Annotated in this window: 48 protein-coding genes and 6 tRNA genes (1 of these 54 running past the window's edge); 44 read left to right on the plus strand and 10 right to left on the minus strand. The window is 58.6% G+C overall.

What is annotated here, in order from left to right:
- Positions 1–249 precede the first annotated feature (249 nt).
- Genes coaE through uvrB form a run of 3 tightly spaced genes read left to right on the plus strand, consistent with a single transcriptional unit; the run spans position 250 to position 3,757 of the window.
- Positions 250–891 carry a dephospho-CoA kinase gene (gene coaE, locus V2391_RS00005; RefSeq protein ID WP_329737777.1) on the plus strand — a complete coding sequence of 214 codons (642 nt, stop codon included), beginning with the start codon at positions 250–252 and terminating at the stop codon, positions 889–891.
- On the plus strand, positions 884–1,465 hold the full coding sequence (locus tag V2391_RS00010; RefSeq protein WP_270226137.1) for a lytic transglycosylase domain-containing protein: 582 nt from the start codon (positions 884–886) through the stop codon (positions 1,463–1,465). Before coaE ends, V2391_RS00010 begins: the two co-directional genes overlap by 8 nt.
- 51 nt (positions 1,466–1,516) lie before the next feature.
- Entirely contained in the window at positions 1,517–3,757 is a 2,241-nt protein-coding gene (gene uvrB / locus V2391_RS00015) for an excinuclease ABC subunit UvrB (protein ID WP_329737778.1), read from the plus strand.
- A gap of 65 nt (positions 3,758–3,822) precedes the next feature.
- Here the strand turns inward: uvrB and V2391_RS00020 are convergent, their stop codons facing one another.
- The 3 genes from V2391_RS00020 to V2391_RS00030 form a co-directional block, all read right to left on the minus strand.
- Positions 3,823–5,463 (minus strand): NAD(P)/FAD-dependent oxidoreductase, encoded by a 1,641-nt coding sequence (locus V2391_RS00020; protein WP_329737779.1) that lies wholly within the window; start codon positions 5,461–5,463, stop codon positions 3,823–3,825.
- A 79-nt stretch (positions 5,464–5,542) separates the two neighbouring features.
- Entirely contained in the window at positions 5,543–6,814 is a 1,272-nt protein-coding gene (locus V2391_RS00025; RefSeq protein ID WP_329737780.1) for an NAD(P)/FAD-dependent oxidoreductase, read from the minus strand.
- The gene (locus V2391_RS00030; RefSeq protein WP_329737781.1) at positions 6,815–7,645 is read right to left on the minus strand and encodes an Mrp/NBP35 family ATP-binding protein; all 831 of its coding nucleotides are present in this window, start codon (positions 7,643–7,645) and stop codon (positions 6,815–6,817) included.
- Positions 7,646–7,904: 259 nt separating this feature from the next.
- On the opposite strand from V2391_RS00030, the gene uvrA reads away from it, so the two are divergent.
- The 38 genes from uvrA (at position 7,905) to folB (ending at position 50,371) form a co-directional block, all read left to right on the plus strand.
- A complete protein-coding gene (uvrA, locus tag V2391_RS00035) occupies positions 7,905–10,781 on the plus strand; it encodes an excinuclease ABC subunit UvrA (protein WP_329737782.1) in 2,877 nt (958 codons plus the stop codon).
- Positions 10,782–10,917: 136 nt separating this feature from the next.
- On the plus strand, positions 10,918–11,418 hold the full coding sequence (ybaK, locus tag V2391_RS00040; protein WP_329737783.1) for a Cys-tRNA(Pro) deacylase: 501 nt from the start codon (positions 10,918–10,920) through the stop codon (positions 11,416–11,418).
- Positions 11,419–11,421: 3 nt separating this feature from the next.
- Positions 11,422–13,671, plus strand: a complete 2,250-nt coding sequence (murJ, locus tag V2391_RS00045; protein ID WP_329737784.1) for a murein biosynthesis integral membrane protein MurJ — start codon at positions 11,422–11,424, stop codon at positions 13,669–13,671.
- Between the two features lie 6 nt (positions 13,672–13,677).
- Positions 13,678–15,618, plus strand: a complete 1,941-nt coding sequence (gene uvrC, locus V2391_RS00050; RefSeq protein WP_329737785.1) for an excinuclease ABC subunit UvrC — start codon at positions 13,678–13,680, stop codon at positions 15,616–15,618.
- Positions 15,619–15,982: 364 nt separating this feature from the next.
- Complete coding sequence (locus V2391_RS00055; protein WP_329737786.1) at positions 15,983–17,596, plus strand: ABC transporter substrate-binding protein; 1,614 nt, start codon at positions 15,983–15,985, stop codon at positions 17,594–17,596.
- A 157-nt stretch (positions 17,597–17,753) separates the two neighbouring features.
- Complete coding sequence (locus V2391_RS00060; RefSeq protein WP_035138896.1) at positions 17,754–18,710, plus strand: ABC transporter permease; 957 nt, start codon at positions 17,754–17,756, stop codon at positions 18,708–18,710.
- 3 nt (positions 18,711–18,713) lie between these two features.
- Positions 18,714–20,729 carry a dipeptide/oligopeptide/nickel ABC transporter permease/ATP-binding protein gene (locus V2391_RS00065; RefSeq protein WP_035138893.1) on the plus strand — a complete coding sequence of 672 codons (2,016 nt, stop codon included), beginning with the start codon at positions 18,714–18,716 and terminating at the stop codon, positions 20,727–20,729.
- Positions 20,730–21,557: an ABC transporter ATP-binding protein gene (locus V2391_RS00070; RefSeq protein WP_006236159.1), complete on the plus strand. Its 828-nt coding sequence runs from the start codon at positions 20,730–20,732 to the stop codon at positions 21,555–21,557.
- 80 nt (positions 21,558–21,637) lie between these two features.
- Positions 21,638–22,615, plus strand: coding sequence for an acetylxylan esterase (locus V2391_RS00075; RefSeq protein ID WP_329737787.1), 978 nt, complete (start codon positions 21,638–21,640; stop codon positions 22,613–22,615).
- Complete coding sequence (locus tag V2391_RS00080; RefSeq protein ID WP_329737788.1) at positions 22,608–23,459, plus strand: acetylxylan esterase; 852 nt, start codon at positions 22,608–22,610, stop codon at positions 23,457–23,459. The genes V2391_RS00075 and V2391_RS00080 overlap by 8 nt, the downstream gene beginning before the upstream one ends.
- Before the next feature lie 68 nt (positions 23,460–23,527).
- The gene (locus V2391_RS00085; RefSeq protein ID WP_089573615.1) at positions 23,528–24,448 is read left to right on the plus strand and encodes a dihydrodipicolinate synthase family protein; all 921 of its coding nucleotides are present in this window, start codon (positions 23,528–23,530) and stop codon (positions 24,446–24,448) included.
- A gap of 172 nt (positions 24,449–24,620) precedes the next feature.
- Positions 24,621–25,586 carry an ROK family protein gene (locus tag V2391_RS00090; RefSeq protein ID WP_329737789.1) on the plus strand — a complete coding sequence of 322 codons (966 nt, stop codon included), beginning with the start codon at positions 24,621–24,623 and terminating at the stop codon, positions 25,584–25,586.
- A 70-nt stretch (positions 25,587–25,656) separates the two neighbouring features.
- Entirely contained in the window at positions 25,657–26,343 is a 687-nt protein-coding gene (locus V2391_RS00095) for an N-acetylmannosamine-6-phosphate 2-epimerase (protein WP_329737790.1), read from the plus strand.
- 98 nt (positions 26,344–26,441) lie between these two features.
- A complete protein-coding gene (gene rapZ / locus V2391_RS00100) occupies positions 26,442–27,362 on the plus strand; it encodes an RNase adapter RapZ (RefSeq protein ID WP_022094878.1) in 921 nt (306 codons plus the stop codon).
- A gap of 6 nt (positions 27,363–27,368) precedes the next feature.
- Positions 27,369–28,298, plus strand: a complete 930-nt coding sequence (gene whiA, locus V2391_RS00105) for a DNA-binding protein WhiA (RefSeq protein WP_329737791.1) — start codon at positions 27,369–27,371, stop codon at positions 28,296–28,298.
- A 193-nt stretch (positions 28,299–28,491) separates the two neighbouring features.
- Positions 28,492–29,517, plus strand: coding sequence for a type I glyceraldehyde-3-phosphate dehydrogenase (gene gap / locus V2391_RS00110; protein ID WP_022094880.1), 1,026 nt, complete (start codon positions 28,492–28,494; stop codon positions 29,515–29,517).
- Positions 29,518–29,657: 140 nt separating this feature from the next.
- Positions 29,658–30,848, plus strand: a complete 1,191-nt coding sequence (locus V2391_RS00115) for a phosphoglycerate kinase (RefSeq protein ID WP_329737792.1) — start codon at positions 29,658–29,660, stop codon at positions 30,846–30,848.
- Positions 30,841–31,608: a triose-phosphate isomerase gene (gene tpiA, locus V2391_RS00120; protein WP_022094882.1), complete on the plus strand. Its 768-nt coding sequence runs from the start codon at positions 30,841–30,843 to the stop codon at positions 31,606–31,608. The genes V2391_RS00115 and tpiA overlap by 8 nt, the downstream gene beginning before the upstream one ends.
- A gap of 5 nt (positions 31,609–31,613) precedes the next feature.
- Positions 31,614–33,167, plus strand: coding sequence for a 2,3-bisphosphoglycerate-independent phosphoglycerate mutase (gene gpmI / locus V2391_RS00125; RefSeq protein ID WP_329737793.1), 1,554 nt, complete (start codon positions 31,614–31,616; stop codon positions 33,165–33,167).
- A 165-nt stretch (positions 33,168–33,332) separates the two neighbouring features.
- On the plus strand, positions 33,333–33,587 hold the full coding sequence (gene secG / locus V2391_RS00130) for a preprotein translocase subunit SecG (protein ID WP_006236144.1): 255 nt from the start codon (positions 33,333–33,335) through the stop codon (positions 33,585–33,587).
- Positions 33,588–33,881: 294 nt separating this feature from the next.
- Complete coding sequence (locus V2391_RS00135) at positions 33,882–35,558, plus strand: peptide ABC transporter substrate-binding protein (protein ID WP_329737794.1); 1,677 nt, start codon at positions 33,882–33,884, stop codon at positions 35,556–35,558.
- Between the two features lie 156 nt (positions 35,559–35,714).
- The gene (locus tag V2391_RS00140) at positions 35,715–36,752 is read left to right on the plus strand and encodes an ABC transporter permease (RefSeq protein ID WP_117877270.1); all 1,038 of its coding nucleotides are present in this window, start codon (positions 35,715–35,717) and stop codon (positions 36,750–36,752) included.
- Between the two features lie 14 nt (positions 36,753–36,766).
- Complete coding sequence (locus tag V2391_RS00145) at positions 36,767–37,702, plus strand: ABC transporter permease (protein ID WP_035138881.1); 936 nt, start codon at positions 36,767–36,769, stop codon at positions 37,700–37,702.
- Between the two features lie 2 nt (positions 37,703–37,704).
- Complete coding sequence (locus tag V2391_RS00150) at positions 37,705–38,796, plus strand: ABC transporter ATP-binding protein (RefSeq protein ID WP_329737795.1); 1,092 nt, start codon at positions 37,705–37,707, stop codon at positions 38,794–38,796.
- Positions 38,797–39,825, plus strand: a complete 1,029-nt coding sequence (locus V2391_RS00155) for an ABC transporter ATP-binding protein (RefSeq protein WP_006236139.1) — start codon at positions 38,797–38,799, stop codon at positions 39,823–39,825.
- Between the two features lie 593 nt (positions 39,826–40,418).
- Positions 40,419–40,508 (plus strand) — tRNA-Leu (locus tag V2391_RS00160).
- A 59-nt stretch (positions 40,509–40,567) separates the two neighbouring features.
- A complete protein-coding gene (locus V2391_RS00165) occupies positions 40,568–42,913 on the plus strand; it encodes a GAF domain-containing SpoIIE family protein phosphatase (RefSeq protein ID WP_329737796.1) in 2,346 nt (781 codons plus the stop codon).
- A 78-nt stretch (positions 42,914–42,991) separates the two neighbouring features.
- Positions 42,992–43,738, plus strand: coding sequence for an anti-sigma factor antagonist (locus V2391_RS00170; RefSeq protein WP_117745840.1), 747 nt, complete (start codon positions 42,992–42,994; stop codon positions 43,736–43,738).
- 105 nt (positions 43,739–43,843) lie between these two features.
- Positions 43,844–43,919, plus strand: a tRNA-Gly gene (locus V2391_RS00175).
- Positions 43,920–43,953: 34 nt separating this feature from the next.
- Positions 43,954–44,027 (plus strand) — tRNA-Cys (locus V2391_RS00180).
- 42 nt (positions 44,028–44,069) lie between these two features.
- Positions 44,070–44,145, plus strand: a tRNA-Gly gene (locus V2391_RS00185).
- A 475-nt stretch (positions 44,146–44,620) separates the two neighbouring features.
- Positions 44,621–44,696: transfer RNA gene (locus V2391_RS00190), tRNA-Gly, on the plus strand.
- Positions 44,697–44,699: 3 nt separating this feature from the next.
- Positions 44,700–44,774: transfer RNA gene (locus tag V2391_RS00195), tRNA-Val, on the plus strand.
- A 629-nt stretch (positions 44,775–45,403) separates the two neighbouring features.
- Positions 45,404–47,626, plus strand: a complete 2,223-nt coding sequence (gene nrdD, locus V2391_RS00200) for an anaerobic ribonucleoside-triphosphate reductase (protein WP_117745841.1) — start codon at positions 45,404–45,406, stop codon at positions 47,624–47,626.
- A gap of 426 nt (positions 47,627–48,052) precedes the next feature.
- Positions 48,053–48,634, plus strand: a complete 582-nt coding sequence (gene nrdG, locus V2391_RS00205) for an anaerobic ribonucleoside-triphosphate reductase activating protein (RefSeq protein ID WP_117745842.1) — start codon at positions 48,053–48,055, stop codon at positions 48,632–48,634.
- A 66-nt stretch (positions 48,635–48,700) separates the two neighbouring features.
- Positions 48,701–49,258 (plus strand): GTP cyclohydrolase I FolE, encoded by a 558-nt coding sequence (folE, locus tag V2391_RS00210; RefSeq protein WP_329737797.1) that lies wholly within the window; start codon positions 48,701–48,703, stop codon positions 49,256–49,258.
- Positions 49,259–49,260: 2 nt separating this feature from the next.
- Complete coding sequence (locus V2391_RS00215; RefSeq protein ID WP_199409409.1) at positions 49,261–49,842, plus strand: HD domain-containing protein; 582 nt, start codon at positions 49,261–49,263, stop codon at positions 49,840–49,842.
- Positions 49,843–49,885: 43 nt separating this feature from the next.
- The gene (folB, locus tag V2391_RS00220) at positions 49,886–50,371 is read left to right on the plus strand and encodes a dihydroneopterin aldolase (protein ID WP_329737798.1); all 486 of its coding nucleotides are present in this window, start codon (positions 49,886–49,888) and stop codon (positions 50,369–50,371) included.
- Positions 50,372–50,377: 6 nt separating this feature from the next.
- Here the strand turns inward: folB and V2391_RS00225 are convergent, their stop codons facing one another.
- Together V2391_RS00225 and V2391_RS00230 are read right to left on the minus strand one after the other, a co-directional pair.
- On the minus strand, positions 50,378–51,106 hold the full coding sequence (locus tag V2391_RS00225; protein WP_329737799.1) for a M48 family metallopeptidase: 729 nt from the start codon (positions 51,104–51,106) through the stop codon (positions 50,378–50,380).
- A 122-nt stretch (positions 51,107–51,228) separates the two neighbouring features.
- Positions 51,229–52,242, minus strand: a complete 1,014-nt coding sequence (locus V2391_RS00230; protein WP_329737800.1) for a dipeptidase — start codon at positions 52,240–52,242, stop codon at positions 51,229–51,231.
- 120 nt (positions 52,243–52,362) lie between these two features.
- Between V2391_RS00230 and V2391_RS00235 the strand changes: the two genes are divergently transcribed.
- The 3 genes from V2391_RS00235 to V2391_RS00245 all read left to right on the plus strand — a co-directional run bounded on the left by V2391_RS00235 (position 52,363) and on the right by V2391_RS00245 (position 54,253).
- A complete protein-coding gene (locus V2391_RS00235; protein WP_329737801.1) occupies positions 52,363–52,791 on the plus strand; it encodes an FKBP-type peptidyl-prolyl cis-trans isomerase in 429 nt (142 codons plus the stop codon).
- A 3-nt stretch (positions 52,792–52,794) separates the two neighbouring features.
- Entirely contained in the window at positions 52,795–53,373 is a 579-nt protein-coding gene (locus tag V2391_RS00240; protein ID WP_329737802.1) for an urease accessory protein UreE, read from the plus strand.
- Between the two features lie 82 nt (positions 53,374–53,455).
- On the plus strand, positions 53,456–54,253 hold the full coding sequence (locus V2391_RS00245; protein ID WP_161144853.1) for an HAD-IIB family hydrolase: 798 nt from the start codon (positions 53,456–53,458) through the stop codon (positions 54,251–54,253).
- A 77-nt stretch (positions 54,254–54,330) separates the two neighbouring features.
- Here the strand turns inward: V2391_RS00245 and V2391_RS00250 are convergent, their stop codons facing one another.
- The 5 genes from V2391_RS00250 to V2391_RS00270 form a co-directional block, all read right to left on the minus strand.
- Positions 54,331–54,711 carry a Fur family transcriptional regulator gene (locus tag V2391_RS00250; protein ID WP_099431458.1) on the minus strand — a complete coding sequence of 127 codons (381 nt, stop codon included), beginning with the start codon at positions 54,709–54,711 and terminating at the stop codon, positions 54,331–54,333.
- A gap of 61 nt (positions 54,712–54,772) precedes the next feature.
- On the minus strand, positions 54,773–55,183 hold the full coding sequence (locus tag V2391_RS00255) for an acylphosphatase (RefSeq protein ID WP_329737803.1): 411 nt from the start codon (positions 55,181–55,183) through the stop codon (positions 54,773–54,775).
- 2 nt (positions 55,184–55,185) lie between these two features.
- Entirely contained in the window at positions 55,186–56,292 is a 1,107-nt protein-coding gene (locus V2391_RS00260; RefSeq protein WP_161144854.1) for a Gfo/Idh/MocA family protein, read from the minus strand.
- Positions 56,293–56,365: 73 nt separating this feature from the next.
- On the minus strand, positions 56,366–56,902 hold the full coding sequence (gene rnhA, locus V2391_RS00265; RefSeq protein ID WP_329737804.1) for a ribonuclease HI: 537 nt from the start codon (positions 56,900–56,902) through the stop codon (positions 56,366–56,368).
- A gap of 48 nt (positions 56,903–56,950) precedes the next feature.
- Positions 56,951–57,671, minus strand: the 3' portion of a protein-coding gene (locus V2391_RS00270) for a LysR family transcriptional regulator (protein ID WP_329737805.1). 182 nt of this gene lie beyond the right edge of the window; the window shows 721 of its 903 coding nt (coding positions 183–903); the start codon falls outside the window, past its right edge; the stop codon is at positions 56,951–56,953.

Consider the following 57,671-nt stretch of genomic DNA (forward strand, 5'->3'; position numbering starts at 1 on the left):
CATCGCGCCGAGAGTACTGCGGGGTCAGCCCGTGGGAGGCCAGGGCGCCGCTGACCGGTGGACGGCACCGAGCCGTCAATCGACTTGAAGAAGGGGGAGGCCTCGCGGCCTCCCCCTTTTTTGCGTTTGATAGAGAGTTGTAATACACGAACTCGTCTTCGTTTAGCTTGTCTTACTGTTTGGCTGTATTTTGAGTCCTTCGTTTGTATTTGCGCGATAATAACTCGCATTGGCGTTAGGGAGGACTTGATGTTTACCGTTTTTGTCTTGGGCAATATTGCTTCGGGTAAGTCGACTGCCTGCCGCTATCTCGAATCTCATGGCGCCATGCTTATCGATCTGGATGAGCTTGCCAAATCGCTGTATGTGCCAGGCTCCGATATCGTCAATGCCCTTGCGGAAGAATTCGGTTGGGACATTCTGGACGGGGAGGGCGGCATTCGCCGCAATGTCCTCGCTGCTCGAGCTTTCGCCTCTCCTGATACAGTTGCGCGGCTCAATGGCATCGTTCACCCGGTTCTCATCGAACAGCTTTCGCTGAGGATCCTTGATCCGGTTTGCTGCACGGTTTCGTCCCCCCGTTATCCCTTTGCGGTAGTCGAGGTTTCTGCCCCGACTGGTTTTGAGGATGCTTTTGGCCTGGCTGATGAAATTCTGGTTATCAGCGCTCCTTTAGCAGTTCGTCGCGAGCGTGCCATTCATCGTGGTATGGAGTCCTCTGATTTTGATGCGCGCTCTGCATGCCAACCTGATGAGGCTTCGCTTTGCAATCTCGCTACGACGGTAATCGATAATTCGGCAGGCGATAACTCGCTCTTTGAACAACTGGACGCATGGCTTGCGCGTCATGGCTTCGGGGATGTAGCGGATAGGGAGGAGACCGATGCCTAAGACACGTTTCTTTACGTGGTATCGCGTGGCGCCACTTGCCGTTATGTTTGTTTTCGGCCTTATTTCGCTCGTCTACTCGTATGCCCCTGCCGCCTTCTTTAAGCCTTTGTATCCAATTGACTACGAGGCGTACGTAAAGCAATCGAGCATTTCGCACAATCTTGATCCGTATCTAGTGTGTGCTGTCATAAAGTCGGAATCGAATTGGGATCCCGAGGCTGAGTCGAATCAAGGCGCACAGGGATTGATGCAGCTGATGCCCGAGACTGCCCAGGATATGATTGCCAAGGGTCTTGTCGATGGCAGCGAGTATTCAGCCGGCGACCTTAACGATCCCGCTACGAACATCGAGTTTGGCTGTGCGTATCTTTCGTATCTTCTAACGTATTTTAACGGGTCGACTGACAGTGCCATTGCCGCCTATAACGCCGGCATGGGCAATGTCGACGGATGGGCGCAGCAGAGCACGTCGCTTCATAATGCAATCACCTTTCCCGAGACGCAGGCGTATCTGATTCGTGTCAATAATGCCTGGGTTCGCTACAAGACCCTCTATCCCGATCGGTTCGTATAGGACTATGCCCGCCGCCTGCGTATACTGCAGATATATGAGTTAGGAGTATCCATGGCGGAATTTGAAGTTGAGCGTGTTGGAGGAGAGCTCAAACGTTTTGGCGTTGAGGGCTCTGAGGTGCCGTTTGAGGTCGTGTCTCCATACGAGCCCGCCGGTTCCCAGCCCAAGGCCATTGAGTCGCTTGTGCAGGGTGTGAGGGACGGAGATCGCTATCAGGTTTTGCTGGGCGTGACTGGTTCGGGCAAGACCTTCACGATGGCTAAGACTATTGAGGCCCTGGGGAAGCCGACGCTGGTCATGGCTCCCAACAAAACGCTTGCCGCTCAGCTTGCGAGCGAGCTCAAGGAATTCTTCCCTAACAACGCCGTGGTCTATTTTGTGTCGTACTACGACTACTATCAGCCCGAGGCATATGTACCTCAGAGTGATACGTATATCGAGAAAGACTCCTCGATTAATGAAGAGGTCGAGATGCTGCGCCATCAGGCGACGGCATCGCTGCTATCTCGACGCGATGTGATCGTCGTCGCATCGGTCTCGTGTATCTATGGCATTGGCTCTCCCGAGGACTATGCGGGCCTAGCTCCGAACGTCGATAAGAAGGTGCCGCTTGAGCGCGATGACTTTATCCATGCGCTTATCGATATTCAGTACGATCGCAATGACTATGATTTGGCACGTGGCACCTTCCGCGTGCGCGGCGATGTCGTCGACGTATATCCGCCCTATGCCGAGCATCCGTTGCGGTTTGAGTTCTTTGGCGACGAGGTCGAGCTTATCGCTGAAATCGACGAGGTCACCGGGGAGATGCTGCGTGAGTACGAGGCCATTCCCGTGTGGCCGGCCTCGCACTACGTGACTGAGAAGCCTAAGGTCAAAGCGGCTCTGAAATCAATCAGCGAAGAGTGCGAGAAGCGTGTGGCCGAGCTCAAGGCGACCGACAAGTTGCTCGAGGCACAGCGCCTGCAGCAGCGCACCGACTATGATCTCGAGATGCTCGAGACCATGGGTTTTTGCAACGGTATCGAGAACTACTCGCGTCATCTGGACGGTCGAAAACCGGGCGAGCCGCCGTTTACCCTGATCGATTACTTTCCTAAGGACATGCTCTGTATCATCGACGAGAGTCATGTAACGGTGCCGCAGATCCGCGGCATGCACGAAGGCGACCGCTCGCGTAAGGTGACGCTGGTGGAGCATGGTTTTCGTCTGCCTTCGGCACTCGATAACCGCCCGCTTCGCTTCGATGAGTTTGAGGCGAGGATTCCCCAGTTCATCTACGTTTCGGCCACGCCGGGCGACTATGAGCTGCGGGTTAGCCAGAACGACGTTGAGCAGATTATTCGTCCGACCGGCCTGCTCGACCCCAAGATCGATGTGCGTCCGGTTCGTGGGCAGATTGACGATCTTGAGGACGAGATTCGCGAGCGCGTTGCCCGCAAGGAGCGCGTGCTGGTGACCACGCTCACCAAGCGCATGGCTGAGGACCTGACCGACCATCTGCTTGATGCCGGCATTAAGGTCAATTACATGCACTCCGATACAGCGACGATGGACCGCGTCGAGATCCTGCGAACGCTGCGCGAGGGAAAGATTGATGTTCTCGTTGGCATCAACCTGCTCCGCGAGGGTCTGGACCTTCCCGAGGTATCACTGGTGGCAATTCTCGACGCCGACAAGGAAGGCTTCTTGCGCAACCGCCGTTCGCTGATTCAGACGATTGGCCGTGCGGCCCGCAATGCCGACGGCGAGGTCATCATGTATGCAGACGTTGTGACCGATTCGATGAAAGAAGCCATCGAGGAGACGCAGCGCCGTCGCGAGATTCAGATGGCATATAACGAAGAGCATGGCATTGTGCCCAAGACGGTCCGCAAGGCCATTAACGACATTTCGAGCTTTATTGCCGAGGCCGAAAAGACTGTGGGCTCGAAGGGACGCTCGAGAGGCGATTCACTGGGTCACGGTGCGTTCTATACACCCGACGAAAACGGCGAGGGCGCCGCGCCGGAGACGGTGGCACCCGAGCAGACGCTTGCCGAGCAGCTAGAAGGGCTACCGCATGACGAGCTCGTGCGGATCGTCGAGACCATGGAGGAAGACATGCGTAACGCTTCCGCCGCCATGGACTTTGAGGAGGCGGCGCGTCTGCGCGATGCCGTCGTTCAGATTCGGGCGATGCTTGAGGGCGCATCTGAGGACGAAACGATTGAGCGTTTGCGTTCGCAGGCTCGCAAGGGCTCTACCTTTGCTTCGGGTAGAAAACGCCAGGGTGCACGATTCAGGAAGTAGTGAACAGGCCCCGAGTTCCCTGTGGAGCTCGGGGCCTGTGTCGTTCGGACGCGAGAGTTCGTGCACTAGAGGTCTGCTATCAGCGCCCCAGCGCAACGGATGCCGTCGGTGGCGGCACTCATGATGCCGCCGGCATATCCGGCACCCTCGCCGCAAGGGTAAAGGCCCGGGGTCGACACGGCGTGGCATGTTCGATCGCGGATGACCGTAACCGGGGAGCTCGAACGCGTCTCCACGCCAGTGAGGACCGCATCGGGGCGGTCATAGCCACGCAGTTTCTTACCGAGAAGGGGAATTCCCAAACGAAGCGATTCGACGATATGCTGCGGGAGGGCATCGTCGATCGCCGTCCAGGTCACGCCAAGTGGATAGGTTGGTTTTACCTTTCCGGGTGCCGTGCTGGCGCGTCTAGCAAGGAAATCTCCGACGAGCTGTGCCGGCGCGTTCCAGTTGGAGCCACCCAGGCGATAGGCGGCTCGCTCGCAGGCGCGCTGGAGCTCAATGCCTGCGAGCGGATCATCGCTGGGAAGGTCATCAGGTGTGACGTTAACGAGTAGGGCGGCATTTGCGTTGCGCCCGTCGCGGGCATTGAGGCTGGCACCGTTGACGCACAGATGGCCCTGCTCGGAAGAAGCCGCGACAACCTGTCCGCCGGGGCACATGCAAAACGAGAACACGCTGCGGCCGTTGGGGAGATGGGCGACAAGCTTGTAGGGGGCTGCTCCGAGTGCCGGGTGCCCCGCCGAAGGGCCATATTGGGCACGGTCGATGTCGCGCTGTGGATGCTCGATGCGCACACCCATGGCAAAGGTCTTTTGCGCGAGGGCAACGTTATGCTCCTTGAGAAGCTCGAATACGTCGCGGGCGGAATGGCCGCAGGCGAGAATGAGGTGCTTTGTGGCGATTGTCTCGCTTGTGGTTTCTTGGGGCGGTTGGACATCGACGCCGGTGATGGCGCCAGATCCATCGGTTCGAATATTGACGAGCTTTGTTCGATAGCGGACGGTTCCACCGAGTTGCTCGATGCGCTGAGATATGTTGGTGACGACGGTGGGGAGGATGTCGGAGCCAATGTGCGGCTTGGCGTCCCACAGGATGTCGCGAGGTGAGCCCGCTTCGACGAAGGTCTCAAGAATCAGTCGATGGGCAGGATTCTTGGTTCCCGTGTTGAGCTTGCCGTCCGAGAAGGTCCCTGCGCCGCCCAGGCCAAATTGGATATTGCTTTCGGGGTCGAGGGTACGCTCCTTAAGAAAGAGGTCAATCGCTTCCGAGCGGCGAAGTGCGGGGTCGCCGCGCTCGATGAGCAGGGGTTTAAGTCCCGCTTCGGCAAGGGTCAGGGCGGCGAAGAGACCGGCGCAACCGGCGCCGACAACGACGGGACGCTCATTGGGTGCATTCGGGACAGGGTTGGGGAATGAAGGAGCCTCGCCGTCTACCATGCGGATGCGCGAGCGGTCGCGCTCGGCGACGCGGTCGACCACCTCCTGCTCGAGTCGGGAGCTTGTCAGTTCAACTCGAAAGCTCAAAATAAAATGGACATCTCGCTTTTTACGGGCGTCGATTGACTTGCGATGGAGCTCAATGGCTTTAATCTGGGAATCCTCGCATCGCAGGGCTCGTTTGACGGCGCGTCTGCCAATAGCAAGGCAGGCGGTTTCGTCGCCGGCCTCATCGAGTGACGCGTGGACTTGGGTGATTTCGATCATCGAGGTCTCCTTTGATGCAAGAAAGAGGCCGCCCGGTGTCCCAGACGGCCCGAATGCGTTTTGATTATAGACTGCGCGGCTATAGGCTGCTTGCAGCGCGAATACCCGAGATCCAAGCCCATGCAAGGTTGAAGCCGCCGCAATCGGCATCGATGTCGAGCGCCTCGCCACAGATGTAAAGCGGGGCGTCTGCCGCGTTGCTCACGCAGAGGTTGGGAGCTGAGACGCTCTCGATGGGCACGCCGCCGCGCGTGACCTGGGCCGAACGCTCCTCTGTCGTTCCCTCGACGAGCAGCTTAAAGTGCTTGAGGATTGAGACCAGGTGGATGACGTCGTGCGACCCGGGGTGGCACTGTTCGAATGCGGTGCAGACAACGCGAGAGAACTGCGGGGCGAGCATGCCGTCGAGCCAGCGGGGGTCGCGGGGTGAAAAGCCGCCGAGCAACTCAACTCGCTGGTTGAGCATATCGAGCAACTCGTCTTTGGAGAGGTCGGGGAAAACGTCGAGCAGAATCGTGTCGCCGCGCTGGACGCGACGGGAGAGGTTAAAGGCGGCGACGCCCGAAATGCCAAAGGTTCGGAAGAGCACTTCGCCGTCCTCGCGCCAGAGCTCCTCGTGATTGCGGGTGAGCGTCAAACGGGCGCGGACGCGCAGGCCATCCAGCGTCTTGAGCGCCGTCTGGTCGCCGAAGACCGATGCCGACACGGGGCAGAGGACGGGGCACTGCAGTGTGAGGGAAAGATTGAACGTCTTCGCGATGTCGGCGGGGCTGCCGCCCGTAGCGATAATTACGGCCTTTGCCTGCAGCGTCTCGTTCTTGCGAGGGGTGTCGGCGAGCGCCTTCCGAAGTGAGCGAACCTCCGTTTTTCGGTCGTCGTGCTTTTTTGCCTTGAGTGCTCGCGCAGGACGGTCTATTTGGAGTGTCCAGCCCTCGGAGGCTTTGAATGCCGAGGCAACGTTTGCTCCACAGATCAAGGTGATACCCAGGTGATTGCAAGCGTTGAGAAGCGCATCGCGCACCGATTCGGCACGAAGGGAGCGCGGATACAGGCGGCCCTCCTCGGAGGTCGTCATGATGCCCAGCGAGGAGAAGAAACTGTCGAGCTCTTGCTCGGGCTGGGGACCCATGACGGATTCGACGAATGCGGGGTGGTTGTACCGCTGGAAATCAATTGATTCGTTGGAAAGGTTGCAGCGGCCGTTGCCGGTCGCAAGGAGTTTAAGGCCGCAGGCAACATCGCGCTCAACGATGCAGGCGCTTTTGCCTGCGTGTGCGGCCGTAATGGCGGCGGCGAGACCCGAGGCCCCGCCGCCGATTATCAAGACGTCATAGGAGGCGTTTGTGTTCACTTAAGCCTCGACGGTCTCGTGCGGGGCAATGGCCTCGACGGCAGAGACGGCCTGGGGCAGCATACCGTCGGGCAGTGCGGTCTCAACTTCGCCCTTATCGCAAGCCTCGGCGAGTGCCGGATTGATGGGAAGCTGCCCTAGGATCTCGAGGTTGTAACGCTCGGCGACCTCGGGGAGCTTGCTCTTGCCAAAGACTTCGATCTTCTTGCCGCAATCGGGGCACTCGATATAGCTCATGTTTTCGACGATTCCCAGAATGGGGACGTTCATCTTCCCGGCCATGTTGACTGCCTTGGCGACGATCATCGAGACCAGATCCTGCGGGCTCGTGACGATGACGATGCCATCGACGGGCAGCGACTGGAAGACAGTGAGGGCGACGTCGCCCGTTCCCGGAGGCATGTCGACCAACAGGTAGTCGATGGGGCCCCATGAGGTTTCGCTCCAGAACTGCCTGATGGCACCCGCGATAACCGGACCGCGCCAGAGGACGGGGTCGGTTTCGTTTTGGAGCAGCAGGTTAGAGCTCATAACCTTGACGCCGTGCTCGGAGATTTCGGGCAGCATAAGGTTGCCGAGGGCATGGACGTGACGTCCGCTCATACCGAACATCTTAGGGATAGAGGGGCCGGTAATATCGGCATCGAGGACGCCGACCTTGTGACCGTGGCGGGAAAGCTCCGTGGCGATGGCGCCGGTGACGAATGACTTGCCGACGCCGCCCTTGCCGGAAAGCACGGCGATAACGCGCTTGACCTCGGACAGCGTATTTTCCTCAAATTGCGACGGCGACGTTTGCCCGCCGGCTGCCTGTGCGTGCTCGCAACCCATGTTTGACTCCTTTGTATGTGTTGGGGCCGGAGCCCCGCGGTGTGACACGAGCGTCATTGTACCCTCGTTTGCGAGCGGGAGTCATTTATGATGCGTGGTAGGCGATCGACAGTATTCGAAAGTACGGACCGAGCGTGCGGCCTGCGGCGTCAGACAACGCAAAAGGTCTGCGAATCTTGTATTACGAACATCTGTGCGCGTCGAGTGCGCTAAACTCATCGTCAGTGTGATTTGAAGTTGTAGGAGGCAAGGAGCTTCCATGTCTGATTCTTCTATCGTTATTCGCGGCGCGCGCGAGCATAACCTGCGCGATATCGATGTTTCCATTCCGCGTGACCAGCTCGTGGTCATAACCGGTCTTTCCGGATCGGGCAAGAGCTCACTGGCGTTCGATACCATCTATGCCGAGGGCCAGCGCCGTTACGTCGAGAGCCTTTCGAGCTATGCGCGTCAGTTTTTGGGCCAGATGGACAAGCCCGATCTGGACTCGATCGACGGCCTTTCGCCAGCTGTTTCGATCGATCAGAAGACGACGTCCAAAAACCCACGCTCGACGGTGGGCACCGTAACCGAGATTTACGACTACCTTCGCCTGCTATTTGCTCGCGTGGGAACGCCGCACTGTCCTGAGTGCGGTCGCGTCATTGAGCGTCAGACGACCGATCAGGTCGCCGATAAGGTGCTGGCGGCGGGGGAGGGCCGTCGCGCGTTTGTGTTGGCGCCGGTGGTTCGTGGACGCAAGGGCGAATATGCCAAGCTGTTTGAGGACCTACGTGCGGAGGGCTTTAGCCGTGTGCGCGTCGACGGCGAGGTGCGCTCGCTTGACGACCCTATCGACCTGGACAAGAAGTTCAAACACGACATTGAGGTCGTGGTCGACCGTATCGTGATTCGAGAGAACTCCCTGGGTCGCATTGCCGAGTCCGTTGAGCAGGCGACGGCACTGGCGCACGGTAACGTGAACGTGTACATGCTGCCCGACCGCGACGCTCCCGAGGGAAGCGAGGGCGAGCTGCTGGAGTATTCGCTGGCACTGGCGTGCCCGGAGCACGGGCATTCCATCGACGACCCGCAGCCGCGCGATTTCTCATTCAACGCGCCCTATGGTGCATGTCCCGAGTGCGATGGCCTGGGCTTTAAAAAGACAGTCGATGCCGAGGCGCTGATTGAAGACCCCTCAAAGTCGATTGCCGACGGAGTCTTTGGCAGCCTGTTCGGCAATTCCAACTATTATCCGCAGATTTTTGCCGCGGTCTGCAAACACTTTAAGATAAGTGCCGATACGCCATGGGAGGACCTGCCCCCGCGGGTGCGTCGTGCGTTTTTGGATGGCATGGGCGACACGAAAATTTCGGTCGACTATCAAAAGCTCGATGGGCGTCGCAGCCAGTGGGACACTAAGTTCTCGGGCGTGCGCAACATCCTGTACGAGCGCTACAACGAGACGGCGAACGAGAACACCAGAGCTCGCTTGGAGAAATACATTCGCGAAGAGCCATGCTCGAGCTGTCACGGTGCTCGCCTGCGTCCCGAGATGCTTGCCGTCACCGTGGGCGGCAAGTCCATTTACGATGTCTGCTGCCTGTCGTGTCGCGAGTCGCTCGAGTTTTTTGAGGGCCTGGAGCTTACCGAGCGTCAGCAGTTTATCGGCGGGCGCATCGTCAAGGAAATCCTGGAGCGCCTGCGTTTTCTGGTCGATGTCGGACTCGACTATCTGACGCTCGATCGCGCCTCGGCGACGCTTTCCGGCGGTGAGGCCCAGCGCATTCGCCTGGCAACGCAGATCGGCGCCGGCCTCATGGGCGTTCTGTACATTCTGGACGAGCCGTCGATCGGCCTTCACCAACGCGATAACGAGCGCCTGATCAAGACGCTCGAGCGTCTGCGCGATATCGGCAACACCGTTATCGTCGTTGAGCACGATGAGGACACGATTCGCGCTGCCGACTATGTGATCGATATGGGGCCGGGCGCGGGCGTCAACGGTGGGCACGTAGTCGCCGCGGGAACGCCCGCTGACATCATGGCGTGTCCCGAATCAATGACGGGCGCCTATCTGACCGGCAAGCGAATGATTCGAGTTCCCGATGAACGTCGTAACCCCGGACGTGGTTGTCTTAAGATTACGGGCGCATGCGCCAACAACCTCAAAAACGTTACCGCCAAGATTGAATTTGGCACGCTTACCGTCGTAACCGGCGTATCGGGATCGGGAAAGAGTTCCTTGGTCACCGATACGATTGCGCCTGCCCTCACCAACGCTATCCATCGCTCTACGCGTCCCGTGGGCCCGTACAAAAAAATCGACGGCATCGAGTGCATCGATAAGGTGATCGATATTGATCAGTCGCCTATCGGCCGTACGCCGCGCTCGAATCCCGCTACCTATATTGGCCTGTGGGACGACTTGCGTGCACTGTTTGCGAGCACGCCGGAGTCGAAGGCGCGTGGCTACTCGCCGGGACGATTCTCCTTTAACGTGAGTGGCGGACGCTGCGAGGCATGCAAGGGCGACGGCCAGATCAAGATTGAGATGCACTTTCTTCCCGATATCTATGTGCCCTGCGAGGTTTGCGGCGGTAAGCGCTACAACCGCGAGACGCTCGAAGTCACTTACCGTGGCAAGACCATCTCGGACGTGCTCGATATGAGCGTGGCCGAGGCACTGGCTTTCTTTGGGAATATTCCGCAGATCAAGCGAAAGCTTCAAACCCTGTATGACGTCGGCCTAGGTTATGTGAGCTTGGGTCAGCCCGCCACGACGCTCTCGGGTGGTGAGGCGCAGCGCGTAAAGCTCGCCAAGGAGCTTCATCGTCGTCAGACGGGTAAGACGTTCTATATTTTGGACGAGCCTACGACCGGTCTTCATTTTGAGGACGTTCGCCAATTGCTAGATGTGCTTCAGCGTCTAGTCGATGCGGGCAATACGGTGCTGGTGATCGAGCACAACCTCGATGTCATCAAGGTCGCCGATCGCCTGATCGATATGGGTCCCGAGGGTGGCAACGGTGGCGGAACTGTCGTGGTCTCGGGTACGCCAGAGCAGGTTGCGGCATGCCCACAGAGCTATACTGGCAAGTTCTTGGCGCCCTTGCTCAAGCGCGATAAGGAGCGTCAAGCGCAACTCGATGCCTAATACATAGGTGTTTTTGAAACATGAGCGCCGCCGATTCCTTGCGATTCGGTGGCGCTCTCTTTGTCGAGATAGCGTATGCCGCGCAAATGGACATATACTTAAACCTTGTGTTCGTATATGAGGGAAAGGATATGCCATGTCGAAGGCCGTGAAGACGCCAAAGACCAATGCGATGCGCGAGCTGGAAAGCGCCGGCATCCCCTATGTTCTCCATACGTACGAAGACGATGGCGATGAATCAGCGGGCCTTGGCGTTGCGATTTCCGAACAGCTTGGTGAGGAGCCCGGCCAGGGATTCAAAACTCTGGTCTGTGTCGCGCCGTCAAACGATCACGTTGTGTGCTGCATTCCCGTTGCCGACGAGCTCGACCTCAAGGCCGCCGCGCGCGCCGCAGGCGAAAAGACGCTGACCATGATGCATGTCAAAGATTTGCTCGCCGCGACGGGGTATGTCCGCGGCGGTTGCAGCCCGGTCGGTATGAAAAAACGCTTCCGGACGCTGATCGATGAGACATGCGTCCTTTGGGATACCATTTTTATCTCGGGAGGCAAGCGTGGCTACCAGCTTGAGGTCGCGCCCGACGATTTAGTTGCATTTTGCGGGGCCGCGGTCGCCCCGATCACGAGAGAGGACTGAGCGATGCCTCAGGAAGATTCAAAGCGCGGGGCTCATTTTGCAAAAGGGCCGACCTCCTCGGCGTCTTCGCCTGAGCTGGCTTCGGTCGAACATGAGATTCGTAAAGTCTGGTCGGCTGCCGCCGACCCGGGTGAGACGGCGGTGTATTTGCGTGCCGCCGGTGCCGGTCCGGTGCCTTCTCGTTCGTCTCTTTCCTCGACTCGACCCGACGAGACGGCTGTGTTTTTGGCCGCTGCTCGTACAGGCGTGGATCGGATGTCCAGCACTTCGGATACGCCTCATGCCCCGCGTCCCGATGAGACTGCGGTGTTTTTGATGGCCGCACAAGGGAAAAGTTCGCATCAGGGCGCGGCCGCCGTTAGCCCTGCAACGCAGGACGCTCCCGATGACGGCGAATCGTTGCTTTCAGATGATGAATGGTCTCCGCTCGGTTCAATTGGTCTCGTCGAAGGCGTGACGGTCGATGACGATGACGATTGGGATCCCTTGTCGTTTTCTGGTCGAGGTGCTGCCACACAGGAAGTCGATACGGTGTTTGGGGATCATGCCGCGTCTGGTGACAATGCGATCTTAGTCGATGATTCCTTTTCAGCGAACAGGTCTCTTTCCTCTGTGGATGAGATTGAGCCTCAGTCTGTGTCTCACATGGAATCTCAGGATCACGTAGACGATATGGGCTCGTCCGACTACTCCACGGTTGGTCGGTCTGCCGGCCTTATGACCGTATTGACCATTTTGTCGCGTGTCACCGGTTTCATCCGCACGTGGGCCATGGCAGCCGCCATCGGCATGTCGCTGCTCTCGTCCTCCTATCAGGTCGCTAACAACCTGCCCAATATGCTCTACGAACTCGTGATGGGCGGCATGCTCGTGACGGCGTTTTTGCCCGTGTACATGGGCGTGAGGCGTGAACAGGGCCGCGAAGCCTCAAATGAATATGTGGGCAACCTGCTTGGCATCCTGCTCTTGCTGCTGGGCGGCATTTCGGTGCTGGGTACCGTGTTCGCTCCGGGCTTTATTTGGACGCAATCGTTCCTTTCGGGTGACGGCGGCAGCATGGATACCGCTGCGTTCATGTTCCGTTTCTTTGCCATCCAGATATTGTTTTATGGTCTGGGCTCGGTGTTCTCGGGCGTTCTCAACGCGCATCGCGATTACTTTTGGTCGACGTTCGCCCCCGTTTTGAACAACGTGATCGTTATCGCCAGCTTTATTGGTTTTGCGCCCGTGTCCGCGCAATTTGGCGAGCATGCAGGCATCATCTTGATTTCGGCTGGCACGACCCTCGGCGTCTTTGTCCAGATGGCCTGCCAGATTCCCGCGCTTGGCAAGTACGGCGTGCATCCCCATATCCATATCGACTTTAAGGATCCTGCGCTTCGTCAGACGATTGCGCTCGGTATCCCGACGCTGCTCGCCACGGTGTGCACGTTTGTCCAGACCTCCATTATCAATGCCGCCGCGCTGGTGGTGCAGCCCGAGACCGGACCTTCTGTCATTGCATACGCGCGCTTGTGGTATACCCTGCCTTATGCTCTAATCGCCGTCTCGCTCTCGACGGCGCTATATACCGAGCTTTCGCATGATGCTCAGGAGCAAGACTACGATAGCGTTCGCAGCGGCATCTCGAACGGCGTTGCTCAGATTCTCTTCTTCCTAATTCCATTTGCGCTGTATTTGATCGTCTTCGCCCGCCCACTCAATATGATCTACTGCACTGGCAAGTTCGATGAGTCTGGTGTTGCGTTGGTGTCGGAGTTCCTTATTTACCAGGCTCCTTCGTTGCCACTTTACGGAGCGGTTGTGCTTATGCAGAAGAGCTTCTCGGCCTTGCTCGATATGAAGCCCTTCGGTCGTTATTGTCTTTACTCCACCATCGGACAGGTCGGTTCGGTGCTGTTGTTTGGCGTGGTGCTTGGCTACGGCATGCCTGCGATCGCACTTTCGTATGTTGTCGACTACGTGATTTTGGTTGGCTGCTCGCTGTGGTGGCTGCGCCGTCGCCTGCATGGCCTTCAGGTTAAATCTATTCTGCATGGCGGCTTCTTTGGCCTTATGCTTGGAGGCCTGGGTGCGGCTGCGGGTGCCGGTGTCATGTGGGCGCTTGAGCACTTTTTCGGCGCGCTCGGCGGCTCGATTCTGATTACCTTGGGCTATGTTTGCGTTGCGGGCATCGTCTCGCTCGCCGTCACCATTGGCTTGGCCATCGCCTTTAAGGTGCCCGAGGTCTCCTCGCTGCTTCGCCGCAAGTAGGCAAACGTGGCCGGTCACGACAACATTCCAACACTCGCCGAGCAGGTTTCGCGCGTTCCCACGCAGCCCGGATGTTACCTTTGGAAAGATGCCAAGGGCGATGTCATCTATGTGGGTAAGGCGAAAAACCTGCGCGCCCGCATGCGCCAATACGTAACGCTGCAAGATGAGCGTCAGAAGATTCCACTTATGATGCAGCTGGTGGCGAGTTTCGACTATATCGTGGTGGAGACCGAGCACGAGGCGCTTGTACTCGAGCGCAACCTGATCGGCCAGTACCATCCGTACTTTAATGTGGACCTTAAGGACGACAAGAGCTATCCCTTTATCGCTATCACCAAGAGCGATCTGTTCCCAGCTATCAAATATACGCGTGAGCGCCATAAGCCGGGAACGCGTTATTTTGGTCCCTATACCGACAGCCGCGCGGCGCGTGAGACCATTGATACGTTGCGCAAGGTGATCCCGATCTGCTCGGCGGCTTGTGCGGAGTGGCGTCGATGCCGACGTATTGTCGAGTCCCACAAGGGCGAAGAAGATATCGTCAATATGATTTGCGCGCAAAACGGACGGCCTTGCTTTGACTATCATGTCGGCCGAGGGCCGGGAGCGTGTGTCGGTGCGATTTCTCCCGCCGACTATGCCAAGAACGTTAAGCGCGTCGAGCGCTTTTTGTCTGGCCATCGCAAGGATGTCGTCGACGAGCTCACGACCGAGATGGCAGAGGCTGCCGAGGCGCTCGATTTTGAGCGTGCGGCGCGCGTCAAGCGTCGTCTAGATGTCATCAGGGGCCTGGATGATCGCCAACAGGTCGTATTTCCGTCCAGTGTCGATATCGATGTCATTGGCTTTTATCGCGAGGAGACCATCTCGGCTGCCTGCGTCTTTGTCGTGCGCGAGGGCCGAACGGTTCGAACCTGTGAGTTTATTCTCGATAAGGGCCTCGATGTCGATGAGGAGGAACTCCAGTCGGGTTTTCTTAAGCGCTATTACGACGAGACAGCTGATATTCCAGCTGAGATTAACCTTTCTGTTGAGCTTGAGGACGCGGAGGCGCTGGGGGAGTGGCTTGCGGCCAAGCGCGAGCGCTCCTGCCATCTCCATAGACCTCAGCGCGGCGAAAAGCATCGATTACTCGATATGGCATCCAAAAATGCCCGTCATGCCCTTATGCGCTACATGATGCGCACGGGTTATGCCGACGATCGCACCAATCAGGCACTTTTGGAGCTTGAGAGTGCTCTGGCACTGCCCGAGCCTCCGATGCGTATCGAGTGCTTCGATATTTCCACGCTGCATGGCACCTTCACAGTTGCGTCGATGGTGGTGTTTACCAACGGCCGTGCCGACAAGAGTCAGTACCGACGCTTTAAAATCCAGGCCGAACTGGACGAGGCGAACGACTTCGTGTCGATGTCCGAGGTCCTTGGTCGGCGCTACGCTCCCGAGCGCATGGCCGATGAGCGCTTTGGCTCGCGCCCCGATTTGCTTGTTGTCGACGGCGGCAAGCCGCAATTGACGGCAGCCATTAAACAACTTGAGGCCCTTGGGCTCGATATACCAGTTTGCGGCTTGGCGAAGGCCGATGAGGAGGTTTTCGTGCCTTGGGACGAGACGCCTGTCGTGCTGCCGACAGGGTCCGCTTCGCTCTACCTAATCAAACAGGTGCGAGACGAATCGCACCGTTTTGCCATTACATTCCATCGCGAGCTGCGCGATAAGGCAATGACGGTCTCGGTGCTCGACGATGTTCCAGGCGTGGGACCCACCAGAAAACGTGCCATTATGCGCCATTTTGGCTCGATGAAACGGTTGCGCGCGGCGAGCGAGAAAGAGATTGCAGAAGTTCGAGGCGTTCCTGCCGATGTCGCAAGATCGGTCCATGAGGCTCTTGCTGCCTGGAATGAAGAGCGAGACAAAGCCTCCACAAGTGGATCCGAAAACTAAACTCGCCCTAAACAACTGATATATATGATTGCGCGAATTACAACCTTATATTTCGCTATGATTGCCTGCTGATTTCTCGTTTTATTAACGCTAAAACGTTTGACTACGCCGAAGGAAAAGCGCTGCTATCCTGCGGATTGACGATGACTGATATCTCACCTCATCGATGCATACTGTCTGCCATTTTGTTTGTCAACGATTTCGGTGAACGGTAGTAAATACCGTTCAAGCGGATGTATGTATCGGTCGCCGAGCGCGGCACCCAAGTTGGGTTTGTCGGTAGGTAAGGTATATATCGTCCGCAAGTTGCGCGGGGGCAAGTCTAGGTGCTCCCGGGTAAGATTCTCTATTGATAGGAGAAGACATGGCCATCATCAACAAGGGTATGTCCAGGCGTTCGTTCCTCGGCCTCACCGGCAGCGTCGCTGCTGTCGCAGGGCTTGGTCTCACCGGCTGCGGTGGCAGCTCTAGCGACGAGGGTTCCGCTTCCGGTTCCACCGATTCCGCCAACCGTGGCGGCGGCGTGATCACCGCTGGTTCCGCTTACGCTCCGTCCAGCTTCGATCCCGCCAGCACCGGCTCCGCTGTGGGCCTGGGTGCTAACTGGCACGTCGTCGAGGGCCTCTACGGTATCGATTACCACGACTACAGCACCTTCAACGAGCTCGCCACCGACGATCCCAAGTCCGTGGACGACACCACGTTCGAGGTCACCATCCGCAAGGGCGCGAAGTTCTCCGATGGCACCGAGGTCACCGCTGACGATGTCGTCGCCTCCTACACCGCTTGCGCCGCTTCCGCTACCTATGCTCCGTTCTTCCAGCCCTTCGAGTCCATCGAGGCCAAGGACGCCAGCACCGTGACGGTCAAGACCAAGGTCCCCAACTTCTCCCTGCTCAAGGATCGTCTGGCCATCGTCCGTGTTACCCCGGCCACGCAGGCCGAGGAGGATCGCGCCAAGCAGCCGATCGGCTCCGGCCCCTGGATGTACGACTCTATCTCCGATACCGAAATCACCCTGGTTCCCAACCCCGAGTACAACGGTGAGTATGCTGCCGAGGATAAGAAGATCCAGTACAGCATCCTGACCGACCCCACCGCTCGCGTTACCGCTCAGCAGGAGGGCTCCACGCTCGTTATGGAGCTCGTTACCGCTGACGCCGTCGACCAGCTCGAGAACGCCGGCTGCAAGATCGATAACGTTCAGGGTTTCGGCACCCGCTTCATCATGTTCAACGTCGCCAAGGAGCCTTGGAACAACGTCAAGGTCCGTCAGGCTGTCATGTATGCGCTCGACACCGAGAAGATGGTCAGCAACACCTTCGCCGGCCTTGCCACCGCTGCCAGCTGCTACCTGCCCAAGAGCTTCACCAACTATCATGAGGCTTCCACGGTGTACAAGACCGACGCCAAGAAGGCTAAGAAGCTCATCGAGGAATCTGGCATCACCCCGGGTGCCATCACCCTGCGCACCACCGACAACGAGCAGATTAAGGGCATGGCCGCCCAGGTCAAGAACGACCTCGACGCTCTCGGCTTCGATGTGACCATCCAGACCGATACCTCGCCGGCCACTTACGCTGCCATCGACGGCGGCGAGGCCTACGATATCCTCCTTGCCCCTGGCGATCCTTCCTGCTTCGGCGCCGACCCCGACCTGCTGCTCAACTGGTGGTACGGCGACAACGTCTGGATGCAGACCCGTTGCCCGTGGAAGGAGTCCGCTGAGTGGCAGAAGCTCCACGGTCTCATGGACGAGGCTCTTGCCGCCGAGGGTGACGAGCAGCAGAAGAAGTGGAACGAGTGCTTCGACATCATTGCCGACAACGCCGTTCTGTACCCCGTTGTCCACGTCAAGACCGTCTCCGCTTCCTGGGACGATCCGTCCACTGCGCCCAACGGCGAGGCCCTCGATGGCTTCAAGGGCATCGGCACGACGAGCATGTCCTTCAGGGGCGTTGCGACCGTCAAGGCGTAAGACTCGCTTGAGTCTGTATGCAGGATGTCGGTCGTTGGGACCGTATCCTCATAGTTGAAACAAAGACCCGGGCGGCAACGATGTCGCTCGGGTCTTGTAATGAGTATCCATACTCATATACCAGTTGGTCCTACCGACAAAAGAAAGGGGAGAGAACGTGAACAACTTGCTACGTTTGATTGGAAGGCGTCTTGTGGCGCTGCCGATCATGGCATTGGGCGTCACCGTCCTGGTGTTCTTCCTTATGTCGTTCTCCAAGACCGACCCCGCCTACACGGCGTTGGGTGACGGTGCCTCGCCCGAGGCGGTTGCCGAGTACCATGAGAAGTATGGTCTGGACGACCCCTGGCCCGTGCGCTACGTGCGCTATATGGGCGATTTGATTCATGGCGACATGGGCACCTATGGTGCTGCTCGCAACTCCGTTGCCAAGCGCATCTCCACGGCCCTGCCCGTCACGATGCAGCTGACCTTCATCGGTCTTGCCATCGGTGCGGTCGTTTCGTTTTTGCTCGGCGTCATCGCGGCACTGTATCGCGACAAATGGCCGGACCAAGTGATCCGCGTCTTTTCCATCGCCGGCTTGGCAACCCCGTCGTTCTGGCTTGCCGTTCTGTTGATCCTGCTGTTCTCTTCCTACCTTAAGGTGCTCCCGGCATCGGGTGCTCTGCCTCACTTCACCACGAATCCGGTTGGCTATCTGGGACGTATGATCATGCCCGCTATCGCCTTGGCATTTCCGCTGACGGGCCAGATGACTCGTATCGTGCGTACCGCCATGGTCGAGGAGCTCGACAAGGATTATGTCCGTATGGCTCGCGGCGCCGGCGTTCCCGAGAAGGTCGTCGTCGGCATCAACGTTCTTCGCAATGCGCTGATCACCCCGGTCACCACCCTCGGTCTTAAGATCGGTTACCTCATGGGCGGCGCCGTCGTCATCGAGGTTATCTTTAACCTCCCCGGCATGGGCACCGCGATTCTGCAGGGCGTTCAGGGCAACGAGGCGAACCTGGTTCAGGGCGTCGTTATCGTCGTTGCTCTTGCCTTCATCATCATCAACATCGTGGTTGACATGCTCTATCTGCTCATCAACCCGCGCATCAGGACGGTGTAGATTATGGTAAAGATTCGAGAGAAGCAAACCGAGCAGCTCGAGAAGGCTGCCTCCAAGGGGCTCAAGCTTGGTGGCTGGAAGAAGATGACGCTGTCTTCTAAGATTGCCGCCGTCGTGCTGGTGCTGGTCGCCCTGACTGCGATTCTGGCGCCCCTTCTTGCCCCCTATAGCCCGGTCGAGATCTTTACGGCTCGCCAGGCTCCCGGCAACGGATTTATCTTCGGTACCGACGATAAGGGTCGCGACATTCTGTCGCGTATGCTCTACGGTGGCCGTTACTCGCTGATTATCGGCTTTGGCGCCACTGCCATGGCTCTGGTCTGCGGCTCGGTCGTGGGCGCCCTTGCAGCGGTTTCGCGCAAGGCCGTCTCCGAGACGATCATGCGTATCTTGGACATCATCATGTCCATCCCGGGCATCGCCCTCGCGGCCGTCTTCGTCTCCATCCTGGGCAACTCCGTGCCGTCGATCATCTTCGCCATCGGCTTTATGTACACTCCGCAGATTGCCCGTATCGTGCGCGCCAACATCGTATCCGAGTACGGCGAGGACTATGTCCGTGCGGTCATCGTTTCCGGCGCCAAGGCTCCGTGGATTTTGATCAAGCATGTTCTGCGTAACTGCATCGCCCCGATCATGGTCTTCACCGTTACCCTGGTCGCCGACGCCATCATCTTTGAGGCCTCGCTGACCTTCATCGGTGCCGGCATCCAGGAGCCCACCGCTACCTGGGGCAACATCCTCGCCGACGCCCGCGGCGGCGTGCTCGCTGGCCGTTGGTGGCAGGCGCTGTTCCCGGGCCTGGCCATCATGATCACCTGCCTGGCGCTCAACATCCTCTCCGAGGGCATTACCGACGCCATGGCCGCTGCTCCTTCCGCCGCCCTGGATCCGACCGATTCCTCCAAGCGTCGCGAGGCCGACCTGCTGGTCTCCGACCCCGTTCGCGCCTACAAGGAGCAGGCCCAGTCCCTCTCCGCTCGCCTTGGCGCTCTGCGCGATGTCGAGCTCAAGCGTGACGATCGCCATGTGCCCGACGAGTCCGTTGAGCCGATTCTTTCGGTCCGTGACTTCTGCATTCAGTTTGAGCATCACGGTGATATCAACGTCGTCGACCATGTCAACTTTGACGTCCGTCCTGGTCAGACCATGGGCCTGGTAGGCGAGTCCGGCTGCGGTAAGTCCATCACCACGCTGGCCATCATGGGCCTGACCGACGATGACGAGCATCTTTCCGGCGAGGTTCTCTGGGAGGGCCGCGACCTGCTCAAGATGAGCAAGAAGGAGTGGTTCGGCCTGCGCGGTACCGATATCGCCATGGTCTACCAGGACGCCCTGTCTTCGCTTAACCCCTCCATGCTCATTTCCGCCCAGATGAAGCAGCTCACCAAGCGTGGCGGCACCCGTAGCGCCGAGGAGCTCCTGGAGCTCGTGGGCCTCGACCCCAAGCGTACGCTCGAGAGCTATCCGCATGAGCTTTCCGGTGGTCAGCGTCAGCGCGTTCTGATCGCTATGGCCCTTACCCGCGACCCCAAGCTGGTCATCTGCGACGAGCCCACGACCGCTCTGGACGTTACCGTCCAGAAGCAGGTCATCAAGCTGCTCAACGATCTTCAGGCCAAGCTCGGCTTTGCCATGATCTTCGTTTCGCATGACCTGGCTCTGGTCGCCGAGGTTGCCCATAACATCACGGTTATGTACGCCGGTCAGGTTATCGAGCAGGCACCCACCAAGGAGCTGCTCACTAACCCGATCCACGAGTACACCCGCGGTCTTCTGGGTTCCGTTCTGTCCATCGAGAGCGGTTCGGGCCGCCTGCACCAGGTGCCCGGCGCCGTTCCGAGCCCGCGCGATTTCCCCAAGGGCGATCGCTTCGCGCCCCGCTCGAGCCATCCGCGTATTGGCCTGGACACCCGTCCGGTCTTCAAGCGCGTGCCCGGCACCGAGCACTTCTATTCCGAGCTCCCCGACGAGGTGCTCAAGGCAAATGGTTTGACCCCTCACGCGGAGGTGATGTAGATGAGCGAGACCGCAGTCAACGGCGTCGAGCCGATCATCTTCCTTGATGACGTCCACGTCACCTTTAGGACCCGTACCGGCTCGATTCTGCACCCCAACCTGGTTCACGCCGTCCAGGGTGTAACGATTAAGCTCATGCCCGGACAGACCATCGGCATCGTCGGTGAGTCCGGTTGCGGTAAGTCCACCACCGCCAACGTCATGTGCGGCCTGCAGGCCCCCACGAGTGGCAAGGTCTACTTTAAGGGCAAGGACGTTACCAAACGTACCGCCGAGGACCGTCGCCACATGGGTCGCGTTATCTCGGTCGTGTTCCAAAACCCGGCCACGGCGCTCAATCCCCGCATGGTCGTTCGCGAGCAGCTGCTCGATCCCATGCGTGTCCACAACTTGGGCACCGAAGCCGAGCAGGAGAAGCGCGTCAAGGAACTCCTGGAGTTGACGGGCCTGCCCAGCTCCGCCGCCGAGGTTCTTCCCGGCCAGCTTTCGGGCGGTCAGCGCCAGCGCGTAGCTATCGCGCGTGCCCTGTCGCTGAACCCCGATGCTATCATCGCCGACGAGCCCACCTCGGCTCTGGACGTTTCGGTCCGCGCGCAGATTCTGAACCTGCTGACCGACCTTAAGAAGGAGCTCGGCCTGGCCATGGTGTTTATCAGCCATGACATCCAGACGGTCCGCTATATCTCTGACGACATCATCGTTATGAATGGCGGCAAGATCGTCGAGCAGGGCGAGGCCAAGCAGGTCTTCCAGCACCCTCAGGACCCCTACACCAAGATGCTGCTCGGCGCTGCGCCGTCGCTGCTGCATCCCAAGCTCGGCGAGTAGCCTCGCTTTCCCTCCCGTGCGCCCGGCTCACTTGCCGGGCGCACCTCCGTTGCGATTTCGAAAGGTTGGGTTCACGAGCCATGCCAAGTGCTCAGGAGCTACAACAGCAATTTGGTGAATATCGAGGCGCCATGCCCCGTCCATCAGATTTCGATCTCTTTTGGAAGGATCGCATGGCCGAGGCCGACGCCGTCGGGCTTGACTATGCGATCGAGGCGGCATCGGTCACCGATGCTGCGACCTGCCAGCTTTTCGATCTCTGGTATACCGGCATGTGTGGCGCTCGTCTGCACGCCAAGTACCTTAAACCTGTCTCGGACGAGCCCGTGCCATTGGTGCTTCAGTTCCATGGGTATCCGGGCGCAAGCCGCAGCTGGTTTGAGCAGGCGTCGTTTGCGGGTATGGGCATGGCGCTGATTGCTCTCGATTGCCCTGGCCAAGGAGGACCCTCCGAGGACATTGGCGGATTTGAGGGCACAACGGTCGCGGGCCATATCGTCGCCGGTATCGACGGCGATCCGGCCAATCTCTACTATGTCCGCTTGCACCAAGATATTCGCATCCTGTGCCGCATCGTTCGCGAGCTCGAGGGCATCGATCTTGCCCGTGTGTTTGTGAACGGCGCGTCGCAGGGCGGCGGTTTGGGTATTGCGACCTGTGCGCTTAACAGCGAGCTTATCAATCGCGCCGCCATCCTCTATCCCTTCCTGTCAGATTTCCGCCTGGTCTGGGATTTGGATGCCGACGACATTGCCTACGAGGGCCTGCGCTATTGGTCTCGCTGGTTTGACGAGGACTCGACTCGTATTGACGAAGCCTATGCCAAGCTGGCGTACTTCGATTCCAAGAACTTTGCCCCTATGGTCAAATGCCCCGTGCTGTTTGGCACGGGCGCGGCCGATATCGTCTGTCCACCGGCGACGCAGTTTGCGGTCTACAACAACCTGACCTGTGAAAAGCGTCATGAGTTCTTTGAAGGCTTTGGCCACGAGGAGATTCAGGATTTTGACGATCTGATCATTCCGTTTTTCTGCAAGGGAGGGGAGGCTCATGTCTAAGTGCGAGAGCAATGTCAATGAGCTGATTGTCCCCGAGCTTGCGGGAATTGCTGGGACGGTTTCGTCAAGGCTATCTGATTTCCGGGGTTGGCGCGGCGATACTTCTGCGGATGTTTCCGAGTTAGAGACAGCCGCTTTGAACCCGCACGTTTGCGGGCTGACTGTTACGGCGATTGATTTTGCCAATCCGTTCGCGCGCTACTCCGAGGTTTCCTTTGAACTCGGTGGGGATGTCGTCCACGGTCGTTTGATCGAGCCTTATGGTCGTGCCCGGGCATCCGAGCTTGTGCCACTATGCCTGATGTTCCATGACATCGACCGACCCGTGCGGGGATGGCATCACATGACGAGGTTTGCCGCCATGGGATATGCCGTGCTTGCGCTGGACGATGAAATGATTGGATCTAGCGATCTGCAGCAGGGGATTACCTCGCCTGCTTTTGTCGAGCGCGTCCGTTGGGGCTGCGCGTTGGCGAAGGTCGCGCGCAATCTTGATGGCATGGATCCCGACCGCATTTTTGCATGGGGTGAGGGTCTTGGCGGCGGTGTCGCGCTGGCGGTGTCTGCTCTGGACGAGCAGGCTCTTGTCTGCACGGCGGTCGCCAATCCAATTCCCGGCGGTCTCGAGGCGCTGTCGTCTCGGGTGCGCGGATCGGTGCTCATGGGCACATCGCTTATGGATACCGTGAGCGATCCCAAGGGTCAGTTTGCTGTATTCAACGGCCTTGAGTGTGACCGAAGGCATATCATCTATGCCAAATACGCTCATGAGCGCATCAATGCGTTCGAAAACGAAGTCGTCGACTTCTTTAACCAAACGTTCTACCCGTGTTCTTTGGCCTAGGCGGCCTGGACACTGCCAACAAGAGTGGATGGCATAGGGCCGTCCGCCAGACAACTAAGGAGATTCTTGTGGCAACTCAGAAATTCACTGGCGTTATTCCTCCCGTCGTTGTTCCCGATACCGAAGACCACCAGCTCGACGTTGCCTCCTTTGAGCGCAGCATCAACCGCATGATCGACGCTGGCGTCGATGGCCTGTTCTTCTTGGGCTCTTCGGGTGAGGTCGTCTTCTCCACCGACGAGCGCCGTCGCCAGATTATCGCCGAGGCCGTGCGCATCGTCGATCACCGCGTGCCTGTTCTGGTCGGCATCATCGATACCGAGACCGAGCGCATGATCGAGCACGGCAAGGTTGCCCAGGAGCTGGGCGCCGATGCCCTCGTCGCCACCTGCCCGTTCTATGCCCTGCAGGGCATGACCGAGGTCGAGGAGCACTTCCGCATCCTGCACGAGGAGCTCGACCTGCCCATCTTTGCCTATGACATCCCCGTGTGCGTCCACACCAAGCTCCCCTGGAAGCTCCTTGCCAAGCTCGGCGCCGAGGGCGTCCTGGCTGGCGTCAAGGATTCCTCGGGCGATGACATCTCGTTCCGCTATCTCGTTCAGGAGAACGAGAAGAACGGCCATCCGATGAGCATCCTCACCGGTCACGAGGTCGTTGTCGACGGCGCTTACCTCGGTGGCGCCGACGGTTCCGTCCCGGGTCTCGCTAACGTTGAGCCCGAGGGCTACGTGCGTCAGTGGAAGGCCGCTCAGGCTGGTGACTGGGCTACCGTCAAGGCCGAGCAGGATCGCCTCAATGAGATTTCGCACATCTGGGATGTCACCTCGGGCGTTCAGGGCTATGCCGGTGGCGTCGGCGCCTTCAAGACCGCTATGAATCTCATGGGTATCTTCGACAGCCCGACCATGCCGCGCCCGGTGAAGGCCATGACCGGCGAGAACGTCGAGGCGATTCGCAAGGTCCTCCAGGACAACGGTCTCCTTTAAAGCTTTCCCAGGCACCCGACCTCGCCGTTCAACCGTGTGACCATGACCCATTAGGTCGATGGCCACACGGTTTCTCGGCGATCTCGGGCACCTGGAAAACCTTTACCGCGCTGTGACGGCTAGCCTGACGGCGCATTTCCTGTAGTTGTTTTTATCTCCTAAGGAGAGCGACATGGAGAACAAGTACGTTTGCTCCGTCGATATCGGCGGCACCAAAATTGCGACTGCCATTATGGAGTATCCGGCTGACGGTAGTGTGCCCCATCCCGTATTTGAGGCTGAGGTTCCCACCGAGGCCCAAGAGGGCGGCGAGTCCGTCTTCCAGCGTATCGAGGCGTCCATCAAGGCCGCTCTCGAGGCGAATCCCGATGTCGAGGTCCTCGGTGTCGGTATTGGTGCCGCAGGCGTCGTCGATCCCAAGACGGGCGCCATCGCGTATGCCAATGAGATCATGCCCGGCTGGTCCGGCGTTCAGTTGGGGCCGCGTCTGCGCGAGGACCTTGGTCTTCCCGTTGCCGTTGTGGGCGACGTGCAGGCTCATGCTCTGGGCGAGGCCCACTGGGGCGTCGGCAAGGGCAAGTTCTCCGTCTTGTGCCTGGGCATCGGAACGGGTATCGGCGGCGCATATGTCGAGAACGGCCGCGTGATGCAGGGCTTCCATGGTGCTGCCGGCCATATGGGCCACATCGAGTGCTCGGCTGCCGCTGGCATTCCCTGCGCCTGCGGGCGTTCCGGCCATCTTGAGTCGGTTGCTTCCGGAACTTCGATCGGGCGCATGTACGATGAGCGCTTTGGCCGCGTCGACCCCAGCCGTCCTTCGGTCGGTCGCGACGTGAACGACCTGTGCCGCGCAGGCGACGCAAAGGCGACCGAGGTCATCCATGACGCTGGCTTTGCGCTGGGTGCCAGCTTGGGCTCGCTTGCTAACATCCTGGACCCTGAGGTCATCGTGCTTTCGGGCGGCGTGATTCACCAAGGTCCCGATTGGCGTTCACAGACGTGGAAGGATTCGGTGCACGAGGGCTATGCCAGCCAGGCGCTCGACCCGCTTCAGGACACGCCGATTCTCATCGGCTCTCTGGAGGGCGATGCGCCGCTTATCGGTGCCGCTGAGCATCTTCTTGCTTCGTTAAAGTAAACGTATTTGCTGTAGGAGCCTCCCGAGACAACACGCCTCGGGAGGCTGTTCTGAGAAAGGTTGCAGCTTTATGACCGTCGATCCTTTGATTCAATCCCTGAAGGGTAAGCTCGTCGTGAGCGTTCAGGCGTATATGGGCGAGCCGCTTCGTACGCCCGAGACTATGGCTCAAATGTCTCGTGCTTGCGAACTCGGCGGCGCCGCCGCCATTCGCTGCCAAGGTCTTGCCGACATTGCCGCCATTAAGGGTCGCTGTGAGGTTCCTGTTATCGGTCTGTGGAAGGATGGACACGAGGGCGTTTACATCACGCCGACGCTGCGTCACGCTCGCGCCTGCGTTGCTGCCGGTGCCGACATCGTGGCGATTGACGCCACCGATCGTCCGCGCCCCGATGGCAAGTCGCTCGAGGACACTTTCCGTCCGCTGCACGAGGAGGGCGTACTTCTGATGGCGGACTGCGCCACTATCGAGGATATTCGTCGCGCGGTCGATATGGGCTTCGATCTGGTGTCCACCACGCTCTCTCACGGTGTCGCAGCCATCGACTGCACTATGGCCGATGGCCCCGACCTGCCGCTCCTGCGTCAGGCGACCGAGGAATTCCCCGGCCTTCCCATCATTTGCGAGGGTCGCGTACATACGCCCGAAGAGGCTCGCGCTGCAATCGACGCCGGCGCGTGGGCCGTTGTCGTCGGCACCGCTATTACGCACCCCACGAGTATTACAAGTTGGTTCAAGGCTGCGCTTGAGGCGTAAGACGGGCCTCGTATCCGCTTGGGGCGGTATACTCAATAAAGGCAATTGATCGCGCGGGATCCGCTGGCCGGGTCTCGCGCTTATTTTAGGAGGCACACATGCAAAAGGGAGATGCCATGGATGCGGCGGAGCGCTCGGAGCGTATCCCCGATATCGTTATCATCACCGGAATGTCCGGCTCGGGCCGAACGCAAGCCATGCATGTGTTTGAGGACATGGGCTATTTTTGTATCGATAACCTGCCCCCGCGCCTGATTGCCCAGCTTGCAGAGCTCGTTGGCATCAATACGGGCGTGGGCAGGCACCTTGCCGTCACCTGCGATCTTCGTAGCCAGGGCTTGTTCGATGAACTGCTCGATGCTGTTGCCGCACTGGAAGAGCGTGAGATGAGCTGTGACATCGTGTTTCTCGAGGCGTCTGACGAGGTGCTGATTCGCCGGTATAGCGAAAACCGTCGCCGCCATCCCATTGCAAAGCCGGGGGAGACCACAGCCGACGCTATTCAGCGTGAACGTCTGCAGCTGCAGGGCGTTCGCGATCGAGCCGATATGATTATCGACACGAGTCGCTTGCGCACTTCTGCTTTGCGCAACAAGCTGCGCATGGCTTTTTCCGAGCTGTCCGACCAGCAACTTATGGATGTCCACGTGTTCTCGTTTGGTTTTAAGCATGGCATGCCCGTCGAGGCGGACATCATGATTGATGTTCGCTTCTTACCCAATCCTTTTTACGATCCCGAGATGCGTACCATGACCGGCCTCGATAAGAAGGTCTCCGATTTTGTCTTGGACCACCCCAAGACCCAGGAGTTCTGGAAGGCCTGGACCCAGCTGCTCGATACGGTCATGCCAGGTTATATCGCAGAGGGTAAGCCGCAGCTTTCCATTGCCATCGGCTGCACGGGCGGGCAGCACCGTAGCGTCGCCATTGCCGAGGCCACGGCTCGCTACCTGGAGGGTGCTCAGTATCATGTGAGCATCTCCCACCGCGACCTGTCGCGTGCCAACACGAAGGCATAGGTCTGCATGTCGTTTACCGCTGAGGTGCGCGACGAGCTTGCGCGCTGCGAACCCGAATGTGAATACTGCGACTTGTCGACGCTTGCTGCGCTAACGCGTGTGAGCGGCACGCTTTCGTTGGCGGGCTCGGGACGGTACCGCTTGACGGTCGCGACCGAGACGGGTGCTGTGGCGCGCACGATGATTGCGCTGACGCATCGCATCCTTAAGCTCAAGACCGAATTCACGGTTCGTAAGTCGGTCCTGCACAAGGTGCGAAACTATCTCATCACCTTGCCCGATCAGCCCGATTTGGATAAGGCTCTGGTGCTGTTGGGCATTCTCGACCGTAGGGGAGGGCTCGTCGCAGGTGTGCCGCGCCACATCGTCGCCCGTCCTTGCTGCAGACTCGCCTATATTCGCGGTGCGCTGATTGCCGGAGGATTTGTTGCCGACCCGCGTGGCGATTTTCATTTGGAGATCGCGGTTCAGGGCGAGGAGTATGCAAAGGGACTTTGCGATCTTCTGGAGCAGATTGGAGTTCACGCCCGCGTCAATGCGCGTCGCGGCTCGTATGCCGTGTACATCAAGAGTGCCGAGGAGATTAAACGTCTGCTACAGCTGATTGGCGCCAAGCGCAGCGTTGCCGAGATTGAAGAGGCCCGTGCGGTTAAGCTGGTGAAGAACGACGTGAATCGTCGCGTGAACGCAGAGCTTGCCAACCAGACCAGGAGTGCCGGTGCCGCCCAACATCAGCTTGCGCTCATTGATGAGCTTGATCGGCGCGGTTTGCGCGAAACGCTGCCGGACGCCCTGGCAGTCTTTTGTGACTTACGCGAGCGCTACCCCGATCTCTCGCTGCGAGATTTGGGGGAAATGGCTGACCCTCCTTTGTCGAAGTCGGCCTTGTATCACCGTGTTTTGCGCCTTGAAAAGCTCATTGAAGGAAGCAGGTAGGTTAACGAAATAGCTTTTATGGCGGTTGAACTGCTGTTTTATGCTTTAAAGCGTTTTAACGCAAATTTGATTTTCAATTTCGAGCATTCTCGTGAAATTCAAGTCAAAAAAAAGGTATATTAGGCGAGTGGTTAGTTTGTGGGCCTCAACGGCGGGCGCTGTAGCTTGCGGGGGCCTTACGAAAGGAGACACAATGGCAGTAAAGGTTGCTATTAACGGCTTCGGTCGCATCGGTCGTCTGGCCTTCCGTCAGATGTTCGGTCATGAGGGCTCCGAGATCGTCGCTATCAACGACCTCACCTCTCCCGATATGCTCGCTTACCTGCTGAAGTACGACTCCACGCAGGGCAACTATGCTCGCGATCACGAGGTCGTTGCTGGCGAGGATTCCATCACCGTTGACGGCAAGGAGATCAAGATCTACAAGGAGGCCGACGCCAACAACCTGCCTTGGGGCGACCTCGACGTCGACGTCGTTCTCGAGTGCACCGGCTTCTACACCAGCAAGGCTAAGGCTCAGGCCCACATCAACGCTGGCGCCAAGAAGGTCGTCATCTCCGCTCCGGCCGGCAGCGATCTGCCCACCATCGTGTACAACGTCAACCATGAGACGCTGACCGCTGAGGACAACATCATCTCCGCTGCTTCCTGCACCACCAACTGCCTCGCCCCGATGGCCAAGGGTCTGAACGACTTCGCTCCCATCGTGTCCGGCATCATGACCACCATTCACGCCTGGACTGGCGACCAGATGCCGCTCGACGGCCCGCAGCGCAAGGGCAACAAGCGTCGTAGCCGCGCTTGCGCCGTTAACATCGTCCCCAACACCACCGGTGCTGCCAAGGCTATCGGCCTGGTTCTCCCCGAGCTCAACGGCAAGCTCATCGGTGCCGCCCAGCGCGTCCCGACGCCGACCGGTTCCATCACCAACCTCTACGCTGTCGTTGACAAGAAGGTCACCGTCGACGAGGTCAACGCCGCTATGAAGGCTTACGCTGCCACCATCTCCGAGACCTTCGGTTACAACGAGGACGACATCGTCTCCACCGACATCATCGGCGAGACCCATGGCTCCATCTTCGACGCCACTCAGACCATGTGCTCTGACCTCGGCAACGGCCAGACCCTCGTTCAGGTCACCTCTTGGTACGACAACGAGAACTCCTACACCTCTCAGATGGTCCGCACCATCAAGTACTTCGAGAAGTTCGTTGCTTAATTTAGCTTTTAGCGAATAGCTCGTTGAGCGTCTAAAAAAGGGCGCGGCCTTATAGGGCTTACACCCTAAGGTCGCGCCCTTTTTATAAGAAATCGTCTGCCGTAATGGGAGGCAGACACGTACGAAAGGTAGAAGCAAACATGGCCTTTACCAAGAAGACCGTCCGCGACATCGATGTCGACGGCAAGCGCGTTCTCGTCCGCGTTGACTTCAACGTGCCTATCAAGGATGGCGTCGTTGGCGACACCACCCGCATCAAGGCAGCCCTGCCCACTATCAACTATCTCGTTGAGCACAACGCCCGCGTCATCCTCATGAGCCACCTCGGTCGTCCCGAGGGCACTGGCTTCCAGCCCGAGCTCTCCCTCGAGCCTGTCGCCAAGAAGCTCGCTGAGCTCTCTGGCCTTGACGTTGCTTTTGTTGCCGACACGTATGGCGAGAAGGCTGCTGAGGCTGTCGCCGCTGTCGAGCCGGGTAAGGTCCTCGTTCTCGAGAACGTCCGTTTCGACAAGCGTGAGAAGAAGAACGATCCCGAGATCGCCAAGATCCTCGCTTCCTATGGCGACGTTTTCGTCCTCGACGCCTTCGGCACCGCTCACCGCGCCCAGGGTTCCGTTGTGGGCCCCGCCGATTACCTGCCTGCCGTCGCCGGCTTCCTGCTCGAGAAGGAGGTCGACACGCTGACTGGCATCTTCGCCGAGCCCGAGCGTCCCTTCGTCGCTATCGTCGGCGGTTCCAAGGTTTCCTCCAAGATCGGCGTTCTCGATCACCTCATCGACTCCGCTGACACCCTGATCATCGGTGGCGGTATGGCCTACACCTTCTTCCTGGCTCAGGGCCTGACCGTCGGTCAGTCCCTCAAGGAAGAGGACTGGGTCGAGCGCGCCGGTGAGATGCTCAAGAAGGCCGAGGAGAAGGGCGTCAAGATCCTGCTCCCCATCGACAACCGCGTTGCCGGTCACTTTGGCGAGGACGCTGTCCCCGAGGTTGTCGCTTCCGACGCTATCCCCGACGATCGTGAGGGTATGGACATCGGCCCCAAGACCGAGGAGCTTTACGCCGAGGCCGTCAAGGGTGCCAAGACCGTGTTCTGGAACGGCCCCATGGGCGTCTTCGAGTTCGACAACTTCGCTCATGGCACCCAGGCTATCGCCGAGGCTGTTGCTGAGGCTGATTGCACCTCGATCATCGGTGGTGGCGATTCCGTCGCAGCTGTCAACAAGTTCAACCTGGCCGACAAGATGAGCTGGATCTCCACCGGCGGTGGCGCTTCCATGGAGCTCGTCGAGGGTAAGGCCCTGCCCGGAGTGGAGGCGCTTCTCGATGCCTAATCGCACCCTTCTTATCGCTGGTAACTGGAAGATGAACAACGACGTCGCCGAGGCCGCCAAGCTCGCCGACGAGCTGGCCCAGGCTCTGCCCGAGGTTCCGGCTGGCGTCGAGGTGCTCGTCTGCCCTCCGACCATTGACATCACCACGGTTCATGACCGCATTCAGGCTGCCCCCATCGCCCTCGGTGCACAGAACGTGTACTGGGAGGCCAAGGGTGCCTTCACCGGTGAGTCCTCTTGCGACATGCTCAAGTCCGCTGGCTGCACCTACTGCATCATCGGTCACTCCGAGCGTCGCGACTACTTCCACGAGACCGACGAGGATCAGAACAAGAAGGCCAAGGCTCTCGTTGCCGCCGGTCTTGTTCCCGTCTTCTGCTGCGGCGAGTCCCTCGAGGTCCGCGAGGCCGGCACCTATGTCGAGCACGTCGTGAACCAGGTCAAGGCTGGCCTTGCTGGTCTTGAGATCACCTGCCCCAAGCAGGTCGTCGTCGCCTACGAGCCCATCTGGGCCATCGGCACCGGCAAGACCGCTACCGCCGAGGACGCTCAGGAGGTCTGCGGCGCTATCCGTGAGACCCTCAAGGAGATGTTCGGCGAGGAGCTCGCCAACGGCATCCGCGTTCTCTACGGCGGTTCCGCCAAGCCCGGCAACATCGCCGAGCTCGTCGCCAAGCCCGACGTTGACGGCGCCCTCGTGGGCGGCGCTTCGCTCAAGGCTGCCGATTTTGCCTCTATGGTCGTCAAGGCAGGCGAGTAGGACATATGGCACAGCGTCATCTTCCTGCACTCCTGATCATCATGGACGGCTGCGGCCTGGCCCCGGCCGATGGTGAGAACGCCGTCGCCGCTGCCAAGACGCCCTTCCTTGATAGCCTGTACGAGAAGTATCCTCACACCACGCTCGGTGCTTCGGGCGAGGACGTGGGTCTTCCCGATGGCCAGATGGGTAACTCTGAGGTGGGTCACCTCAACATCGGTGCCGGCCGCATCGTGTTCCAGGAGCTTTCGCGCATCAACAACGCCATCAAGGACGGCTCCATCGCCAAGAACGAGGTCTTCGTCAAGGCTATGGACGATGTAAAGGCCGAGGGCAAGACTCTCCACCTCATGGGTCTTATGAGCCCTGGCGGTGTTCATTCTCACATGAACCACGTCGAGGCTCTGGTTAAGATGGCTGCCGAGCACGGTGTCAAGACCGTTCGCGTCCACGCCTTTATGGACGGCCGCGACGTCGACCCGCAGTCCGGTGCCGGTTACATGAGTGAGTTCTGCGCCTTCCTGGCCAAGATCTCCGAGGAGACCGGTTGCGACGCTCGCGTTGCCACCGTCTCGGGCCGTTATTGGGCCATGGACCGCGACAACCGTTGGGAGCGCATCCAGCGCGCCTACGACGTCATGGTCAACGCATCCGATGCCGATACCGACCCTGTTGCCGGTATCAAGGCCTACTACGAGAAGGATCAGCGCGGCGACGAGTTCGTCGAGCCCTTCGCTGCCCACAACGAGGGCATCCACGAGGGCGACGCGGCCATCTTCTTCAACTTCCGTCCCGACCGCGCCCGTCAGATGACCCGCGTGTTCACGGACAAGGAGTTCGATGGCTTTGAGCGCGAGCAGATCAAGCTTTCGCACTTTGTGACGATGACCGAGTACGACCCGACGTTTGACGTCGAGGTCGCCTTCCCCAAGACGTTCCCCGAGAACGTCCTGGCCGACGTTATCGCCGCCAATGGCCTGAAGCAGCTGCACACCGCCGAGACCGAGAAGTACGCCCACGTGACGTTCTTCCTCAACGGCGGCATCGAGGAGCCCAAGGAGGGCGAGGAGCGCGTGCTCGTCGCTTCCCCCAAGGTCGCTACCTACGATCTGCAGCCTGAGATGAGCGCTCCCGAGGTTACCGAGAAGCTTGTCGCCGCCATCAACGAGGATCGCGCTGATTTCTACATCGTGAACTTCGCGAACTGCGACATGGTTGGTCACACCGGTGTCTTCGACGCCGCCGTTAAGGCCGTCGAGGCTGTTGACGATGCCCTGTCCAAGGTTGTCCCGGCGATTCTCGCCAAGGGCGGCTTTGCGCTGATTACCGCCGACCACGGCAACGCCGATCACATGTTTGACGTTGCTTCCGACGGTTCCAAGCATCCGTTTACGGCTCACACCACCAACCGCGTCCCGTTCATCATCGTTGATGAGAAGGCCAAGCTCACCGGTATCGAGGACGGCCGTCTTTCCGATATCGCTCCGACCATGCTCACCATGGCTGGTATTGAGCCTTCCGCCGAGATGACGGGTCGCGTGCTCGCCACCGAGGCCTAAGAGAAAACGCCAAGCGTTTCTTTGAAGGGGGTTGTCCATATTCGGGCAATCCCCTTTTTTTGGTATTTCTGCCATATCTGCCCCGTCCCCAAATGGCAGGTGGGGGAGTGTCGGGGGTTGTGGTACAGTACTGGAGTTTGAATTGTTCTATTAAGGAGCTTATCTATGGGTCCGTTCCAGATTCTTCTGTTTGTCGTTTGGGCTGTCTCTGCCGTGGCGCTGACGATTCTCGTCCTGATGCATTCCGGTAAGGGCACCGGCGTTTCGGATATGATTGCTAGTTCGCTGTATAACTCCAGCTCTGCCACGGGCGTCATGGAGCAGAACCTCGATCGCCTGACGGTAATTATGGCCGTCGTTTTTGCCGTGTGCGTCGTCCTGTGCATGTTCTTCTTCCCGCAGGGCATCGTCGGCTACTAAGCACGAGCCGCATAAATATTTGAAAAGGGTTCCGTAAGTGCGGGACCCTTTTTGTTTACAGACTTGTAACAGAGTCAAAATATCCCCACATACTTCGCCCAACTAAAGAAATTCTCGACCGTTGACCGGAATTAGCCCCAAATCGTGCATAAAATGCGCTACTGTATTGCGAAACGTTGATCCGTTGTGCATAACCAGCCATAGCGGCGGGCGGCGTTTTGATGGTTCGGATCGGATTGTCTCGACATGTGTCCGACTGAACATTTCTTTGTCCTATCTCATAAGGAGGATGGCATGGCTGATTCTATGTTCCACCAGCCCGTTATGGGTCGTCGCGCCTTTGTTGGCGGCACCCTCGCTGCGAGCTCCATGGCTTTTCTTGCCGCATGCGGCAAGAAGGGCGGCGACGCTTCCGGTTCTGAGTCCGGTTCGACGCTGAACTTCTACATCAACAACCCGGTCTGCATCGACCCCTACAATGTCCAGGAGGACCAGGGCACTCAGGTCGAGTACCAGCTCTTTGATGCTCTGACCTCTTATGACGCCGAGAAGGGCGAGATCGTTCCGCTGGCTTGCGAGTCCTTTGAGGCCAACGACGACGCCACCGAGTTCACCTTCAAGATCAAGAAGGCCAAGTTCCACAACGGTGACGACGTTACCTCCAAGTCCTTCAAGCTCGGTTGGGAGCGTCTGGTCAACACCAAGTCGGCTATCGCTACCGAGTACGGCCCCTCCGAGGTCTCTTATCACCTTTCCATGGTCGAGGGCTATGACGACCTGCTTGCCGGTAACGCTACCGAGCTCAGCGGTGTTACTTGCCCCGACGATGAGACTCTCGTCGTCAAGCTGTCTTCTGCTTACGCCGACTTCCCCTTCGTCGCCTCTCACCCGGCTCTGGCCCCGGTTCCCGAGTGCGCCGAGTCCGATGTCAAGAGCTTCTATCTTGCACCGGTCGGTAACGGCCCGTTCATGATGGACGGCAAGTGGGAGGATGGTCAGGAGATCAACCTCAAGAAGTTCGACGATTACTATGGCGACAAGGCCAAGATCGATGGCATCCACTTCCAGGTCATCAAGGACATGGAGACTGCTTACAAGGAGTTCCAGGCCGGTAACCTCGATGTCTGCGACGTTCCCGTTGCTCAGATCGATGCCGCCAAGAAGGATCGCGGCGTGTCTAAGGACGGCTACACCATGGGTGACGGCGAGCGCATGCTGCTCGGCGCCGAGCCTTCCACGTACTATCTGACCTGCAACACCACGGCCGAGCCGTTCAACAACGCCGACCTGCGTAGGGGCATCTCCCTGGCCATCAACCGTGAGGCCATCTGCAAGACCATCTTCAAGGGTACCCGTACCCCTGCCGACGGCATTGTTCCTCCGGGCATCGATGGCTACAAGGAGGGCGCATGGGAGTTCTGCGCCTACGATGTCGACAAGGCTAACGAGTACCTCGACAAGGTCGCTCCCGCTGGCGCTAACGGGGATCGTGGCATTAGTGTGACCCTTTCCTACAACCAGGACGGCGGTCACAAGGAGATCATGGAGTCCATCATCGGCGACCTCGCCAAGGTTGGCGTTACCGCTGTCTCCGATACCCCTGAGTGGTCTGCCCTGCTCGAGCAGTATCAGAACTTTAACTATCAGTTCGGTCGTCTGGGTTGGATTGCCGACTACCCGATCATGGACAACTTCCTGTATCCGCTGTTCCACTCCGACTCCCTCGGTGGCGACAACCGCTCCGGTTACAACAATCCCGAGTTCGACGCCAAGGTCGACGAGGCTCGTACTATTGTTGACGACGAGGAGCGCGTCGCTAAGATGCAGGAGGCCGACGCAATGGTCGCTGCCGACTGCCCGGTCATCCCGGTGATGTTCTACACGCACACCATCGTCGGCTCCGATCGCATCAAGCACCTCTATGTCGATCCGCAGAAGCATGCCGATCTGGGTACCGCTGAGCTCGCCTAAGAGTTTGCAGCTTCCGTGAGGGTCAAGTATTTACGTAGACCTCATGGGAAACATACAGTTCTCCCTAACCTGGGGTAAACTGGCTGATGGTAATTTTGGGATGCCGGTCTGGCGATCGGCATCCCATTTAGGTTAATCCCTAGATAGGGGAGTGGTATGGGTAAGTACATCGTTAAACGTGTGCTTCAGTTCATCCCGGTGTTTTTGGGCGTTACGCTGATTCTGTTCGCCCTCCAGAATATCGTGCCGGGAGATCCGATCAAGCTGATCGGTGGAGACAAGGCTCTGTCCCCCGAGGTGGAGCTTCAGCTTCGCGTTCGCTATCACCTGGTCCAGTCGGACGAGGACGGCAACGCGATCCTTGACGAGAACGGCGACCCCGTTCAAACGTCGCTCGTAGACCGTTACTTGTATTACATGAACGGCCTGCTTCATGGCGATCTGGGCAATTCGTATCAGCGCAAGCTGCCGGTTACGGAAATCTTTGCCCAGAAGTATCCGTATACGGTCAAACTCGCCGCGTGCGCCATCGTGCTCGAGGCAATCATGGGTATCGGTGCGGGTATCATTTCGGCGGTTAAGCGTTATTCCTTCTGGGATATTTTGGTAACGCTCACCACGTCGATTCTCGTTGCCGTCCCGGCTTTCTGGCTCGGTATGTTGCTGCAGCTGTTCTTTGGCGTCATTCTCAAGGACGCCACGGGCGGTGCATTCTCCATGCCGATCTCGGGTGCCGGCGGTTCCAGCTCTCAGTATCAGGATTGGATGCACTATGTGCTTCCGACCATTACGCTGGCTTCGGTTTCGACCGCTTATGCCGCCCGCATTATGCGCTCGCAGCTGCTTGACGTCATGAACCAGGATTACATTCGTACGGCAAAGGCCAAGGGTCTCTCCAATCGTGCGATCATCATCAAGCATGCGCTTAAGAATGCACTCATCCCCGTCGTTACCTATATTGGTGTCGACTTTGGCGGCATGCTTTCGGGCGCCATCCTGACCGAGACGGTCTTTAACTGGCCCGGCATTGGCTATGAGGTCTATCGCGCCATTAGCATGCGTGACTGGCCCATCGTTATGGGCGGCGTTACGCTCATCGTCGTCGTCGTCATGGTGATCAACCTGCTCGTCGACATTAGCTATGCATTCCTCGACCCGCGCATCCGCCTTGGCGGTCCGTCGGATAAGGCCTAAGGGAGGTACGTCTCATGCAGGAAACTGATTCTCAGTCTCAGGAGCAGGCTACCGCCACCAAGGCCGCATCTGCTCCCGCCAAGTCCCGCACGCTGTGGGGTGACGCTTTTAAGCGTCTTCGTAAGAACAAGCTCGCCGTTATCGGTGTCTGCTGGATCATCATCGTCGTTGTGGTTGCCCTGACCGCAGATCTGTGGGCTAAGCCCTGGCTCGGTTCGCCGACGGCTTCCGATTCGACCACCATGGCCGAGACATCGCTACTGGCTCCGTGTGCCGAGCACCCGTTTGGCACCGATGCCCTTGGTCGCGACATCCTCGTCCGTGTTATCTACGGTGCACGCGTTTCGCTGTCCGTCGGCATCATGGCCACCGCCATCTCCACGTTGATCGGTCTGGTCATGGGCGCCCTGGCCGGTTTCTACGGCGGCATCTGGGATACGATCATCATGCGCTGTGCGGATATCTTCCTGGCGTTCCCGTACGTGCTGTTCGTCGTCGCCATGATCGCCGTTATCGGCCGTGGTCTTCAGAACGTCTTCATCGCCATCGGTATTCTCGGCTGGCCTTCGATTGCGCGCGTCTTCCGATCTGCAATCCTGACGGTCAAGGAAAACGACTATGTTGACGCTGCGCGCGCGATGGGTGCATCTGATGCTCGTATCGTCGTGCGTCACATCTTCCCGAACTCCGTCGCCTCCATCGTGGTCTACGCGACCATGAACATTGGTGGCGCCATTCTGACCGAGTCCGCTCTGTCCTTCCTCGGCATGGGCGTTATTCCGCCTACGCCTTCGTGGGGCTCCATGATTCAGGACGGTCAGCAGTATCTTCTGACCGCTCCCTGGATGATGATCATGCCCGGTCTGGCAATTCTCTCGACGGTGCTCGCCTTCACCCTTCTGGGTGACGGCCTGCGCGACGCTCTCGACGTCAAGATGAAGGACGCATAAGGATGAAGAAGAACAAGAACTATGTGGACCTGAAGGACCAGCCGGTTCCCGAGGGCCAGCATCTGCTCGAGGTCGATGACCTTAAGATGTATTTCCACACCGAGGATGGCGTCGTTCGCGCTGTCGACGGTGTCTCCTACACGCTCGATCGTGGCGAGACCCTGGGTGTCGTCGGTGAGTCCGGCTCTGGCAAGTCCGTGACTGCCATGACCATCATGGGTCTTATCTCGATGCCTCCGGGAAAGATTGAGGGCGGTGACGTTCGCTATCGCGGCCGCTCTATCCTCGAGATGACCGAGGAAGAGATGCAACACATTCGCGGCAACGATATCGCGATGATCTTCCAGGATCCAATGACCTCCTTGAACCCGGTCTATAAGATCGGCAAGCAGGTGGGCGAGGGCCTTCGTCTGCACCGCGGCTACTCCAAGCAGGAGGCGCTCAAGCGCGCCACCGAGCTTTTGGATCTCGTTGGCATTCCTGAGCCCGAGAAGCGAGTCAATGAGTATCCGCACCAGTTCTCTGGCGGTATGCGTCAGCGCGTCATGATTGCCATGGCCCTTGCCTGCGATCCCGATATTCTGATTGCCGACGAGCCCACGACTGCCCTGGACGTTACCATCCAGGCTCAGATTATTGAGCTTATGCAGGAAATGCAGGAGAAGAACGGCAACGCCATCATCATGATTACCCATGACCTGGGTGTTGTCGCCGATATGGCCGACAAGATCATGGTTATGTACGCCGGCCGTCCCGTCGAGTTCGGTACTGCTGAGGAAATCTTCTACGAGAGCCGTCACCCCTACACCTGGGGCCTTATCCGCTCCATCCCGGAGCAGGCCATCGATGAGAAGAAGCCGCTTACGCCGATTCACGGTAACCCGCCTTCGCTCATGAACCTGCCCGAGGGCTGCGTGTTCTCGCCTCGTTGCCCCTATGCGACCGATAAGTGCCGCAAGCAGCGCCCCGAGCGCGTTGTCACCGAGTCCGGCCACTATTCTGCGTGCCATTATTCCGGTGACCCCGAGTTCCTCAAGAACGCTCCTGATACGTCCCGTACGCGCAAGGATTCCAAGAAGGGAGGCGAGGCGTAAATGGCAGACAATAACGAGCGTACTCCGCTGTTGAAGGTCGAGCACCTTTCCAAGGAGTTCCCCGCAGAGTCCGGCATGTTCGCCAAGCGTTTTTCCAAGCGCGTCGTCTCTGCTGTAAATGACATCTCTTTTGAGATTTATCCTGGCGAGACCTTTGGTCTGGTTGGCGAGTCTGGTTGCGGCAAGTCCACGACGGGCCGCACCATCATGCGTCTGACCAAGCCGACTGCCGGTAAGGTGTTCTTCCAGGGCAAAGACGTTGCCGAGATGAGCAAGCATGAGATCAAGGACATGCGTCGCGAGATGCAGTTCATCTTTCAGGATCCCTATGCTTCGCTGAATCCTCGTATGACCATCGGCGAGATCGTTTCCGAGCCCATGACCATTCACGGCGTGGGTACCAAGGAGGAGCGCATCGAGCGTGTTCGCGAGCTTCTCGACGTCGTCGGACTCAACCCCGAGCACATCAACCGCTATCCGCATGAGTTCTCGGGCGGCCAGCGTCAGCGTGTCGGCATTGCCCGCGCTTTTGCGCTGAAGCCCAAGCTGATTATCTGCGACGAGCCGGTTTCCGCTCTGGATGTGTCCATTCAGGCCCAGGTTTTGAACTTGCTCAAGGAACTGCAGGACAAGTTCGGTACCGCGTATCTGTTTATCGCCCACGACCTGTCCGTCGTGCAGCACATCTCCGATCGCGTTGCCGTTATGTATCTGGGCAAGATGGTCGAGGTTTCGGACTGGAAGACGCTCTATAGCGAGCCTCATCATCCGTACACGCAGTCGCTGTTGTCTGCTGTGCCGGTTCCCGACCCGGATATCCAGAAGACCCGTAAGCGCATCATCCTTGCCGGCGATCCGCCGTCACCGCTGGATCCGCCGACCGGTTGCCGTTTCCACACCCGTTGCCCGATCGCGCAGGGTATCTGCTCTGAGAAGCTTCCCGAGTTTAAGGAGGTCGCACCGGGTCACTGCTGCGCCTGCCACTTCGCGGAGCCGTTCCCGATCAAGGAATCGCACATCGACCTCTAGTCGGTTGTACTCGTCCGGCCCCGCCCTGAAGTTACTTTTCAGAACGTCCTCGGACATGCAAGAAACCCCCGCTACGCACTTCGTGCGGCGGGGGTTTCTTGCGTCCTGCGGAATGTTCTGAAAAGTAACTTCAGGGCGGGCCCTGCGGTAACTCGGCAGGGAGAGTGCGATTCCCTGATCGCTCACTTAATCTAATAAGAAATTGAGTGAGGCCGGAGCGTTGGCTCCGGCCTCCCCGTATAAGGGCTCGGCAAAGCCGAGCCATCAAATTTGCATCAGCCCCTAGAACATGTTTGAGAACTGTGCCCCGAGTACATACCCCTAGGGCCGGAATGAGGTTGCTTTCCAACGCATTCCGCAGGGGGCGGCATTATTTTGTAGCGCGAAACGCGGATCAAAATAATGCCGCATGCCCGAGGACGCGTTGGAAAGCAACCTCATTCCGGCCCGAACAGGTCCATCTACCTGTACATTTACAAATTTGTAAACTTTTTTCAAAAAAGTGCTTGCACAGTTCTCGAATCATAGGTTATTATCTTCCTCGTTGAACGCGCGGGTTCAACAAAACGAACCGCGAATCAACAACATAGCATGTCGGAGTGGCGGAATTGGCAGACGCGCTAGCTTGAGGTGCTAGTGACCGCTTTTTGGTCATGCGGGTTCAAGTCCCGCCTCCGACACCATCGCATTTGAGAAGCCTCTTCGGAGGCTTTTTTGTTACCGATAGACGGTGAGGTTCACGATGGAAACGCTTGAGCGCAACGAGTGGGCAGACGTTGCCCAACTAGTCGAGATCACGAGCGATGCTGTCATCATCTGCGAGCTCGACGGAACCATTCTGCATGTGAATAATCGCTTACTTGGTTTGATGTGCGAGGAACGCGCCGACGTCATCGGTGGAGATGTTAAAGACGTTCTGTACTCATCCGCTTTTGAACGTGCGACGGAACATCGTCTGCCATTTGAAACTGATGGCTCCGAGAACGAACTGATGCTCAAGCTGAGTGACGGCTCTTTTATCCCCGTCTTGGTTCGCGCAGGCTCCGTAACGCCTCCACGTATCTTTGGGCGCAGCGCGCCACGTGTCCTGGTGGCACTTCACAGTATTGAGGAACAGTATTCTCACGACCGTCAACTCAAGCGTGCGTTATCGGAGCTTAGAGTGGCAAATAAGCGTCTCTCTGGCACGCTCTCGGTCATTATGAGCACTGTGGGCTCCGATGAGCTACCCGGCCTGCTTGATACCGTTTTAAATCAGCTCGTCGGAACGCTCGATGCTTCTGGAGCTGCGATTTATTTTTCGGAGAGCGGTGGCTTTAAGCTCCGCGGTGTTTCTAAGGAGCTTGAGGATAGCTATTTGCCCGAGTTTATGCCGTATGGCGCGGGCATCCCGACGTACGTGCTTCGCGAGTCGCGCGCTTGCCGTCTGTCGATTCAGCAGGACCTTGAGGGCGATCGTGTCGCCTCGGGCATGTTTATGGATTTGGACAATCGTTCTAAGCACCTGTTGCGCGTGCAGGATATGCCTCCGTACCGCAGCGAGATCTGTCTTCCCGTTTTTTACGGTACGCAGATCCTTGGCGTGCTGGAAGTTGGCTGGAAACGCCCCCAGGCACCGCTCGCCTATGACGTTAATGTACTCGAGGTCATTTGCGATTACCTGTCTATCCAGCTGGTCGGCATGGCATCGAGCCTTCGCTCTCGTCGCACGGCCGAGCTTGGCCGCTCGCTTAATGTGCTTCGGGATGAGTTGTTTGCCTATCTTGATGATCCTGTTGCCGCCTCGCGTGCGGTGTCGGCCGAAATTTGCGCCGTGCTCAATTGCCATTTCTGTCCCGTGGAGTATGACGCTAGTCTGGACGCCTACGTCATAGATTTTGAAGGCGGCAGTCGCGTTGCTTTGCCTGACGATCCCGAGAAGCTTTTCTTTTCCACGACGGCGCCAGCGGCACGTCTGGGGGCTGGCCCTGATGGCTTTGGGGCGTCTGTTTTGGGCGGCACGAGTGCCGAGGACCTTAAACACGTCCGTATAACTCGCGTTGACGAATCGATGCCTATGGGAGGCTGGCTTAGGGCGCATGGTCTACCTTGCCAAGGTCTCTACGTCGACACCGGCATCGAGGCGGGGCGCCCGCGCTCTGAGGGTGATGGCAAGCACAGCAGCGACGCAATTGTCCCTGCTTCTGTTGCGAAGGGCCCGACGACGCGCGCGCTGCTGCTTCGTGATGGCAGCCAAGAGCCGATTGATGACCTTGAATATGACTACTTGGTGCACTTGGCGCATGACTTTGAACTGATCTACGAAGGCGAATCTCAAAAGCGCGAGGAGCGCCATATCGCTCAGACCCTCCAGATCGGCATGAGAAATTCCCTGGGGGATGTTCCGGGTATCGCAACCGATTCGGTGTACCTGTCGGCCACGAACTCGGCGTTGGTCGGCGGCGATTTCTATACGCTCATCCGACTTCCCGACGACTGCGCCGTCATGATTCTGGGTGATGTGTCTGGCAAAGGCATTGAGGCCGCATCGATGTCCGCGCTCGTCAAGACGGCCCTGACGGCATATGCCTGGGAGGGCGCTGGCCCGGCCCGCATGGCGCGCTCCCTTAACAGCATGCTCATGGGCTTTTCGAGGGTCGAGACGTTCGTGACGGCCTTTATCGCCAAGATTGACCTTAAAGCCGGACGCGCAACGTATTGTTCGGCGGGCCATCCTCCGACCATGGTCATCAGGCCAGAGTCGATGCCGCTGGGCGGCGGCGAGGCCCGTGGGGGAGAGGTCGAACTGCTTGGATGCCAATCGGGCGTAATCGGTGCATTCGAAGGCATGGTGTACGAGACGGGTGCCTTTACGTTCGCCCCCGGCGACATGCTCTTTATGTATACGGATGGAACGATTGAGGCCCGTGACCGCACCGGAGCATTCTTTGGCGAGCAGCGCTTGCGCGACCTTCTGCTTTCTGTTTCGGGGGAGGGCGTGTCGGGCATTTGCGGCAAGGTCTTGGGCGAGCTCGACCGATTTACCGAATCGGCGCTGGACGACGACATTGCATTGGTGTCCCTTGAGTTTTTACGGGGTCGTTCATAGACGACGCTGGACGGGCTGAATCCGCACGGTTGGGGAAACAAATGCATCGAGTGGGCTTTTTTGGGGAACCATGGTCGTATGAATGAGTGGAATGACATAGCGGTTTTGACGCCACCGGGCGATATCGACATCGCCACGGTGCCTGCGCTGCGTCGGCGGTTGGATGCTTTGGTTGACCGCGGCGTGCGTCGTGTCGTCATCAACTGTCAGGCTGTTGGCTTTATCGATTCGACGGGCTTGGCATTCCTGCTTACGCGCGCTCGTGAGCTCATGAGGCGAGAAGGCCTGCTTTCGCTCGTCAATGCATCAGGCGAAGTTGTTCGCTTTTTGGAGATTGCTCGTCTTGTCGATATCCTTCATGTCGCGGGTCCGGCACGGGAGTCTATTCCCGCCATTCCGGTGGGGGAGCTGCCTCGCTGGAGTAAGAGCGTCGAGGTCCGTCAGGGTATCGAGAATCTTCCATACTACCGACATCACATCGCCGAACTCCTTGAATCGCTTCCGTTGCGCCGCGACGAGCGCTACGATGTCGCATTGGCGTCGGGGGAGGCACTGGGTAATGCCTATGACCATGCGGGCGGTGTCGGGTGCGTCCTGACGGTTCAGGCCTATGGCGATCGCGTTGTGGTTGAGGTGCTTGATCGAGGTGCCGGCTATTCTATCGATAAAACGAGCGAACCGGTCGCATCCGAGGAGCGCGGCCGTGGTATCAAGCTTATGCGTATGCTCGTCGATAACGTGGAGGTTGCGCGTCGTACAGACGGCGCCGGCACGCGCGTGCAGATGGTGAAGCTGTTTAGCGGAGCGCTCGAATCGTGTGCCTAGCCAATCGCTTTGGCGCGTTTAGCTACCGAGAACATGCGGCAGACAACTTTTTTGAAAAAAGTACTTGCGTCTTTTGGACAACTCGCGTAAATTAATAACCCGCAAGCGGACATGGCTCAGTTGGTAGAGCACAACCTTGCCAAGGTTGGGGTCGCGGGTTCGAGCCCCGTTGTCCGCTCCATTGCATTTACGGACCGTTTATGCGGTCCTTTTTCGGCGAAGTGGCCAAGTGGTAAGGCAGAGGCCTGCAAAGCCTTTACCCCCGGTTCGAATCCGGGCTTCGCCTCCAGGCAACATCCGGGCGCTCCGGCGCCCGTTTTGTTTTACATATGCGGACATGGCTCAGTTGGTAGAGCACAACCTTGCCAAGGTTGGGGTCGCGGGTTCGAGCCCCGTTGTCCGCTCCAAGCGCAACAGCCCGACTACTACGGTAGCCGGGCTTTTTCGTACCCATCGCAGAGGCTCGAACCCGAGAGGGAGCGAGCGTTAAGCAAACGCGGAGCGTTTGTAACGAGCTGGCGAGGTCGCCGGCAGGCGGCCGAAGCCGGTGCGGATCCGCGAAGCGGATACGCGGACGCCCCGTTGTCCGCTCCAACTATCTTACGCGGTTCTAACGAACCGCGTTTTTTGTTGACGCTGCGCGGGCTCCGGGCACCCCATCTTGCCCCTCAATCGTCGGTCGCGTACATAAAGTACGCTTCCCTCCTCTTTCGCGGCAACCTGGGGCACCCGGAGCCCGCTCGCTGTCGTGGCCGGGGGAGTGGGCCATCAGTTCTTTTCGCCTGATTGGTCAATCCGTTCCAGAGGCTCGAACTATTTTCAAATTATTCGAAAATAGTTCTTGCATTCGGGGCGATCATCCCGTATATTAAATCCTCGCAGGCGGACATGGCTCAGTTGGTAGAGCACAACCTTGCCAAGGTTGGGGTCGCGGGTTCGAGCCCCGTTGTCCGCTCCATTTGGGCGTTTAGCTCAGGGGGAGAGCGCTTCCCTGACACGGAAGAGGTCAGAAGTTCAAATCTTCTAACGCCCACCAAATGTTCACAGCCCAGAGGCTATGTCCTCTGGGCTGTTTTTTTGCCACCAAGCACGCCGCCAAATAAGCCACCAAATATTGATCCAAGGTCTGTACGCAATGGTTTTCGCATCCCGTAGGGCTGCCGGCAGATTGCATACGTCCTGGCCGATCGTGACCGCAACATGTTGGTCAAGCATAATCTTTTGGATTCTTTTGGCGTGAGCGGCTTGGTTTTGGTCCTATTTGGCGGTGGCTCGGTTGAGGGGGTTTTATAACTGCCATGCAGGTAGTCGTGTTGATAACGTTTTATCGACTTGCCAAGAACCCCTCATAATTAATGCGTCTGCAAAATGACTAATTGCTTTGACCTGCTGAAACACTATATATTGTGTTTGACCTAAAAAAAGAATACAGGATATAGATGTCTCTTTGTCGTATGATAGATGGCGGACAGAGAACGAGGACCTTATTCGCCCCATTTGGATGGATCTTTGAGCCCCTTGATTGGCTGCGAGGATTGTCCGCATGAGGGCCTATGGTTATCGAAAACACAGATTGCGCGACGGCGCCGCAAGACAGGGTAAGCCCTGCCGGGCATCGTTTGGCTCTGAAGCGCAATGAGGCTACGATGCGAAAGAGGCAAGAGGATGAAGATCATCAAGCGCAGCGGCACCGAGGTTACCTTTGACATCGATAAGATCGTCAATGCGATCCGCGCCGCAAACTTGGAGGTCGAGGAAGGCTCTCGCCTTACCGACCGCCAGGTGATCTATGCGGCACAAAACGTCGCCGAGGCATGTGAGAAGGCCGGTCACACCGTATCGGTCGAGGAGATCCAGGATTTGGTCGAGGACGAGATTATGCGTCTCGACTGCTACGAGGTCGCTCGCCACTACATCATCTATCGCTATGTTCAGAGCCTAAAGCGCCAAAAGAACACGACCGACGACAAGATCCTGTCGCTGATCGAATGCAACAACGAAGAGGTCAAGCAGGAGAACTCTAACAAGAACCCGACCGTCAACTCCGTTCAGCGCGACTACATGGCCGGCGAGATTTCCAAGGACCTGACGCAGCGCGTACTGCTGCCCCAGGAGATCGTGGATGCTCACAACGAGGGCCTGATTCACTTCCACGATTCGGACTACTTTGCCCAGCACATGCATAACTGCGACCTGGTGAACCTGGAGGATATGCTCCAGAACGGTACTGTTATCTCGGGTACGCTGATTGAGAAGCCGCATAGCTTCTCGACGGCCTGCAACATCGCGACGCAGATCATCGCCCAGGTTGCTTCCTCCCAGTACGGCGGCCAGTCGATTTCGCTGACTCATCTCGCCCCGTTCGTCGAGGTGAGCCGTCAAAAGATTCGCGGCGAGGTTGCTCGCGAGCTTGAGGAGCTCGGCGTTTCCGCATCTCCCGAAAAGGTCCGCGAGGTCGTGGAGGATCGCCTGCGCGATGAGATTCGTCGCGGCGTCCAGACGATCCAGTATCAGGTCGTGACGCTTATGACCACGAACGGCCAGGCGCCGTTCGTGACGGTCTTTATGTATCTTAACGAGGCCCGTACGCCTCAGGAGAAGCACGACCTTGCCATGATTGTGGAGGAGACGCTTCGTCAGCGCTATGAGGGCGTTAAGAACGAAGCCGGCGTGTGGATCACCCCGGCGTTCCCCAAGCTCATCTACGTGCTCGAGGACGATAACATCCGCGAGGATTCGCCGTACTTCTATCTGACCAAGCTCGCTGCCAAGTGCACCGCCAAGCGCATGGTGCCCGACTACATCTCTGAGAAGAAGATGCGCGAGCTCAAGCTGTCTAAGGGCGAGACCGCCGGCAACGGCGATTGCTACACCTGTATGGGTTGCCGCAGTTTCCTGACGCCCGACCGTTCGGGCAACGGCTTTAACAACGTCGCCAACGCGCTGAACTATGACCCGAGCAAGCCTAAGTACTATGGTCGCTTTAACCAGGGCGTTGTGACCATTAACCTGCCTGATGTCGCGCTGAGCTCGCACCAGGATATGGACAAGTTCTGGAAGATCTTCGATGAGCGCCTTGAACTGTGCCATCGTGCCCTGCTGTGCCGTCATGAGCGTCTGATGGGCACGCTTTCGGATGCCGCGCCGATTCTTTGGCAGTACGGCGCCCTGGCGCGCCTTAAGAAGGGCGAGACGATCGACAAACTGCTCGTGGGCGGCTATTCCACCATCAGCCTGGGGTATGCCGGTCTGTATGAGTGCGTCAAGTACATGACGGGCCACAGCCACACCGAGAAGGAGGGCACGCCCTTTGCCATGGCGGTCATGCAGCGCATGAACGACAAGTGTGCGGAGTGGAAAGCCGCGAGCGATATCGATTTCTCGCTGTACGGCACGCCGTTGGAGTCGACGACCTACAAGTTCGCCAAGTGCCTGCAGCGTCGTTTTGGCATTATTCCGGGCGTGACGGACAAGGGCTACATTACCAACAGCTACCACGTCCACGTGTCCGAGGAGATTGATGCCTTCGACAAGCTCAAGTTTGAGGGCATGTTCCAGCAGCTTTCGCCGGGCGGGGCCATTTCCTACGTTGAGGTTCCCAACATGCAGGACAACCTCAAGGCTGTCATTCGCGTGATGCAGTACATCTACGACAACATCATGTACGCCGAGCTCAACACCAAGAGCGACTACTGCCAGGTGTGCGGCTACGATGGCGAGATCAAGATTGTCGAGGACGATGGCAAGCTGGTGTGGGAGTGCCCCAATTGCGGCAACCGCGACCAGGAGAAGATGAACGTCGCTCGTCGTACGTGCGGCTACATCGGTACCCAGTTCTGGAACCAGGGTCGAACCGAGGAGATCCGCGACCGCGTGCTGCATCTCTAATAACCATCCCAGGCTGCCCCGTAGCGAGGCCCCGGACCTTTACTCGCTATTTCGGACAGTCCTGGCTCACGACGGAGGCGCCACTGGCGCCTCCTGTTCGTGCGGAACTCATATCGAGCAAAGGTCCGGGGCCTCGCTACGGGGCAGCCAAGTTAATGTAGCTGAGATGCAGCATGCGGCCTGCTCACTCCTCGAAGTTCTTAGCGGAAATAATTTGAGCTGCAGCTGCGATTTACTTGCGATGGCGGTTGAGCCGCAACCCAGTTTTTATTGGACCTCGAACCCTATACTCGATGTTCGCTTCGTTCATTGAGTTGCCCTTTGCATGAGGCCGGGACATATCGTCCCGCCCGCAGTTTCGCAGGCCGCAGGCCGAGAATGTTTGAGGACGGGATGATATGTCCCGGCCTCCCAGGAGAGTTACCTATGAACTACGCGAACATTAAGTATTTCGATATTGCTGATGGAGAAGGCGTTCGTACTTCTCTGTTTGTGAGTGGGTGCCGTCGCGGGTGCAAGAATTGCTTTAACTCCGTCGCGTGGGACTTTGCCGCGGGCGAGCCGTTCGATCGCGCCGTCGAGGACAAGATTATCGAGAGTCTCGATCATCCCTTTATCGATGGTCTGACGATTTTGGGCGGCGAGCCTATGGAACCTGAGAATCAAGCGGGGCTTGTCGACTTTATCGAACGCGTGCGTGCGGCCTATCCATCGGGGTCGGGAAAGACTATTTGGTGCTTTACCGGCGATGTGCTCGAGGAGCTTATGCCGGGCGGTCGTCATCATACCGAGGTGACGGACCGCATCCTTACCTGCCTCGATATGTTGGTGGACGGTCCGTTCGTTCAGGATTTGTACGATATCTCGTTGCGCTTCAGAGGCTCGAGCAATCAGCGCGTGATCGATATGAACGCTACGCGTGCCCGTGCCGAGCGCGAGGGCGTTGCGCTTTGTGATGCGGTTGAACTTTGGCGTGATGATCCGGTCTATTCGACCCATACTATGTAGCTTGTGGTCGATGCCGGAGGGCGTGGTACCATAGCGCGAACGTGAAATCGGAAAAGTGAGGCCCAGATGGTCGATCAGGAAAAAGTCGAGGCCGCCATTAAGCTGTTGCTTGAGGGCATAGGCGAGAACCCAACTCGTGAGGGCCTGCTGGAGACCCCGGCGCGCGTTGCCCGTATGTATGGTGAAATCGCCGGCGGTATGGACCAGAGTGCCGAGGAGCACCTGTCCAAAACCTTTGCCGTCGCTTCGAACGATTTGGTTATCGAGCGCGACATCACGTTCTACTCGCTGTGCGAACATCATCTGCTGCCGTTTTACGGCAAGGCTACCATTGGCTATATCCCCAACGGCCGTGTCGCAGGGCTCTCTAAGCTTGCTCGCACGGTTGAGGTTTATGCCCGCCGTCTGCAGCTGCAGGAGCAGCTGTGTGCGCAGGTTGCCGATGCCCTCATGGAGTATCTCGCTCCCCAGGGAGCGATTGTGCTCATGGAAGCTGAGCATATGTGTATGACCATGCGCGGCGTGCAAAAGCCCGGCACCAAGACCGTGACGCTCGCTCGCCGCGGCGTCTTTGAGACCGACCCCGCGCTCGAAGAGCGTTTCTTTAGGATGCTGGGACGCTAACTATGAGAGTCGTCAACGACTTTACATCGAATACTGACGAGGGAACGCCGCGTCGCGGTTTTATGGCTTCGGGTCTGGCGCCTTTTGGTGTCATGCCTCGCATTGATTACATCTGTGCCAACGGTCTGTTCCGGCGGCACCTGGGCAACATTGCACAGTTGGAATCGGGGCGCATCTTCTGCCGCCACGGTATTGACCACCTGCTGGATGTCGCCCGTATTATGTGGATCAAGAATCTCGAGGAACAGCTCGAGTTTGACCGCGAGGTCATCTACGCCACGGCACTTCTTCACGATATCGGCAAAGATGAACAGTATGAATCGGGTATATCCCATGATGTTGCAAGCGAGCGCGTCGCTGATGCAATACTCGCCGGCATGCCCGATGACGTGGCGTTTGAGCCGGCCGATGCCGCAGCCATTAAGACGGCCATTCTGGGCCATCGAAAGCTGCGCGTGAACAGCCAACCGCTTGAGCGTCTGCTCTACGCAGCCGACAAAGCGTCGCGCGCCTGCTTTGCATGCCCCGCGCGCAATGCTTGCAACTGGAGCGACGATAAAAAGAACCTGTCGATTCGCGTGTAGTTAGTTTGCGCGGTCGGGGTTCTAAACGAAGGAGACGATCGCGATGAGTAACAAAAAACTGCCCGAGAATGCAACCAAGACTGAAGGTGCCGAGCTCGCCCGCCGTGAAAGGGGCAAAATATCCACCGCAACGGCGGTGCCCCACGTGAGCTATGACGATCTGCGCCATGCCGATCGCATTACTATCGACGGTCTCGAGGTCTTTGCCAACCACGGCGTGTATCCCGAGGAGAACGCCCTGGGGCAGAAGTTCGTCGTGTCCTTGGTGCTCTATGCCGACCTGCGCGCGGCGGGGGAGCACGACAACCTGGATGTCTCGATTGATTACGGCTCGGTGTGCCACGATGTCGATGGCTATCTGCGCGAGCATACGTTTAAGCTCATCGAGGCTGCAGCTGAGGGTGTGGCCTCGATGCTGCTACGTCGTTACCCCCTGCTGCTTGGCGTGCGTGTTAAGCTCGATAAGCCTTGGGCGCCCGTCGGTCTTCCCCTGGCAAGCTGCGGTGTCGAGATCGAGCGCGTGCGCTAGCCGACTCTAAATCTTGCTGGCGGGCGGTTTTTTGAGCCGCTGCGACAGAGCTCTATTGTTGGGGCAGTACGTGTCGAGCAGGGCGTGAAACCGCTGATTGTGGCTTGGTTCGAGCAAGTGGACGAGCTCGTGGGCGACAACCATGTCGAGACACTCGATGGGATAAGCGGCAAGTTCGCGTGCGATGCGAATAGCTCCGGTCTTGGGCGTGCATGATCCCCAGCGTGTTTTCATACTGCGCACGGAGACGCGGGAAACGGTGACGCCCATTGCGATTTCGTATGCGCGCACCATATCGCGTAGCGCTGCGGTGACCTCGGATGCATAGAGTTGGTCGATGCGTGTCTGGAGCTCGTCGGACGTTAGGCCGTCGAGGATTGCGCGCCGCTTGGCCTGTGGGCCTTCGTCCGATTCGTCGGTACCCATAAAACTTGCGAAGGTGGCCTGCTTGGGCCGCGGTGCGGGTGATGTAAAGTTGTGATCGAGCGCATCTTGTACCGTGATGGGTTTGCCCCAAAGCGCAATGATGGACGAGGGGCTGAGCGGCTCTCTCGCCGTCGCCTGACGTTGCTCGCGCTGGGCAAGTCGGCTGATAATCCAGGCGCTGTTGCGCTTCACAAACGCTTCGATACGCTCACGGCTGGCGCCGATCGGTGCGCTGGCGTGGACCTCACCGCTCGATGTGACGCGTAGGTTGAAGTTCTTGACGCGCTTTTTGGTAACGACGACGGGCAAGGACGTGCCATCCGGTCGGGGTAGGAAAAACGTAAATTGCTGCGTCAAAAGCGGTCCTTCAGATTGGGGACGGGTCGGCATGTCGACCGTTCGGCATGCCGGCCCGCTCAAGGGATGTGAAATTAATAACGCTCAAAGAAGGCAAGCGCGTTGTCGCTGCAGAGCTTTTGCATCACGGTCTTGCCAAAGTGCTTGGAGAGCATGTTCTGGAACTCGGGCATCTTGCTGGCATCGGAGAGGAAAGCAGGCACCGTGGCGCCGTCCCAGTCGCCGCCGAGCGCGATGACGTCCTCGCCGCCCAGGTCGAGCCAGTGCTCGATATGTGCCGCTAGCTGGTCGAAGGTGACGTCTGCGGCGGTCTTGTCGGTTACGTCGTTGGATAGGAACTCGCTGCAGTAGTTGAGGCCGACAATGCCGCCCATGTCGCGAATGGTGCGGAACTGGTCGTCGGTAAGGTTGCGTTTGACGCCGCAAACCGCACGGGAGTTGGAGTGGCTGGCGACGAAGGGGCGCGTGGCGTGGGCGACAACCTCGTCAAAGCACTCATCGTTGAGGTGGGAGACGTCGAGTACCATGCCGGCGTGCTCCATCTGCGTAAGTACCTCGATGCCGGCGGCGGTGAGGCCGGCGTGGGTATCGTGCCCGCTCGCGAGCGGTCCCTGCGCGTTCCAGCTGAGTGATGACATGAGTACGCCCAGGCTCTTGAGTACCTCGATCAGCGCGGGGTCCTCGGCAAAGAACGTGGCGTTTTCGATGGTGTGGATGCAGGCGACCTTGCCGTCTTTGAGCGCAGGGCGAATGTCTGCGGCGCTGCGCACGTTGACCATGCGGTCGTGGTTGAGCATGGCCTGGCCGCTCATATGTGCCATGATCTGCGCCTGGAAGCGCGCGGCGTGGGCGGTGGGAATCTCGTCGGGGACAAACGTGGCGAAGCACTGTGCCCACGGCGTGTTGCCGATCTTTGCGAGCGAGATGGCGCAGGCGTTGCCCTCGATGAGGTCGAAATCTTGCGGATGCGTTTCGTCGCCGGGGAAATAACCGTCGGTGCCGGCGGTAAAGCGCAGGTCGAGATCGAGCGTGGCCCAGCCGATGCGGTCGGCGGTGTCGCAGTGTAGGTCAAATATGGGGTATGCCATGGTTCCTCCGGTTGCAGCGTTTCTTTGCAAACTGTCATTGAATTGTATGACTAGGGTATAGTTAGCGCCATATGTTCATGGCGGCCCGCGTTGTGTGCCGCCCTTATCACGGAGGTTACCATGTCCAACCAGGGCAAGAAGGTCAAGACCCATTATCGCGGCACGCTCGACGACGGCACGCAGTTCGATAGCTCCTACGATCGCGGCGAGCCGCTGGAGTTCACCTGCGGCGCCGGCCAGATGATCAAGGGCTTCGACGCCGCCGTGGTCGACATGCAGGTGGGCGAGAAGAAGACCGTGCACATTCCTGCTGCCGATGCCTACGGCGAGCGCAATCCCGAGATGGTTCTGACCTTCCCGGCCGAACAGGTTCCCAACATCGAGCAGATCGAGAAGGGCATGAAGCTCTTCCTGTCCACGCCGAGCGGTATGCCCGTCCCCGCCGTCGTCATTGACGTGACGCCCGAGGCCGTGACGCTCGACGCCAACCACGAGCTGGCCGGCAAGGACCTCAACTTTGATATCGAGCTCGTCGAGGTCGAGGGTTAGAGTATGCCCGAACGCTTGGTTTCGACGACATGCTTGGGAAATCTCAACGATCCGTCCTATGAACTCCTGCTTCGCCGGAAGTTGGGCGGCGTCTTTGAAGTCGACGAGCTGCTGCTCGATTGGGACCAGGCTGATGTATGCGCGTTTGTGGGCGTGACGGAGCTGGGGCGCACGGTCGATGTTCGGCTGGATGCTGCCGACGGCGGTCGTCTTGCCGACGGCGACGTGCTCGCCGTCGACCACACGGGTGCGGTGCCCGTGGCGGTTGTCGTGCGCCTGCGCAGCGCCGAGGTTTATTTGGTCGAAGTTGACCGCATGGACCCGATTGCGCTCGCGCATGCGTGCTGGGAGATTGGCAATATGCATGCGCCGCTTTTTCGAGGCGATTCGGACGAGCATACCGTGGGCATGTATACGCCGGTGCAGCCTGTTTTGGGCCGCATGCTCCGGGGCGTCGAGGGCGTTCGACTCTCGGTGGTCACATGCGAGCTCGATGCGGACCGGCGCTTTGCGTCGAGTGCGGCGGACGCCGTTGTGAGTATGGCTCCCGACTTTACCATCGTAAAAAAGACGCGCGGCTAAGCGCGCGTATGCGCAAGACGGGCTTTGAGGGGCGACCAATCAAGGTCCGTCTTGCTGTTGATAGGAGGCTTTGGGGAAGCGTATGGGTCTTGAGGGAATCAAGCTGATTGCATGCGATTTGGACGGCACGTTGCTGCATCCGGGGGAGCGCGAGCCGCGTTCCGAGGCCTTTGAGCTCATCGACGAGCTGCATCGTCGCGGTATCGTGTTTATGCCGGCGAGCGGCCGTCAATATGCGAGCTTGCGCCACCTGTTTGCCCCGGTGGCCGATGAGCTCGCATATGTATGCGAAAACGGAGCCCTGGTGATGAGCGAGGGACGTGCCGTTGTCAAGCGTTCCATGGAGCGCAGCCTTGCTATGGATATCGCGAATGCCGTGGTTGCGTATCCCCATGCCGACGTGACCCTTTCGTGCGAGGGGCACCTCTACACCATGAGCGGCAATGATGCGTTCGTCGACCATTTGCGCTATGAGGTCCACTGCGATGTGGCGGTGGTCGACCGTCCCGAGGACATCGACGAGGACGTCATTAAGATTGCCTTCCAGACGCCCGAGGTTGATCAGCCGGCGGCGCTGGAGCATTTTGAGCGCCTCTTCAGCGACCGTGTCGACGTGATGACGTCGGGAACCGAATGGACGGACTTTATCGGTTTCGGTTCGGGCAAGGGCTCCGCGCTTGCCGATTACGGTCGTGCCCTGGGTATTTCGCCCGATGAGATGATGGCGTTTGGCGACAATGAGAACGATCGCGACATGCTTAACGTCGTGGGCCATCCCTATCTGATGGAGAGCTGCAATCCCTCTATGCGTGGCATCAACGACCGCGTCCGCTACGTGCGCACGGTCGAAGAAGAGCTGCGTCGTCTACTTGCTGAGTAGACATTTGGGACATGTCTAGAAATCTACTTTTTGCTGCAGAGTGCGGAAAGGTGGATTTTAAGGCATGTCCCAAACATCTATCGGCAGTCGGGGCAGAGACCCTCGAAGATGGTGTAGTGCGACGTGACGTGCCAGCCGATTTGCTCGGACGCTTTGGCGTCGAGCTGGGCATCGAAGGGGAGCGGTACGTCGATGACGCGGCTGCACGAGGTGCAGATGATATGCGCGTGCGGCTCGATGGTGCGATCGAAGCGACTGCCGCCCGGTGTCTTGATGGAGAGGATCTCGCCGGCGTCGGCCAAGAGATTGAGATTGCGGTAGACCGTACCGCGGCTGATTTTGTCATCCTGCGCGCGCACGACGTTGTAGATTTCGTCGGCGGTGGGATGGTTATAGCTTTGGCGTACGGCGTCAAGAACCAGCTTTCGCTGCTTGGTATTCCTTCTTTGCACCGCCATGCGCCTCGCCTCTTTTCTATCAACGGTCGTAGGTAAATGATACCGTATTTAGCACACAATACTAATAATGAGGAGTGAAACCGTCTTCATTGGCAAGTGGGGCTCGGGCCTCGGCGTCTACGAGGCGAAAACGCGTTCCCATGCGCTCGTAGGAGGCATGAAGCGTCTCGAGATGAGATAGGATGTTTGCCGGAGCTCCCTGTATCTCCATCTCGACTGAGCCGTCTTCCATGTTACGCACCCAGCCGGTGAGGGAGCGCGCCTGTGCGAGGTTGGTGTTGGTGAAGCGGAAACCGACGCCCTGGACCTGCCCCTCCCACCGCAGGAAATAGCGCTGCGGGGCGTCTTGAGTGGCCTCGTCGCTTGCGAGCACGGTGAGCCTACGGCGCAGCTCAAGCTCGACGCCAGAGGGCTTTTGGGGTTCGCGGCTGCCGCCGGTGACGCCCGAGAAAAGCTTGTCGAAAAAACCCATCGCTATGCCTGCTTGTTAGAGTCAGCGGGGAAGGCGATACCCGCCTGCTGTCGCACGGCATCCATGATACGCAGCGACACGAGCGTGACATCGCGGTAGTGGCCAAGCTCGTGGCGTCCCGCCGGGGTCTCCCAAATCTCTTCCTTAACGTTATCGATGCCGCCGATGGCGGTGATAAAGTCTGTGAGTTCGTATTCCATAGTGTTGCTCGATTTGGGTAGGTCGAGCACGAGGCTGTTGTCGCCCTGTTCGCGTGGTGCCTCGGTCGCCGAGCCGCGTACGACATCGCCGCGATAGTCGATGCGGACGTTGCGGGGCGTGGACAGATGGTCGATCTGGATAGTGCCACGCTCGCCTTCGATCTGCGAGGGCAGCAGGTCATTCGTAATTTTGGAGTGCGCGAGCTCGACGGAGATACGGCCACCGCCGTAGCTGGCGAGGATGGAACCGCAGCCGTCGATGGGGCCGTGCGTGAGCTGTCGCGTGGTGGGGTCGAGCAGAGTAGTCATGCTCGTAAGGCCGGAGGGCATGCCGAAAATCTCGACCATGGGCTCGACGGTGTAGACGCCAATATCCATGAGGGAACCCGATGCCATGTTGCAGTCGAAGATATTGGTGGCGCGTCCCGCGAGAATCTCGTTGTAGCGCGAGGAATATTTGCCAAAGCGCAATGAGGCGCGGCGGATGGGGACGATCTCGCCCAGGGCGTCCTCGATGGCGTGGAAGGCGGGATCGTGGAGGGGGCGCATGGCCTCGAGGGCTACGACACCTGCTGCCTCGGCAGCGCGGAAGACTTCCAGCGCCTGCGCTTCGGTTGCGCAGAAGGGCTTCTCGACGATGACGTGCTTGCCACCGGCGATGCAGGCAAGGGCCTGCTCGTAGTGAAGTGCGTTAGGGCTGCCGATGTAGACGGCGTCGACGTCGTCGGCGGACGCAAGCTCGTCAAGTGCGGTGAAGTTACGCTCGCCGCCGCGCTCGGCGGTAAAGGCAGCACCGCGATCTGCATTGCGCGAGAGCGTGCCCACAAACGCGGCTTGGTCGTTGGCGTTGACGACCTGGATAAAGTCGTCGGTAATCATGGATGTGCCGATGGTCGCTATACGCAGCATGTATCCCCCTCGTGCCGTTCGGTTTACAGGATGAGTGTAGCGCGGGAGGACACAAAAGCGTGCGAAAACGCCGTTACAGGTCGCTCTCGTTAAAGCCGGTGTCGATATCGAGGTTGCTGCCGTCGGCCGCGGTGGTGGCGAGCCCGTCGCAGCGCTCATTGAGCTCGTGGCCGGCATGCCCCTTAACCCAGATGAACTCAACCTTGTGCTTGCTCTTTGCGGTGAGCAGGCGCTCCCACAGATCGCGGTTCTTGACAGGCTGCTTGTTGGCGGTCTTCCAGCCGCGTTTTTTCCATCCGTCAATCCAGTGCTTGTTGAAGGCGTTGACGACGTACTGCGAATCGGAATGGACTTCGACCTCGCAGGGGCGGTTGAGTGCCTCGAGCGCCACGATAACGGCCATGAGCTCCATGCGGTTGTTGGTGGTCTTGGCGTAGCCGCGCGAAAGCTCGGAGGTGAAGGTCTTGCCGGCGGGGTTGGTGTATTTGAGCACGGCGCCGTAGCCGCCGCGTCCCGGATTTGATCGGGCCGAGCCGTCGGTATAGATGATGACCTTCACGGGCTTCCTTTCATTGGGTACGTTTCGTGTGAGTGACCATTGTAGCGCCATGCCCGCCGGGGGCTAGCAATCTACGATTTCTACCCCGTCTTCTGACAGTTAGTTGGCATGGATGATGCGGTTAAGTTCGTCGAGGTATTGCTGCAAGAGGGGAGAGGGCTTGCGCTCGTCGTGCATGATATAGCCTACGTGCATCGTTGGGGCGTCTGCTAACGGGATCGATGCCATACCCCATTGCATTTCATTGGAGAGGACACCGGTCGACAGGGTGTAACCGTTCGACGTGATAAGTAAGTTGGTAAGTGTTCCACGGTCCGAGATTCGTATGTTGCGGTCGCAAGGGATATAGCTAAAAGGTTCCTCGGCGTAATAGAAGGAGTTCGAGGTTCCCTGCTCAAAGCTGTAGCGCGTATAGGGCGTGAGGTCGGCAAGGGACAGCTGAGGGCGGCGTGCGAGCGGGTGACGCTCGCTAACGAACACGTGGACTTTCGCATCAAAGAGGGGATGAAAGCTCGCTCGGGCATCGGTAAAGGCCTTCTGCAAGACACGGGTATTAAAGTCGTCCAGATAGAGGATGCCGATGTCGCTGCGAAACGCGCGCACGTCGTCGATGATCTGCGCTGTGGTGGTCTCGCGCATGATGAACTCGAACTTGCTGTCGCGGCAGCGCTCGACCACGTTGACAAAGGCCTCGACCGAAAAGGCGTAGTGTTGGGCCGAGATAGCAAGGCGGGCTTGCGGGGTGCCGCCGTCCTCGTAGCGCGCCTCGAGCATATCGGCCTGCTCTACGACCTGGCGTGCATAACCCAAAAGCTCGGTG

The organism is Collinsella sp. CM84Y_54, assembly GCF_036317945.1.
Lineage (GTDB): Bacteria > Actinomycetota > Coriobacteriia > Coriobacteriales > Coriobacteriaceae > Collinsella.

What these genes read in the sequence shown, in the direction of transcription:
- V2391_RS00150 (WP_329737795.1), top strand. Translation starts at nt 37,705, where the DNA reads ATGAAGAAGAACAAGAACTATGTGGACCTGAAGGACCAGCCGGTTCCC.
- V2391_RS00055 (WP_329737786.1), top strand. Translation starts at nt 15,983, where the DNA reads ATGGCCATCATCAACAAGGGTATGTCCAGGCGTTCGTTCCTCGGCCTC.
- V2391_RS00070 (WP_006236159.1), top strand. Translation starts at nt 20,730, where the DNA reads ATGAGCGAGACCGCAGTCAACGGCGTCGAGCCGATCATCTTCCTTGAT.
- tpiA (WP_022094882.1), top strand. Translation starts at nt 30,841, where the DNA reads ATGCCTAATCGCACCCTTCTTATCGCTGGTAACTGGAAGATGAACAAC.
- uvrA (WP_329737782.1), top strand. Translation starts at nt 7,905, where the DNA reads ATGTCTGATTCTTCTATCGTTATTCGCGGCGCGCGCGAGCATAACCTG.
- V2391_RS00010 (WP_270226137.1), top strand. Translation starts at nt 884, where the DNA reads ATGCCTAAGACACGTTTCTTTACGTGGTATCGCGTGGCGCCACTTGCC.
- V2391_RS00240 (WP_329737802.1), top strand. Translation starts at nt 52,795, where the DNA reads ATGCCCGAACGCTTGGTTTCGACGACATGCTTGGGAAATCTCAACGAT.
- V2391_RS00165 (WP_329737796.1), top strand. Translation starts at nt 40,568, where the DNA reads ATGGAAACGCTTGAGCGCAACGAGTGGGCAGACGTTGCCCAACTAGTC.
- V2391_RS00075 (WP_329737787.1), top strand. Translation starts at nt 21,638, where the DNA reads ATGCCAAGTGCTCAGGAGCTACAACAGCAATTTGGTGAATATCGAGGC.
- V2391_RS00090 (WP_329737789.1), top strand. Translation starts at nt 24,621, where the DNA reads ATGGAGAACAAGTACGTTTGCTCCGTCGATATCGGCGGCACCAAAATT.
- V2391_RS00145 (WP_035138881.1), top strand. Translation starts at nt 36,767, where the DNA reads ATGCAGGAAACTGATTCTCAGTCTCAGGAGCAGGCTACCGCCACCAAG.
- V2391_RS00245 (WP_161144853.1), top strand. Translation starts at nt 53,456, where the DNA reads ATGGGTCTTGAGGGAATCAAGCTGATTGCATGCGATTTGGACGGCACG.
- V2391_RS00250 (WP_099431458.1), bottom strand. Translation starts at nt 54,711, where the DNA reads ATGGCGGTGCAAAGAAGGAATACCAAGCAGCGAAAGCTGGTTCTTGAC.
- V2391_RS00230 (WP_329737800.1), bottom strand. Translation starts at nt 52,242, where the DNA reads ATGGCATACCCCATATTTGACCTACACTGCGACACCGCCGACCGCATC.
- V2391_RS00260 (WP_161144854.1), bottom strand. Translation starts at nt 56,292, where the DNA reads ATGCTGCGTATAGCGACCATCGGCACATCCATGATTACCGACGACTTT.
- V2391_RS00020 (WP_329737779.1), bottom strand. Translation starts at nt 5,463, where the DNA reads ATGATCGAAATCACCCAAGTCCACGCGTCACTCGATGAGGCCGGCGAC.
- gpmI (WP_329737793.1), top strand. Translation starts at nt 31,614, where the DNA reads ATGGCACAGCGTCATCTTCCTGCACTCCTGATCATCATGGACGGCTGC.
- V2391_RS00095 (WP_329737790.1), top strand. Translation starts at nt 25,657, where the DNA reads ATGACCGTCGATCCTTTGATTCAATCCCTGAAGGGTAAGCTCGTCGTG.
- V2391_RS00115 (WP_329737792.1), top strand. Translation starts at nt 29,658, where the DNA reads ATGGCCTTTACCAAGAAGACCGTCCGCGACATCGATGTCGACGGCAAG.
- V2391_RS00030 (WP_329737781.1), bottom strand. Translation starts at nt 7,645, where the DNA reads ATGGGTTGCGAGCACGCACAGGCAGCCGGCGGGCAAACGTCGCCGTCG.
- whiA (WP_329737791.1), top strand. Translation starts at nt 27,369, where the DNA reads ATGTCGTTTACCGCTGAGGTGCGCGACGAGCTTGCGCGCTGCGAACCC.
- V2391_RS00170 (WP_117745840.1), top strand. Translation starts at nt 42,992, where the DNA reads ATGAATGAGTGGAATGACATAGCGGTTTTGACGCCACCGGGCGATATC.
- V2391_RS00080 (WP_329737788.1), top strand. Translation starts at nt 22,608, where the DNA reads ATGTCTAAGTGCGAGAGCAATGTCAATGAGCTGATTGTCCCCGAGCTT.
- V2391_RS00255 (WP_329737803.1), bottom strand. Translation starts at nt 55,183, where the DNA reads ATGGGTTTTTTCGACAAGCTTTTCTCGGGCGTCACCGGCGGCAGCCGC.
- rnhA (WP_329737804.1), bottom strand. Translation starts at nt 56,902, where the DNA reads ATGGCGCTACAATGGTCACTCACACGAAACGTACCCAATGAAAGGAAG.
- uvrB (WP_329737778.1), top strand. Translation starts at nt 1,517, where the DNA reads ATGGCGGAATTTGAAGTTGAGCGTGTTGGAGGAGAGCTCAAACGTTTT.
- V2391_RS00235 (WP_329737801.1), top strand. Translation starts at nt 52,363, where the DNA reads ATGTCCAACCAGGGCAAGAAGGTCAAGACCCATTATCGCGGCACGCTC.
- folB (WP_329737798.1), top strand. Translation starts at nt 49,886, where the DNA reads ATGAGTAACAAAAAACTGCCCGAGAATGCAACCAAGACTGAAGGTGCC.
- nrdG (WP_117745842.1), top strand. Translation starts at nt 48,053, where the DNA reads ATGAACTACGCGAACATTAAGTATTTCGATATTGCTGATGGAGAAGGC.
- folE (WP_329737797.1), top strand. Translation starts at nt 48,701, where the DNA reads ATGGTCGATCAGGAAAAAGTCGAGGCCGCCATTAAGCTGTTGCTTGAG.
- secG (WP_006236144.1), top strand. Translation starts at nt 33,333, where the DNA reads ATGGGTCCGTTCCAGATTCTTCTGTTTGTCGTTTGGGCTGTCTCTGCC.
- rapZ (WP_022094878.1), top strand. Translation starts at nt 26,442, where the DNA reads ATGCAAAAGGGAGATGCCATGGATGCGGCGGAGCGCTCGGAGCGTATC.
- murJ (WP_329737784.1), top strand. Translation starts at nt 11,422, where the DNA reads ATGCCTCAGGAAGATTCAAAGCGCGGGGCTCATTTTGCAAAAGGGCCG.
- ybaK (WP_329737783.1), top strand. Translation starts at nt 10,918, where the DNA reads ATGTCGAAGGCCGTGAAGACGCCAAAGACCAATGCGATGCGCGAGCTG.
- gap (WP_022094880.1), top strand. Translation starts at nt 28,492, where the DNA reads ATGGCAGTAAAGGTTGCTATTAACGGCTTCGGTCGCATCGGTCGTCTG.
- coaE (WP_329737777.1), top strand. Translation starts at nt 250, where the DNA reads ATGTTTACCGTTTTTGTCTTGGGCAATATTGCTTCGGGTAAGTCGACT.
- nrdD (WP_117745841.1), top strand. Translation starts at nt 45,404, where the DNA reads ATGAAGATCATCAAGCGCAGCGGCACCGAGGTTACCTTTGACATCGAT.
- V2391_RS00065 (WP_035138893.1), top strand. Translation starts at nt 18,714, where the DNA reads ATGGTAAAGATTCGAGAGAAGCAAACCGAGCAGCTCGAGAAGGCTGCC.
- V2391_RS00215 (WP_199409409.1), top strand. Translation starts at nt 49,261, where the DNA reads ATGAGAGTCGTCAACGACTTTACATCGAATACTGACGAGGGAACGCCG.
- V2391_RS00140 (WP_117877270.1), top strand. Translation starts at nt 35,715, where the DNA reads ATGGGTAAGTACATCGTTAAACGTGTGCTTCAGTTCATCCCGGTGTTT.
- V2391_RS00155 (WP_006236139.1), top strand. Translation starts at nt 38,797, where the DNA reads ATGGCAGACAATAACGAGCGTACTCCGCTGTTGAAGGTCGAGCACCTT.
- V2391_RS00135 (WP_329737794.1), top strand. Translation starts at nt 33,882, where the DNA reads ATGGCTGATTCTATGTTCCACCAGCCCGTTATGGGTCGTCGCGCCTTT.